This window comes from Nocardia amikacinitolerans NBRC 108937 (assembly GCF_001612615.1).
GTDB classification, from domain to species: Bacteria; Actinomycetota; Actinomycetes; order Mycobacteriales; family Mycobacteriaceae; genus Nocardia; species Nocardia amikacinitolerans.
On the sequence record NZ_BDAU01000042.1, the window covers coordinates 1 to 57671 of the forward strand.

55 protein-coding genes (1 of these 55 running past the window's edge) are annotated in these 57671 nt (G+C 67.9%); 30 read left to right on the forward strand and 25 right to left on the reverse strand.

Annotated elements, in window-relative coordinates:
* Positions 1–367 precede the first annotated feature (367 nt).
* On the reverse strand, positions 368–679 hold the full coding sequence (ppnP, locus tag NAM01S_RS27695) for a pyrimidine/purine nucleoside phosphorylase (protein ID WP_067790797.1): 312 nt from the start codon (positions 677–679) through the stop codon (positions 368–370).
* A gap of 308 nt (positions 680–987) precedes the next feature.
* Entirely contained in the window at positions 988–1335 is a 348-nt protein-coding gene (locus tag NAM01S_RS27700) for a winged helix-turn-helix transcriptional regulator (protein ID WP_067790799.1), read from the reverse strand.
* Between the two features lie 68 nt (positions 1336–1403).
* Between NAM01S_RS27700 and NAM01S_RS27705 the strand changes: the two genes are divergently transcribed.
* The 10 genes from NAM01S_RS27705 to NAM01S_RS27745 all read left to right on the forward strand — a co-directional run bounded on the left by NAM01S_RS27705 (position 1404) and on the right by NAM01S_RS27745 (position 11894).
* Positions 1404–2171, forward strand: coding sequence for an SDR family oxidoreductase (locus NAM01S_RS27705; protein WP_253799459.1), 768 nt, complete (start codon positions 1404–1406; stop codon positions 2169–2171).
* A 170-nt stretch (positions 2172–2341) separates the two neighbouring features.
* Positions 2342–3895 carry an acyl-CoA carboxylase subunit beta gene (locus tag NAM01S_RS27710; protein WP_067790910.1) on the forward strand — a complete coding sequence of 518 codons (1554 nt, stop codon included), beginning with the start codon at positions 2342–2344 and terminating at the stop codon, positions 3893–3895.
* Positions 3896–4146: 251 nt separating this feature from the next.
* On the forward strand, positions 4147–6279 hold the full coding sequence (locus tag NAM01S_RS27715) for a HEAT repeat domain-containing protein (protein ID WP_157107940.1): 2133 nt from the start codon (positions 4147–4149) through the stop codon (positions 6277–6279).
* Between the two features lie 101 nt (positions 6280–6380).
* A complete protein-coding gene (locus tag NAM01S_RS27720) occupies positions 6381–7916 on the forward strand; it encodes an FAD-binding protein (RefSeq protein ID WP_067790804.1) in 1536 nt (511 codons plus the stop codon).
* Positions 7917–8426: 510 nt separating this feature from the next.
* Positions 8427–8591: a hypothetical protein gene (locus NAM01S_RS35425; RefSeq protein WP_157107941.1), complete on the forward strand. Its 165-nt coding sequence runs from the start codon at positions 8427–8429 to the stop codon at positions 8589–8591.
* Positions 8592–9171: 580 nt separating this feature from the next.
* Positions 9172–9378: a hypothetical protein gene (locus NAM01S_RS35430; protein WP_157107942.1), complete on the forward strand. Its 207-nt coding sequence runs from the start codon at positions 9172–9174 to the stop codon at positions 9376–9378.
* Positions 9347–9580 (forward strand): hypothetical protein, encoded by a 234-nt coding sequence (locus NAM01S_RS27730; RefSeq protein ID WP_067790808.1) that lies wholly within the window; start codon positions 9347–9349, stop codon positions 9578–9580. The genes NAM01S_RS35430 and NAM01S_RS27730 overlap by 32 nt, the downstream gene beginning before the upstream one ends.
* Positions 9581–9616: 36 nt before the next feature.
* Positions 9617–9994, forward strand: a complete 378-nt coding sequence (locus NAM01S_RS27735; protein ID WP_157107943.1) for a hypothetical protein — start codon at positions 9617–9619, stop codon at positions 9992–9994.
* 191 nt (positions 9995–10185) lie between these two features.
* Positions 10186–10518, forward strand: coding sequence for a hypothetical protein (locus tag NAM01S_RS27740; RefSeq protein ID WP_067790812.1), 333 nt, complete (start codon positions 10186–10188; stop codon positions 10516–10518).
* Positions 10515–11894, forward strand: coding sequence for a tyrosine-type recombinase/integrase (locus NAM01S_RS27745; protein WP_253799457.1), 1380 nt, complete (start codon positions 10515–10517; stop codon positions 11892–11894). Before NAM01S_RS27740 ends, NAM01S_RS27745 begins: the two co-directional genes overlap by 4 nt.
* Positions 11895–12205: 311 nt before the next feature.
* Here NAM01S_RS27745 and NAM01S_RS27750 read toward each other — a convergent pair whose 3' ends face one another.
* The 3 genes from NAM01S_RS27750 to NAM01S_RS27755 all read right to left on the reverse strand — a co-directional run bounded on the left by NAM01S_RS27750 (position 12206) and on the right by NAM01S_RS27755 (position 14923).
* Complete coding sequence (locus tag NAM01S_RS27750) at positions 12206–13501, reverse strand: tyrosine-type recombinase/integrase (protein WP_067790814.1); 1296 nt, start codon at positions 13499–13501, stop codon at positions 12206–12208.
* A gap of 29 nt (positions 13502–13530) precedes the next feature.
* The gene (locus NAM01S_RS34400) at positions 13531–13851 is read right to left on the reverse strand and encodes a helix-turn-helix transcriptional regulator (protein ID WP_084483364.1); all 321 of its coding nucleotides are present in this window, start codon (positions 13849–13851) and stop codon (positions 13531–13533) included.
* A gap of 379 nt (positions 13852–14230) precedes the next feature.
* The gene (locus tag NAM01S_RS27755) at positions 14231–14923 is read right to left on the reverse strand and encodes a TraG/VirB4 family ATPase (RefSeq protein ID WP_157107944.1); all 693 of its coding nucleotides are present in this window, start codon (positions 14921–14923) and stop codon (positions 14231–14233) included.
* 422 nt (positions 14924–15345) lie between these two features.
* Here NAM01S_RS27755 and NAM01S_RS27760 point away from each other — a divergent pair, with 422 nt between their 5' ends.
* Positions 15346–16452, forward strand: a complete 1107-nt coding sequence (locus NAM01S_RS27760) for a DUF3644 domain-containing protein (protein WP_084483365.1) — start codon at positions 15346–15348, stop codon at positions 16450–16452.
* A 50-nt stretch (positions 16453–16502) separates the two neighbouring features.
* Here the strand turns inward: NAM01S_RS27760 and NAM01S_RS27765 are convergent, their stop codons facing one another.
* A complete protein-coding gene (locus tag NAM01S_RS27765) occupies positions 16503–19358 on the reverse strand; it encodes a PrgI family protein (RefSeq protein WP_157107945.1) in 2856 nt (951 codons plus the stop codon).
* Positions 19355–20869 carry a TrbL/VirB6 family protein gene (locus NAM01S_RS27770; RefSeq protein ID WP_067790818.1) on the reverse strand — a complete coding sequence of 505 codons (1515 nt, stop codon included), beginning with the start codon at positions 20867–20869 and terminating at the stop codon, positions 19355–19357. The genes NAM01S_RS27765 and NAM01S_RS27770 overlap by 4 nt, the downstream gene beginning before the upstream one ends.
* Positions 20870–20885: 16 nt before the next feature.
* On the opposite strand from NAM01S_RS27770, the gene NAM01S_RS27775 reads away from it, so the two are divergent.
* A complete protein-coding gene (locus tag NAM01S_RS27775) occupies positions 20886–21242 on the forward strand; it encodes a hypothetical protein (protein ID WP_157107946.1) in 357 nt (118 codons plus the stop codon).
* Here the strand turns inward: NAM01S_RS27775 and NAM01S_RS27780 are convergent.
* Positions 21229–21627 (reverse strand): pilin, encoded by a 399-nt coding sequence (locus NAM01S_RS27780; RefSeq protein ID WP_253799455.1) that lies wholly within the window; start codon positions 21625–21627, stop codon positions 21229–21231. The genes NAM01S_RS27775 and NAM01S_RS27780 overlap by 14 nt on opposite strands.
* Entirely contained in the window at positions 21624–22565 is a 942-nt protein-coding gene (locus NAM01S_RS27785) for a hypothetical protein (RefSeq protein ID WP_157107947.1), read from the reverse strand. Before NAM01S_RS27785 ends, NAM01S_RS27780 begins: the two co-directional genes overlap by 4 nt.
* 474 nt (positions 22566–23039) lie before the next feature.
* Between NAM01S_RS27785 and NAM01S_RS27790 the strand changes: the two genes are divergently transcribed.
* The 6 genes from NAM01S_RS27790 (at position 23040) to NAM01S_RS36995 (ending at position 30736) form a co-directional block, all read left to right on the forward strand.
* A complete protein-coding gene (locus NAM01S_RS27790; RefSeq protein WP_157107948.1) occupies positions 23040–23687 on the forward strand; it encodes a hypothetical protein in 648 nt (215 codons plus the stop codon).
* 49 nt (positions 23688–23736) lie between these two features.
* On the forward strand, positions 23737–24744 hold the full coding sequence (locus tag NAM01S_RS27795; RefSeq protein ID WP_067790826.1) for a TRM11 family SAM-dependent methyltransferase: 1008 nt from the start codon (positions 23737–23739) through the stop codon (positions 24742–24744).
* Positions 24741–27218, forward strand: coding sequence for a type IV secretory system conjugative DNA transfer family protein (locus NAM01S_RS27800; RefSeq protein ID WP_067790828.1), 2478 nt, complete (start codon positions 24741–24743; stop codon positions 27216–27218). Before NAM01S_RS27795 ends, NAM01S_RS27800 begins: the two co-directional genes overlap by 4 nt.
* Positions 27219–27338: 120 nt before the next feature.
* On the forward strand, positions 27339–28253 hold the full coding sequence (locus NAM01S_RS27805; protein WP_169810911.1) for a replication-relaxation family protein: 915 nt from the start codon (positions 27339–27341) through the stop codon (positions 28251–28253).
* 7 nt (positions 28254–28260) lie between these two features.
* Positions 28261–29265, forward strand: a complete 1005-nt coding sequence (locus NAM01S_RS27810) for a C40 family peptidase (protein WP_067790832.1) — start codon at positions 28261–28263, stop codon at positions 29263–29265.
* Between the two features lie 28 nt (positions 29266–29293).
* Positions 29294–30736, forward strand: coding sequence for a cutinase family protein (locus tag NAM01S_RS36995; RefSeq protein ID WP_084483366.1), 1443 nt, complete (start codon positions 29294–29296; stop codon positions 30734–30736).
* A gap of 92 nt (positions 30737–30828) precedes the next feature.
* Here NAM01S_RS36995 and NAM01S_RS27820 read toward each other — a convergent pair whose 3' ends face one another.
* The 11 genes from NAM01S_RS27820 to NAM01S_RS27870 form a co-directional block, all read right to left on the reverse strand.
* Positions 30829–31278 carry a hypothetical protein gene (locus NAM01S_RS27820; protein ID WP_067790836.1) on the reverse strand — a complete coding sequence of 150 codons (450 nt, stop codon included), beginning with the start codon at positions 31276–31278 and terminating at the stop codon, positions 30829–30831.
* 91 nt (positions 31279–31369) lie between these two features.
* The gene (locus NAM01S_RS27825; protein ID WP_067790838.1) at positions 31370–32179 is read right to left on the reverse strand and encodes a hypothetical protein; all 810 of its coding nucleotides are present in this window, start codon (positions 32177–32179) and stop codon (positions 31370–31372) included.
* Positions 32180–32558: 379 nt separating this feature from the next.
* Positions 32559–32900: a hypothetical protein gene (locus NAM01S_RS27830; protein ID WP_067790840.1), complete on the reverse strand. Its 342-nt coding sequence runs from the start codon at positions 32898–32900 to the stop codon at positions 32559–32561.
* Between the two features lie 52 nt (positions 32901–32952).
* On the reverse strand, positions 32953–33276 hold the full coding sequence (locus NAM01S_RS27835; RefSeq protein WP_067790842.1) for a hypothetical protein: 324 nt from the start codon (positions 33274–33276) through the stop codon (positions 32953–32955).
* A gap of 150 nt (positions 33277–33426) precedes the next feature.
* Positions 33427–35217, reverse strand: coding sequence for a VWA domain-containing protein (locus NAM01S_RS37000; protein ID WP_301318320.1), 1791 nt, complete (start codon positions 35215–35217; stop codon positions 33427–33429).
* Positions 35218–35249: 32 nt separating this feature from the next.
* The gene (locus tag NAM01S_RS27845) at positions 35250–36476 is read right to left on the reverse strand and encodes an AAA family ATPase (RefSeq protein WP_067790844.1); all 1227 of its coding nucleotides are present in this window, start codon (positions 36474–36476) and stop codon (positions 35250–35252) included.
* Positions 36477–37226: 750 nt separating this feature from the next.
* A complete protein-coding gene (locus NAM01S_RS27850) occupies positions 37227–39017 on the reverse strand; it encodes an AfsR/SARP family transcriptional regulator (protein ID WP_067790846.1) in 1791 nt (596 codons plus the stop codon).
* Between the two features lie 4 nt (positions 39018–39021).
* Entirely contained in the window at positions 39022–39783 is a 762-nt protein-coding gene (locus NAM01S_RS27855; RefSeq protein WP_067790848.1) for a DUF8176 domain-containing protein, read from the reverse strand.
* Positions 39784–39876: 93 nt separating this feature from the next.
* Positions 39877–41019, reverse strand: a complete 1143-nt coding sequence (locus NAM01S_RS27860; protein ID WP_067790849.1) for a lipase family protein — start codon at positions 41017–41019, stop codon at positions 39877–39879.
* Complete coding sequence (locus NAM01S_RS27865; protein WP_067790851.1) at positions 41016–42251, reverse strand: cutinase family protein; 1236 nt, start codon at positions 42249–42251, stop codon at positions 41016–41018. Before NAM01S_RS27865 ends, NAM01S_RS27860 begins: the two co-directional genes overlap by 4 nt.
* Positions 42248–43045 (reverse strand): hypothetical protein, encoded by a 798-nt coding sequence (locus NAM01S_RS27870; RefSeq protein ID WP_157107949.1) that lies wholly within the window; start codon positions 43043–43045, stop codon positions 42248–42250. The genes NAM01S_RS27865 and NAM01S_RS27870 overlap by 4 nt, the downstream gene beginning before the upstream one ends.
* Before the next feature lie 764 nt (positions 43046–43809).
* Here NAM01S_RS27870 and NAM01S_RS27875 point away from each other — a divergent pair.
* From NAM01S_RS27875 to NAM01S_RS27885, 3 genes are all read left to right on the forward strand, one after another.
* Positions 43810–44640, forward strand: a complete 831-nt coding sequence (locus tag NAM01S_RS27875) for an MmyB family transcriptional regulator (protein WP_067790855.1) — start codon at positions 43810–43812, stop codon at positions 44638–44640.
* A gap of 186 nt (positions 44641–44826) precedes the next feature.
* Positions 44827–45600 carry an MmyB family transcriptional regulator gene (locus NAM01S_RS27880; RefSeq protein WP_067790856.1) on the forward strand — a complete coding sequence of 258 codons (774 nt, stop codon included), beginning with the start codon at positions 44827–44829 and terminating at the stop codon, positions 45598–45600.
* A 216-nt stretch (positions 45601–45816) separates the two neighbouring features.
* Positions 45817–47145 (forward strand): NsdA family TPR-like regulatory protein, encoded by a 1329-nt coding sequence (locus NAM01S_RS27885; protein WP_505250039.1) that lies wholly within the window; start codon positions 45817–45819, stop codon positions 47143–47145.
* Here the strand turns inward: NAM01S_RS27885 and NAM01S_RS27890 are convergent.
* The 3 genes from NAM01S_RS27890 to NAM01S_RS36000 form a co-directional block, all read right to left on the reverse strand.
* Positions 47139–47876: an HAD family hydrolase gene (locus NAM01S_RS27890; RefSeq protein WP_067790860.1), complete on the reverse strand. Its 738-nt coding sequence runs from the start codon at positions 47874–47876 to the stop codon at positions 47139–47141. The two genes, NAM01S_RS27885 and NAM01S_RS27890, sit on opposite strands and share 7 nt — an antisense overlap.
* Positions 47877–48013: 137 nt before the next feature.
* Positions 48014–48517, reverse strand: coding sequence for a flavoprotein (locus NAM01S_RS27895; RefSeq protein WP_067790862.1), 504 nt, complete (start codon positions 48515–48517; stop codon positions 48014–48016).
* A 38-nt stretch (positions 48518–48555) separates the two neighbouring features.
* Positions 48556–49941, reverse strand: coding sequence for a hypothetical protein (locus tag NAM01S_RS36000; RefSeq protein ID WP_174554873.1), 1386 nt, complete (start codon positions 49939–49941; stop codon positions 48556–48558).
* A gap of 324 nt (positions 49942–50265) precedes the next feature.
* Between NAM01S_RS36000 and NAM01S_RS27905 the strand changes: the two genes are divergently transcribed.
* From NAM01S_RS27905 to NAM01S_RS37415, 9 genes are all read left to right on the forward strand, one after another.
* The gene (locus NAM01S_RS27905; RefSeq protein WP_084483369.1) at positions 50266–50802 is read left to right on the forward strand and encodes a hypothetical protein; all 537 of its coding nucleotides are present in this window, start codon (positions 50266–50268) and stop codon (positions 50800–50802) included.
* The gene (locus tag NAM01S_RS35435; RefSeq protein WP_157107950.1) at positions 50799–51029 is read left to right on the forward strand and encodes a hypothetical protein; all 231 of its coding nucleotides are present in this window, start codon (positions 50799–50801) and stop codon (positions 51027–51029) included. Before NAM01S_RS27905 ends, NAM01S_RS35435 begins: the two co-directional genes overlap by 4 nt.
* 5 nt (positions 51030–51034) lie before the next feature.
* Positions 51035–51400 (forward strand): hypothetical protein, encoded by a 366-nt coding sequence (locus NAM01S_RS27910; RefSeq protein WP_067790866.1) that lies wholly within the window; start codon positions 51035–51037, stop codon positions 51398–51400.
* Between the two features lie 6 nt (positions 51401–51406).
* Positions 51407–51715: a hypothetical protein gene (locus NAM01S_RS27915; RefSeq protein ID WP_067790868.1), complete on the forward strand. Its 309-nt coding sequence runs from the start codon at positions 51407–51409 to the stop codon at positions 51713–51715.
* Positions 51716–52046: 331 nt separating this feature from the next.
* A complete protein-coding gene (locus NAM01S_RS27920; RefSeq protein WP_067790870.1) occupies positions 52047–53426 on the forward strand; it encodes a UDP-N-acetylmuramoyl-tripeptide--D-alanyl-D-alanine ligase in 1380 nt (459 codons plus the stop codon).
* A gap of 16 nt (positions 53427–53442) precedes the next feature.
* A complete protein-coding gene (locus tag NAM01S_RS27925; RefSeq protein ID WP_067790872.1) occupies positions 53443–54306 on the forward strand; it encodes a phosphotransferase enzyme family protein in 864 nt (287 codons plus the stop codon).
* Positions 54307–54900: 594 nt separating this feature from the next.
* The gene (locus tag NAM01S_RS34415) at positions 54901–55323 is read left to right on the forward strand and encodes a DUF4254 domain-containing protein (protein ID WP_253799453.1); all 423 of its coding nucleotides are present in this window, start codon (positions 54901–54903) and stop codon (positions 55321–55323) included.
* A 340-nt stretch (positions 55324–55663) separates the two neighbouring features.
* The gene (locus tag NAM01S_RS27935; protein WP_067790877.1) at positions 55664–56065 is read left to right on the forward strand and encodes a hypothetical protein; all 402 of its coding nucleotides are present in this window, start codon (positions 55664–55666) and stop codon (positions 56063–56065) included.
* On the forward strand, positions 56058–56663 hold the full coding sequence (locus tag NAM01S_RS37415) for a DUF3558 domain-containing protein (protein ID WP_373862696.1): 606 nt from the start codon (positions 56058–56060) through the stop codon (positions 56661–56663). The genes NAM01S_RS27935 and NAM01S_RS37415 overlap by 8 nt, the downstream gene beginning before the upstream one ends.
* Before the next feature lie 305 nt (positions 56664–56968).
* On the opposite strand, the gene NAM01S_RS35835 is transcribed toward NAM01S_RS37415, so the two are convergent.
* Together NAM01S_RS35835 and NAM01S_RS27945 are read right to left on the reverse strand one after the other, a co-directional pair.
* Positions 56969–57499 (reverse strand): hypothetical protein, encoded by a 531-nt coding sequence (locus tag NAM01S_RS35835; RefSeq protein ID WP_169810913.1) that lies wholly within the window; start codon positions 57497–57499, stop codon positions 56969–56971.
* 23 nt (positions 57500–57522) lie between these two features.
* A protein-coding gene (locus tag NAM01S_RS27945; protein WP_067790880.1) for a TPR repeat domain-containing protein crosses the window boundary here: on the reverse strand, positions 57523–57671 show its 3' portion. It continues 2305 nt past the right edge of the window; the window shows 149 of its 2454 coding nt (coding positions 2306–2454); its start codon lies beyond the right edge, outside the window; its stop codon occupies positions 57523–57525.

Sequence of the window (57671 nt, forward strand, 5' to 3'; positions counted from 1 at the left end):
GGCGGTTGCGACCGCCATTCGACTACCGTCGAAACCATTTCTCTATCGACGGTAGTCGAATGGTGGTTCGGGACTGATCGGGTCGCACCGGCGCTCCGGCGCGCCCGCCGGGAGTCCGTTGCCTGAGCACGGCACGCCCGCTACGAAGATGCGGATCGCACGCAGCAGTGCACGCCCCTACGCCGCGCGAATCGAAGGCACCCTATGGCCACGCGGAGTCGGAAACAAGCGCGCCGGGGAAATCAACGCCTGACGCGGGTCGAACGAGTCGACTCGGGGTCGCGGACCACCGCACCGGTCGACCCGAGCCGACCCACCGGCTGACACTGTCGCCGCCCACAAGCACGGCGGCGGTGGTGTCGAGAACTCAGCCGAAGTGGCAGACGTAATGCACCGTCTCCAGGACCTCGATCTGGAACGAGCTGTCGCCGGGCACCTCGAACGACTCGCCGCCCTTGTAGGTGACGGCCTCGGTGGCGCCGGCGAGGGTGATCTTGCACTCGCCCTCGATGAGTTCCATGATCTCCGGCGCGCCGGTGTTGAACGTCAGGGTCGAGGGCAGGATGACGCCGACCGACTTGGCGGTGCCGTCGGCCAGCTCGATGCTGTGGCTGACGCACTTGCCGTCGAAGTAGACGTTGGCCTTCTTCGTGACGCTGACATTCTCGAACTGCGACATGGTCTCTTTCCCGTGCTGAAGTGGAGCCGTCAGCTTAATGGACGCGGTCGGACGCAGCCCGCCCGCAGACCGCGCACGGCCGGAGGGGATGCGGAGGTACGCCTACTTCAGCAGCGGCGCCCACCTGGGAGAGGACGCGGCCGCGGCGCACCCGAGCCCGCGCGGGCCTGCTCCGAGGCGCTGCGGTCGGCGAGGTTCCCAAGGCGTCACGGGCGAGGACGCCGCCGCCAGCTGCTGTGGCAGACCCGCTCGGCCTAGTCGGCTCGGTCCGTGCAGCAGTCGACCCGTCGGCTGCTGCCGACGCACAGTCAGTCGCCCGCCTCCGGAAACAACGCCTCCCACCGCCGCGACCACTCCCACACCGGCCCCAGCGCCGCGCCGAGTTCCCTTCCCGCCGTGGTCAATTCGTAGGACTTGTCCGGGTTCTTGACGATCAACCCAGCGGCCTGAAGGTGCTGCAACCGCACCGAGAGCATGCTCGACGAGCACTGCCCCATCCGGCGGCGCAGCTCGAGAAACCCCAGCGTGCCTGGCTCCAACTCCCACACGATGCGCAGCATCCACCGCTGGCCGAGCAGTTCCATGGCGGCGAGCATCGGTTCGTTCGCGGGGTCGGCCTCGCCCCTGGACGGTTTCGCACCGCTTGCGCTTCTCATTTCGAACCACCATAGTGATTCTAATTCAGAAGCAGTAGGGCGGGCGGCGGTCCGCGACGGAAAGGAACGTGGTGCACGAACCGGACATCTCGACCGATCAGCGAATCACCCTCGTCACCGGGGCCTCGCGCGGTATCGGGGCCGACACCGCCCGCATCCTCGCGGACCGCGGCGACCACGTGATCGTCAACTACCGCGAGAAGCGCCGCCGCGCCCAGACCATCGCCGACGAGATCACCGCCGCAGGCGGCAGCGCATCGATCGCGGGAGCTGACGTCTCGGACGAAACCGCCACCCGCACACTGATCGCCGACATCGCCGACCGCTTCGGCCGCCTGGATGTCTTGGTACTCAACGCATCCGGCGGTCTCGAACGCGACGCGGCCGCGGACTACGCGATGTCCATCAATCGCGACGCACAACTACGCCTGACCCGACTCGCGTTGCCCCTCATGCCATCCGGCGGCCGCATCGTCTTCGTCACCAGCCACCAGGCGCATTTCCACGGCCGCAAACCCGTCCCCGCCGACTACGAACCGATCGCCGCGAGCAAGCGCGCGGGCGAGGACGCCCTCCGAGCCCTCATCCCCGAACTCGAAGCCCTCGGCATCACCCTGACCGTCGTCTCCGGCGACATGATCGACGGCACCATCATCGTCCGCCTCCTCGAACGCCGCGACCCGGACGCCGTCGGCACCCGCCGCGACAACGGCCCACTTCCCACCATCGAAGAGTTCGCCACCGCCATCGCCGACGCCACCACAGACCCAACCGAATCCGGCCACACCGTCTACATCGGCGGCCACGACTACCTCGCGGGGACGTCGACCGACTAGGACACGACCGGCCGACCGATCGGGATGCGGCGCTTCGTTGGGCGGGAAATGATGTGGGCCCGGCCCCGACTGTGACTTATCCCGTATATCCGGTTCAATGACACCTTCCGTTATCGACACCGCTTAACGTCGCGACGGCACAACAGTTGGTTGGAAAGGTGGCAGCGAGCGTGGCAGGTACCCAGGCGAAGCTCGATGAACTGGTCAAGATCCTGACGATCGCTGCGGAACCGGCAGGTGAGGCCGGTGTCGCCAAGCGGGAGAAGAAGGGTATTCCGAGCGTTCGCCAGCGTGTGGAGATGCTGCTCGACCGCGGAACGTTCGTCGAGACCGGTGCGCTGGCTCGTCAGCCCGACAAGCCGGACGCTCTCTACGGTGACGGGCTGGTCACCGGTCGCGGTCTGATCGGTGGCCGTCCGGTGGTGGTGATCGCCCACGATCAGACCGTGTACGGCGGGTCGGTCGGTATCACGTCCGCCCGCAAGTTCATGCGGGCGCTGCAACTCGCGTTCGACAACGCGTGCCCGGTGGTGACGATCAACGATTCCGGAGGTGCGCGTATCCAGGACGCGGTCGGTTCGATCGCCTCGTTCGGCGATATCTCCCGGGTGCTGGAGAAACTGTCCGGGTATGTGCCACAGGTGTCGATCATTCTCGGCAAGTGCGCCGCGGGTTCGGTGTACGGGCCGATCAACACCGACGTGCTCATCGGCACCAAGGATTCCTACATGTTCGTCACCGGGCCGGAGGTGATCAAGGCCGTCAACGGTGAGGACATCACCGCCGAGGAGCTCGGTGGCGCCAAGGTCCAAGCCGAGCGCGGCACCCTGCACTACGTTGCCGACACCGAGCAGCAAGCCTACGACTGGGCCCGCAACTACCTGAGCTACATGCCGACCAGCTGCCTCGAGCAACCGCCGATCGTCAACCCCGGTCTGGAGCCGGAGATCACCGCGTCCGATCGGGAGCTCGACAAGATCATCCCGGATTCCGATCGCGCCGGTTACGACATGCACGAGATCCTGCTGCGGATCTTCGACGACGGTGAATTCCACGAGATTCGCGAGGCGTTCGCCCCGAACCTGATCACCGGATTCGCCAGGGTCGACGGATATCCGGTCGGTGTGATCGCCAACCAGCCGTTGGTGCTGGGTGGTTCCATCGACGCCGCCTGCTCGGACAAATCGACCTACTTCATCCGGCTCTGCGACGCGTTCAATATCCCGCTGGTGTTCGTCGCCGACACCCCCGGCGTGCTGCCGGGGCTCGAGCAGGAAGCCAACGGTGTGATCATCCGCGGCGGGCGGGTCCCGCGCGCGATCATCGAGGCGACCGTCCCGATCATCAACCTCGTCGTGCGCAAGTCCTACGGCGGCGCCTACGGCATGATGGCGGCCCGGCAGGTCGGCGCCGACATCAGCTTCGCCTGGCCGACCGCCCGGATCGCGGTGATCGGCGCCGACAGCGCGGTCGACCTCATCGGCAGGCGGCAACTGGCGGCCGTGCCGGAGGAGCACCGGGCGGCGGCGCGCGAGTTCATGGTCAACCAGTACAATGAGACGATCGCCACCCCGTGGATCGCCGCCGAACGCGGCTACATCGACGCGGTCATCGAACCGCACACCACCCGCCTGGAGATCCGCCGCGCGCTGCGCCTGCTGCGCGACAAGCCGCCGGTGAAGCCGGAGTTCAACCCGCGCAAGCACCCGGTGTATCCGATGTGATCCACCCGAACCGCTCATCCGGTCGGTGACAGCAGAGCCATCGCGGTCATGAATTCGACCCCTGGAGCCGGACTGGCCGGAGGAGCTCGAGTGGCAAGGGTCGGAGCCGGTAGTGCGCCGGACTCAGGCCCTTGACCGGAACCTGTGACGACCCCCGGTTCAGTAGTCGGCCCTGGGGTCGAAAGTTCTTGTCGGCGTGCCCATCTACAGTCACGGCATCGTGTTCGGGATGTACGGGGATGGAGGGCTGGGTGTTCGCCGAAGTGGATGATGCGGACTGGGAATCGGCGGACCTCAGTGTTCCCGAGTTGTTGCGCGAGGTCGCGTCGGCGGACGACTCCGAGCGCGCGCAGGCGCTGCCGGAGCTCGAGGCCAGGCTGCGTCCGGACGGCAAGATCTACAGCGACAAATACGGATACGGCTACGACTACGACTTCCACGACAACCGGCCACCCGTTGATCGAATCCACGCTGCGCGATCGGCGGTGTTGTGCACGCCGTTTCTGCTCGAGTTGGCAGCGCGGCCTTGTGGACAGGACCGGCCGAGGATCCTACGACTCATCGCCGTGATGGCGGGTGTGGACGAGGACGAGGAACAGCGGTTCCGCCTCTGGTCGGATGCCGAGCTAGCAGCCAGTGTCGAATTGCGCGACCGGCAGGAAGTTCGCCGGGCGATCGGCCGCGCACTGCCCGAGTTGCTCGATCTTCTCGATGATGTCGACCCGGATATCCGAGTAGCCGTCACTCATGTCCTGGCCGTCTGCGCCGAGCACTGGGAAACGGTGGTCCCGGCGCTACAGGCACGGGTCGGCTTCGAACACGACTCGAAGATCCGGATCGCGATGATCGGAGTCGTCGGCTCGATCGCGTGGAACCGACCGGAACAGGCGTCGCCCCTGGGTATTTCGCGCTGGTTCAGCGAATTGCTCTGCGCCGACAGAGATCCGATAGAGCACCTGACAGTCCTGAACTATCTTCTGGCTTCGGACCCGCAGGCGCTGCCAGGCCGCGTGGTACCGATCGTGCTGGGCGCCGCGCCTCGACTCATGGAGCCGACCGTAGATCTCGCGGACGTCTACCGGCCGCTTGGTGCGTGGCCGGCCAGTTTGATCAGCGCTGTTCACACACGGATGGCCGCGCGGCGGGAGGAACAGCGAGAACTCGTCCGGGGTCTGTTCGACATCGGACTACCGCAGGCTCGGGAGTTCGCGTGCTATCTGGCCGAGGATCTGATCGGGACGTGGCGCACGAATCACGTCGAGTTGCTCGAAGCGGTCGCGGATCAATTGGCGGACCCGAAAACCTGGCTGTCGGCGGCGAAGGTGCTTGCTCGTCTCGAAACGGCCGCCGCGCCCGTGATCGACCGCATTCTCGAACACCTCGAGCGCTTTAAGCGGATCACCGAGTGGCACACGCCATTACCGCTGCCGCTGCCACTGCCGTGGCTGACACTGCATACCGACATCCGCATGCTGAACGAGCCCGGTCCACTGCTGCGCGCCGCCGCCAACACCGGTGACGCGCGCGCGGTCTCCGCGGTGCGCTGGGCGTTGGAACTCGACGAGACACCGGATCGTCTCGACGAAATCCTGGCGCCCCTCGGTGCGCACGCGATCGAACTGGTGCCGCTCATCCGAGACCGCATGATCGGTATGCATACCCGTTCCGCGGACGATATGCGGGCATATCAGCTGGCGCGCGCACTCGGTCGGATCGGCGAACCAGCCGCGGCCGCCGCCCAAGACGTCGCGGGCATGCTGTCGGACAGTGATGCGGAATTGGTCGAAGTACTCGGCCGATTCGGCGTGGGCGCGCGATCGACCCTCGGGGTGGTACGCCGGTTCCTGGATCACGACCGCCCCAATGTTCGTTTGGAGGCCGCGTTCGCGCTATGGCGGTTCACCGGCGATCCAGAACCGGCGCTGGCGCAACTGCACGCGGTGTTGGCGAATGACGATAGTGCCGCGAACGTCGTGCGGCTTCGTGCTCGTGCGATCGAAATCGCCGGGACCTTGGGGGTCGCGGCCGACGATTGCGCCCCGGCGTTGCGTCGACTCATCGATCTCGACACGGACCTGTGGACGACGACCGCGGCTGCCATCGCGTTGTGGCGGGTCACCGTCGACCCCGACCCTACGGTAAGCCTGCTGCTCGATCTCAGCACCCGAGAGCCTTCCGAGCCCGACTGGAACGTCGAGCCACGGCCGCACTGGTTGACGGTCGCGGCCGAGTGCTTCGCCGAGATCGGACCCGCCGCCCAGGCCGCCGCACCCCTGCTCGCCGCCGAACTCGCTCGACCTCGCCGCCGCCGAGACAGTGTGCCCGCCGATATCGAGCTCTGCCGGGCCTGTCGACGCGCACTCGACGAAATCTTCGCCGCCTGAGGCCTTCTCGGCTGTGCCTTTCCGATGACCGGGATACCGGCCCTCCCGTCGAGGCGATCGGGCCTAGCGTCGACGGGAACACGGTGGCACGGGAGGAAACGATGGTGGACTGGAACGACGAAGTCGATGTGCTGGTCGCGGGTTCGGGTGGCGGTCTGGCCGGTGCCTACACCGCGGCCCGCGAGGGACTGAGCGTCGCGGTCGTCGAGGCGACCGACAAGTTCGGCGGCACCACCGCCTATTCCGGTGGCGGCGGAGTGTGGTTCCCCTGCAACCCCGTACTGCGGCGAGCGGGCAGCGACGACACCATCGAGGACGCGCTCACCTACTTCCACGCCGTCGTCGGCGATCGGACCCCGCGGGAACTACAGGAAACCTATGTCCGTCGCGGCCGCGACCTCATCGAATACCTCGAGGCCGACGACCACTTCGCATTCGAAGTTCTGCCATGGCCGGACTATTTCGGCAAGGCGCCGAAGGCCCGTCTCGACGGACTGCGCCACACCATGCCCACACCGCTCCCCGCGGCGGAACTCGGGGAGCTGGGTCAGTCGCTGCGCGGACCGCTGGACGCCGACCGGCTCGGCGCGCCGTCCCCGGATGTGCTGATCGGCGGCCGGGCGCTCATCGGCCGGTTCCTGCTGGCGCTGTCCACCTACCCGCATGTCCAGTTGCACCTGAACTCGCCGCTGATCGAACTGGTCGTCGAGGAGGGCGCCGTGCTCGGCGCGCTGGTCGAGCGCGACGGCGAACGCCTCGCGATCCGCGCCCGACGCGGAGTGCTCCTGGCGACCGGCGGCTTCGAGCAGAACGACGAGATGCGCCGACGCTACGGCGTACCGGGCGAGGCCCGAGACACCATGGGCCCCTGGGGAAATCAGGGATTCGCGCACGAGGCGGGCATCGCGGCAGGCGCCGACGTCGACCTGATGGACCAGGCGTGGTGGTCGCCCGGGCTGACCCACCCCGACGGCCGCTCGGCATTCGCACTGTGGTTCACCGGCGGCATCTTCGTCGACCAGAACGGCAAGCGATTCGTCAACGAGTCCGCACCCTACGACCGGCTCGGTCGCGAAGTGATCCGGCAGCTGCGGGAAGGCTCGATCACCCTGCCCTACTGGATGATCTACGACCACAAAGAAGGCGAGCAGCCCCCGGTCAAGGCGGCCAACGTCTCGATGGTGGAGACCGAGAAGTACGTCGCCGCCGGCCTCTGGCATACCGCCGACACGCTGCCCGAACTCGCGGACAAGATCGGCGTCCCCGCCGACGCGCTGGTCGCGACCGTCGAACGGTTCAACACGATGGCCGCCGCAGGCGTCGACACCGACTTCGGCCGCGGCGACGAAGCCTACGATCGCGCCTTCTCCAACGGCGAACCGCCGCTGGTCCCGATCGACCAGGGACCCTTCCACGCCGCCGCATTCGGCATCTCCGATCTGGGCACCAAAGGCGGGCTGCGCACCGACAGCGCCGCCCGGGTACTCGACCGAAACGAAGCTCCCATCCCGGGCCTCTACGCCGCGGGCAACACCATGGCGGCGGTCAGCGGCACCACCTATCCCGGAGGGGGCAACCCGATCGGCGCATCGATGTTGTTCAGCCATTTGGCAGTGCGGAACATGTTGGGCGACTGAAGCCCGGTATCTGGTTGCCTCCCGGTCGATCAGCTCCTTCCTGATCTCGTCGGAGCCAGCCGAGATCTGGCCGCCAGCAAGCCCATCCACGCACGCGCAACTCCGTTCGCACGTTGATCCTGAGGCGCTGGACTAGGCCCGCACATCGGCCGACGGCCGGACTGCGCGAATCACGTTCCGCCGCATCATCGTGCGCAGCTACGGCCAAGGCCGCACTCGCTAGGAACTGGACCGAGACCGAGTCCGGCTACCGGGCAGTGGTCTGCCCAGCGTGGTCGTTCGAGGACGATCTCGACGTCGGCTGTGTCACTCGCGACTCTCGGTGGATGAGAGATTTCGGGGTGGGATTTCTGGTGGGCGCTTCCCTACTGCTGCTTGTGTTGGCGGGGCTCGTATTCCAGTTCGGTGGCCTGCTCAAAGTGTTGACCAGCAGACGCATGGCTTGTCGGCCGGGAAGCGACATACACCGGCTATTGCTTCTGGCTGTCAGCACTCCATGCCGTGCCCGTGGTGACCTGGATCATCGGAGTCATCATCGCCGGCACATCGTTGTGGCAGGGTGAGATCGCGTTAGGGATAGGCATGTCGGTGCCACTCGCACTCGCAGCAGCGCTCTCACCGTTGCTGCTACTCGGTTGGATCTTTCTGGGAACCGGAGAATTGATCGACCGCTGACAGCACGTCCGGGGTGCAGCTGCGCTGGAGACTTCAGCGCGTGTCACTGCGGACGTGCCGCAACACGCCGATCCAGCGATGGCTCAGCGCTAGCACACGGCTCGCGGGCGACACGGCGCCGCGGCGGCGATCCACAATGCGGTCATGACCAGGCTCGGCCACAGCGGGCGAGATCGCGAGGTCGACGAACAGGACGCGACTTCTGGGAGACTTTTCGGCGCTTTTCGCGCTCTGGAAACGAATCCGGCCCCTGACCATGTACGCTGAGCGCTGGTCAGGGGCCGTTCTCGGCTCCCCCATCTGGACTCGAACCAGAAACCTGCCGTTGTTGGTTCAGGGGCTGGTCGGTGTTCACACCCGATCACGCCAGGTCACGATAGACGATCTACCTGCGACGATGCCGGGACATGATGCACGACTATTCACAGACGATCACGGACAATCACCATTAATTTTTGGTGTAACTTTGGGATGGATCAAATCCGCCGCTACTGTCGCGGTCCGACCTGTTTCGAATCCCAACTCGCGCTTGGGCCGAGCGGGGTGACACCAGCGGATGCGGTGATTCACGATGTGTTGCGTGACGCTGAACGAGATTTCGCGGCCTGCATCGATCGTCGGTCCGGTGCCGTACGAGCTCTGGGTCAGAATTCCCGAGGATACGAAGAGCGACGACCCCGGTTTCGTGGTCAACGGGCTGACCCTGCCGCGCGAAGGCGACGACCTTACTTTATCGGATCATCCAACGTCCGGAGATGGAGCGGCTGGGCAAGGATTACAAAGGTGACCCGGTCATGATGAGCTACGACGGGTTCATCGTCATCATCGACCCCAGCACCGACGATCACAGCACCGTCTACCGACCGAAGGACCCACTGGGTGAGTTCATCCGCCTCACCAACCAGACCACCGATCCCTCACTCGGACCTCCCCGGGGTACCGGCGGGACCGGGGGAACCCCACCAGGGAAACCTGGCGGTAGTCGATGACTACGACATCAGGAGAAGTCACCTTTGGAATTCGATATGTCGACGCTGACACCCAGGGAACACGACTTCGTGGACGCCGCATTGGCCAGCTGGACCGGAGTATCGACCAACGCACCGATCCCAGTGCGGGCACTGGGATTTCCCAACCGTGACCGTTTCGACGACGAGACCGAAAGGCTTCGGCGTGCGGTCCGCGAGGGCGCGACGCTGACCGAGGTCGAGACCGCCAGAGTGCTTTTCCTCAGCGAACTGGCTTTCGGCAGCGACCTGTTCGGCGCGGGTGTGGAGTTCCAACTGGTCAGCCCGATGCGTGACGCAGAAGCAGTCACGATCCTGCGTTCGCTGCAACGGAAGCTCTTCACCCGCGCCGGAGCCAAAGCGCTGTTCGAGCCCGAGCTGTACACGCGCGAGTAAGTCCCAGAGCGGCGGCGCGAGACCCGCGGGCGCTGGCAGTGCCGCGCCCGACTTGGCCAGGGAACCACTTGTTGCCTGACAACTACGGTTATCGGGCAAGTTTGATAGAAACGATGTCAGGCGAGCTGGCGATTCCCCGCGCAGGATCGAAGGGTTCGATTTCTGGTTATCGGGCAACTTTGTAGGTTGGGGTGGACTTCGAGCGCGAAACCGCCAAGCAGCGCGCCGCGGCGACGGCGACCGGGCAAAGCGGATGGGGCCGAATCGGATCGGATGCAGACCATCAGCGGTACATGTATCTGCTGCCCGGCCGCTACCGAAACCGGCGCCGCTGCTACTGCGGCTGCACCGCCGGGAAGGCCTCCCACGGCGTCGCCGCCAACGGCGTCGGGCTCGTCACCGGCTGCGAGCTGTCGATGCACCGCTGGGTCAAGACTGGCGAGTTCCGGACGCAGACCAAGCTCGACGAGATCCGGCGCGAGTATCAACGGATCACCGCGCAGCGCCAGCGGGGCCGGGCATGACCGTGATGGACGAGGCCTTCGCGGGCGTGCCGATGGCGGTGCACATTGCAGACTTCCTCACCGATCTGCGCAACGCGAACACCCCGACGAACACGATCCGCGCCTACCGCGGTGACCTGACCGCTTTCGCCGAGTACGTCGACGGCGACCTCGCGGACCTCGACGTGACGCCGGTGCGGGCGTTTCTGTCCGGGATCGCCGGGCAGTCCCCGGCCACCCGCAAACGCAAACGCGCCGCGGTGTCGGCGTTCTGCCGGTGGGCGGTGCGCCACGAGCGGCTGGCCGCGAACCCGATGGACCGGGTCGACACGATCACCGTGCCCAAGCGCCTGCCGCGCCCGGCCGCGGCCACCGACGTCTCCCGCGTGCTGGATGCGATCTGTGCGCGGCGCCCGCGCAAGGACGTCGCGCTCGACGTGTTGCGGGATCGGGTGTTGTTCGAGACCGCCTACGTGTGCGGCGCTCGCGCCAGCGAGGTGTGCGAGCTCTACGTCGAGGACTTCGATCTCGCGCTCGACGACGAGCACGTGCGCATCCACGGCAAGGGCGGGTCGGTGCGCACCGTGCTGCTCGATGACCGCGGCTACGTCGCGCTGGTGCGGCTGTACCTCACGAGCACCGGCTACACCTCCGGGCCGATGTTCCGCGCCAGCATCAACGGCAAAGGCGGGCCACTCTCGTACTCCGCCGCACACCACCGATGGACGCGCTACTGCGCGGCCGTCGGGGTCGATATCGACATCCACCAGCTCCGCCATTCCCACGCGACCGAGCTGATCAACGTCGGCGTCTCGATCGAGGTGGTCCGCAAACGCCTCGGGCACGCCTCCACCGAAACCACCCAGATCTACGCGCTGCTGGCCGACAAGGTCGCCGACACCGAGATCCGCGCAGCACGGCGCCGACGAGATTCCAGTCACGACGATGTCGTAAAACGACTCGGCGCTGGCCGCCCCACGGTTTCGACCGCAGGACAGGACCACCCCACCGCCGAGGTGGCGAAGGACAACGAGCTGCTGCTACCACGGACGACCCAGGCACCAGCGCCCACCCAGAACTCCGCCGAGCCCGAGCATGGGCAACAGCCACGCAGCACAGCGGCGCGGCACCGCCGCTGGCGACAGGCGGCGTCGGTGCGTGACGCGGTCGAGATCACCCGCGACGCCGAAAGCGGGGACTACCGGATCACCGACGACGACGGCACCTACCTCGGCCGCGTCGACCGCCAGATCCGCATCACCGGCACCCGCGGCCTCTGGCAGGCGCACAACGAGCACAACCGCCGCGTGCCCGCAGGCCCCTGGAAGACCCGCGACGAAGCCGTGCTCGGACTGCTCGCCCATCACATCGACCGCCACCGACAGCGCACGCGGTGAGAATCGGCATCGCTCAGAACGAGAACCGGAACCTACGCCGGAACGAGCGCCATCGGCAACGAGTGCACAACGCTGCATGCCTCCCGCTCACTGTGCACCGGGCTGCCGAGAGCTACTACTGGGTCTGTCCAGTCAGTCTCTGGTGTAAATCCGTCTCCTTCCTTGAGTGATTCGGTTATTTGCGGGCGGCGGACAGGCGTCCGCGGCATTTCGTGCGACGGCACGGGCGGTTTGGGATTCCACGTCGGGTTGGGGTGCCGCCCGCGCGGGGTCGCCTGTGGGCATCGGTGCATCGGGCCGGTTCCCGGCGTTCAGCTTGCCCTGCCCAACCCCTTCTCCAGCACGGCCGATGAGTCCGGCGCCATTTCCGCCGATGCGATGTAGTGCCGCTCCGTGATCCCCTCCCGGGCGTGTCCCAGTTGTTTCGCCGCTGTCCTGGCATCCGAGCCCTCAGCGATCAGCGTGGCCACCGTCTTTCGGAACGTGTACTGCGTCACATCCTTGTAAATGGTGCCGCGTGCGGCGCGCCAGGTGCGGTTGAAGTTGTGTGGATCGCGTAGCACTCCACCACGCCCCGGGAACACAAGAGCCGTCTGATCATTCACCTCCACCACCTCGCCGCGAACCTCACGCAGCGCCCTCACCTCACACATCCGTCCGCGCCCCGGGTCGCCTTGCAACCGCTTCAACATGTCGACGGCGAACCCGGGCAGCGCGACAGTTCGGTGCCCCGCGTCCGTCTTCGTCCATTCCTGCCGGAACAGTCCCTTACCTTTCAGTCTGACCACGGTCGCATCTATGGTGAACGTCGCCGGTTCCGCCTCGAGGTCGAACTGATCCCAGGATGCAGCCAGGGCCTCTCCCGGGCGCACCCCCGAACCGAGGATCAGATCGGCCACATCCACGACGAACTGATCACGCTTCGGACCGTGCGTATACGCGGGAGTCCCCGGAATCTCTTCGCCTGCCAACCATTGCCGAAGTTGCTCACGCAGGCCGACCAGGCGGTCCCGTTCGATGATCTGAGGCTTGGTCTTGCGTCTACGCAGGCGTGAGGTGTCGCGCACGGGGTTCTCGGAGAGAGCGCCGTATCGTACTGCCAGACCCATGATTCCGGTGAGAATCACCTTGTGCAGGCGTGCCTTCGACTTCATCCCCGCCCCCGCGACGGATTGGATATGCTCATCGAGTCGACCAGCATCCGCCTCCCAGACGCGGAGATTGCCGAGAGCGGGTCGAAGCTTGATGGCATCCTTCTTCGCACGTTTATCCGTGCTGACCTCTATCTCGCCCTGGTAGAGATCATAAGATTGCCGATCCACACCCTCGTCCCGTTCCACCTCGGTGAGCCACATGTCCATCAGGACTGAGAGACGAGTGTCCCGGGTGACCTTGTCGCGCGCGCGGCCCTTGTACTGCTTCTGACGGGCCGCCAACTTCTTCCGCAGCGCTGTCTTGGCCTTGCTCTCCGTCGGCCCATGGGCATCCACGAGCCTCCCCTTGCCGTCGTATCCACGGAACGTGGCCCAAGCCCGCCAAGTCCCGTCATGCTTTTGTTTGGTACCGATATCGCCGTAACTGCCGAGTTCGGTGGCTGGTCGTGGCACAGAAGGGTCTCCATTCGTTCGGTAGTTGGTCACGCAGCTTCGGGTTGGTCATCGGTGTGCACCATGTGCGCCTTGAGGTAGGCGTCCAGGTCATCGACTCGGTACATGCACGAACTGCCGGACGGCTTGGAGTAGCGCGGGCCGCGTCCCGCAGCGGCCCAGTTCGCAAGCGTTCGAGGGTGAATGCCCATGTAGTCGGCAGCTTCTTTGCGGGTCAGCCAGCGAAGCGATGTCGTCAGCGCTCCCGCATGGGCGTCAAGATCCACCGGTTTCTGACCGCCTGACCGGCGCGAGCCCCGGAGGCGTTGCAGCGGAATAACTTCCGCCCTGTCTGAGAGTTCCTCGTCCATGAATACCTCGCTCCTTTCCGGTACCACGCCGCACCGCCCAGTGCTGGGTCGCGGGGTGTCTGTGTGTGTGGGTGGTGGCTGTGATTTGGGTGGCCGGATCGCGCGGCACCCGGGGTCCATGAACGCTCCGTAGCTGCCGAGTCGTCAAATACCTTCTCCTCCAACGTTTCTGACGCCATGCCTCGCGATGCCGGTGCCCCGGGGGCCGACCCCGTCCGTTATCGCGCCCAGCGGCCGATATAGGGCGGGATGCGCCCCAGTCGTACGACCGGCCGCGCGTGGGGTGCGGTGGTCGGGGTCGGGGGCACCGTGACGCGGCGGGCGGCGCTCGATGGCGCGAAGAGTCGAATCCGGTTTCAGGCCGCGCGGCTGTCGAGAATCACCTCTTCTTGCTCGTCGTCGTCGATGTCTCCCCCGCTGCGTTGGGCCTGTGCGTCGTGAGATCGTCGGGTTCGGTGAGCGCGGGCAGCGGTGCCGCAGCGTCGATCTCGATGTCGGTGTCGGCTTCGTCGTTGTTGGCGGCGAGTTCGCCGGGATCGGTGGTGATGATCGCGTTCTCGGTGGCTGAGGCCAGCGATCCGAACACCGCGCGGTCGCCCCCGATAGCGAGGAGACCGGCACCGCGCGCGGCCGAGAGCAGGAACTGCTGCTCGCCATCGGAGAGGTGGAACGCGGCGGCAACCTCGTCGATGGCTTGCGGTGCTTGACGTAGAAGGATCTGGGTTGCGGCGTTGGACACGATCGCGCGGCCCAACTCGGTGGAGCACACGTCCGCGCAGTCCTGGGTTGCCACGGTGAGCCCCGCCCAGTGCTTACGGAGACTCTTCGCTGCCCGGAACAGGAACTGCGCTCCGGCGGGCAGGCGCAGAAGCAGCCACGCCTCGTCCACGGTGATCATCCGGGGCCGCCGCTGGCCCGGGTGCGACATCCGCCGCCACGTCGCGTCCAGCACGAGCAAGGTGCCGATCGTTTTCAGCTCCTCGGCCAGTTCCCGCAGCGAGAACACGATCAGGCCACCTGCGGGGTCGGTGGTCGTCGGCCCGTCGAGCAACCAAACGGCAGGTGTGCTCACTGGTCGGCCCCACCCACATCCGGCCCTTACCGCCACCAGAAGTTGATCCGGTCGACTGGTCGGGTTCGGGACAGCGGGTGCGGCGCGGGCGGGTGTTGAACGAGATCCGAGCATGGTCGGCACGCATGGGGGCTCCCTGGTCGGTCAGGCGGCGCGGGCGGCCGGGGGCGGCGCAGGTAGGGGCGGCGAGGCGGTGGCGGGCGGTGTGCCCGGCCAGCGGCAGCGACAGCGTCGGGTCCTACAAGTCGGGTGTCGAGGTCAGCAGGAACACCGCCACGACACCGGCGCGGACCCACCACCATGCTTGACCACGCCAGGCTCGTGGAAATCGAAGCCGGTCCGAAATGACTTGCCGTGAAACGTACCTGCCCGTCACAGTGATTGCATTTGTAACAGGATCGATCTAAGCGGACGGAGGGGCGATGAAGCTCAAGCAGGAAAGCCGAGTGCTGAAGGGAAAGGCAGTTGCCTCGCTGACCTGCGCAGTCGAAGCCTTCAACTCGCCACACGACACCGGTCGCGAGACACGGGTCCTGCTGCATCTGCAGCATGCTTTCGAGATGCTGCTGAAAGCGGCACTCGTACAGATCGGCGAAAAGAACGTCTTCGACCAAGACACTGGTCGTTCCATCGGCTTCGAGAAATGTGTCCGGCTGGCCGAAGGAAGCACCACCATCAAGCTGGAAGAGGCCGACGCTGGCACCCTGCGAGCCATCGACGCCATGCGCGACGATGAACAGCACTGGTTCAACATCGTCCCGGAGCAGATCCTTTACCTGCACGTACGGGCGGGTGTGACACTGTTCGACGACATCCTCAAGCGCGTGTTCACCGAGGGTTTGGCCGTGTACCTGCCCGTACGAGTCCTGCCGGTGTCGGTCGACCCACCCCGCGATCTGGCACTTGTACTCGACGAGGAATACAGCCAGATCCAGGCCCTTTTGCAGCCGGGCCGCCGGGCGAGACACGAAGCGCGAGCACGCATTCGGACGTTGTTGGCGATGGAGGCGCACACAGCACCCGAGGCCGTGATCTCGAACAAGGATGTCGATCGGGTCGAAAAAGGCATCCGTGGAGGCGATTCCCGTGACGATGTATTTCCGCGGCTGAGCGATCTCGCTACCACTATCGATGGCGAAGGGTTGACTCTCACCGTCCACTTCACCAAGAAGCAGGGTGCACCGGTTCGATATGTAGCCGACGAGTCGGTCCCCGCTGCGGCAATCCGAGAAGTGGACCTTCAGAAGAAGTACCACCGGACGCCAACGGATCTGGCTGAGGCAGTCGGGCTCAAGATGAACCGCAGCACAGCCCTGCGACGACACCTCGGGCTCGATGAAGACGGGCCGTACAGCCACTACTTCGAGTTCGGCGCCTTTCGTCAGCGGCGCTACTCCGACAATGCGTATACCGCGATGCGGGATGCGGTCGCGAGCGTCGACATGGAAGCCGTCTGGCGGGCACACAATCCGTCGGCAAGTTCCAAAACCCAAGTACCCTGCACTGTTCCAGGCTGCCGCGCGACGTAGCTGACACTGCTTGACTCCGCGCATCGTTCGTGAACTTCGAGCTTCGCGGCTCACGACGCCACCTCCACCATGCTGAAGTTCTCGTCGGGATTCCCGAAAGAATCGGCGAACTTCGGACTCGTGGTGATGAGCGCGTTCTCGGTGGGTGAGGCCAGCGACCCGAACACTGCCCGGTCGGTGCCCCCGACCGCGAGCAGGCCGCTGCCGCGTGCCGCGGAGAGCAGGAATTGTTGTTCGCCTTCGGAGAGTCGGAACGCGGCGGCGACCTCGTCGATGGCTTGTGGGGCTTGGCGTAGCAGGATTTGGGTGGCGGCGTTGGAGACGATGGCGCGCCCGAGTTCGGTGGACAGGACATCGGCGCTGTCTTGGGTGGCGATGGTGAGTCCGGCCCAGTGTTTGCGGAAACTCTTCGCGGCCCGGAACAGGAATTCGGCTGCGGCGGGTTGGCGCATGAGCAGCCACGCCTCGTCCACGGTGATCATGCGGGGCCGTCGATTGGCTGGGCTCGACACTCGCCGCCATGTCGCGTCCAGCACCAGCAGGGTCCCGATGGTCTTCAACTCCTCGGGTAGCTCGCGCAGGGAGAACACGATCAGCCCGCCCTCGGGGTGGGTGGTGGTAGGCCCGTCCAGCAGTCCGGCGTAGGCCCCGTCACCGACGAACGGGTGCAGGGCGGCGGCCAACTCCCCGGCGGCGGGTGTGGCGAGCCTGCCGAGTTGGTCACGGAGCCCGCTCAGCGTCGGCGCTGGTCGGGTCCAGGTGGCGGGATCGTCGGTGATTCCGGCAGCGGCGTAGGTGGCCGCCAGGGCGGTGTCCAATGCTGCCCGCAGCGCGGGGTTCTGGTCGCCGAGCAGGACGTGGATGAGGGTGTGCAGGAAGAGTTTCCGGCGGGTGAGGGCGTCGGTGGGGGCGGTGCGGTGACCGTCGGGGCGGGTGTGGATTTCCAGGTCGAACGGGTTGAGTCGCCCCTCGGCGGTGCCGAGTCGGATGTGGGTGCCGCCGACCGCTGCGGCGAGGCGGCGGTATTCGTCCTCGGGGTCGATGACGACCTGTTCGATGCCGCGATAGAGCGAGCGCAGGATCTCGGTCTTGACCAGATACGACTTGCCCGCGCCGCTGCGGCCGAGGATGACGAGGTTGTGGTTGTGGGCTTCGGGGGAGAATCGGTCCACGAACAGCAATCCCGAGGCGGCGTCGCGGCCGTAGAGGACGCCGTGGGGGCGGGTGGCCTGGGCGGGGTCTGGTGCGGGAAGTTGTGGGGAGTCGAAGGGGAATGCCGCGGCGAGGGCGGTGGTGTCGAAGGTCCGCTGAACCCGGATGAGATCGAGCCCGAGTGGCAGGGTGGTGGCCCAAGCTTGGGCGGCGCGGTAGGACAGGGTGCAGGTGTCCACGAGCAAGCTCGCCGCCAGGGCGCGGACGGCGGCGACCTCGTCGGCCAGTTCGGCCTCGGTGTCGGCGTGCACGCTCAGATACACCCCGACCCGGAACAGGCGCGCTTCGGCGCGGGCGACGCGGGCGGACAGGTCGGCGGCGTCTTCGACGGCGACATCGACTTGCGGGTCGGTGAGGCGGCCCCGGCTGACGTCGTGCATGCGGGAGGATTCGAGGCGGGCTTGCTGGCGGCGCAGGCGGGTGGCGGCGGTGGCCGGGTCGATGGGGTCGATGTGCACCGCGACCTCGACCCGGCCGGGATGCGAGAGCAGGGGCGCGAGCCAGCCAGCGGTCACTTCTCGTGGGTAGCCGGTGACCGCGAGGGTCGCGGTCCAGTCCGACCCGATCTCCAGATGCCGGGTGCCGATCGTGAGCGATTCCGGCGCGAACCGGTCGAGGCCCTCGCCGATGAACGGGTCGGGTATCCGGACTTGGGGATCGGTGGTGATGATCGCGTCGGAGGCGGCGATGTCGGCAGCGGCCGAGACGAGGCCCTCGGGGTTGGTGCAGCTGGTCAGGACGGCGGTGGCCGCCGCGTCATCGAGGGCGGTGACCGAGATACCCAGCGGTGCCAGCACATCGGCGGCCTCGTTCATCCGACGCAAGAGCCGGGACTCGGCCGCCCGGCGCGCACCACCGGTCAACGCCCGCCGTGCCCGGCTCCTGCCGGGCAGCCTGGCACGCAACCCGGTGGCGGCCAGGGTCTCGGTCTGTTCGCGCTGTTCGCGCCAGATCAGCAGTACCTGCCGGTGGACCGGGTCCTCGCGTGCGGTCAGCTCGGCGAGGTGATCGGCGTGATCGAGGGCTGCAGCGGCGAGGTCGGGTGACATCTGCTCGGCGGCGGTGTGCAGGCCGGTGATGTGCTCGGTCAGGTCCAGGCGCGCCGAGCGCACCAGAATCTGCACCGGCTGGCGCAAGGTGTGTAGCCAGCCCGCGAGCTGCCCGACGAGGCTGTCCTGCTCGGCCGGGGTCCGCAGCGAGAGGTTGAGGGTTCCGGCGACCGCGACGACAGCGAGCCCGTCGGCGCCGAGGTCGATCACCCCCACAGCACCGCTGCCGCTGTTCGACACCGACTCGGGCAGGCGGACCTGACTCGCGGACAACTCGGTGGGGACGGGCGGGCGGGGCCTGGATCGATTGGCGCGGGCGGCGATCCAGCGCGGTGCCTCGGTCCGGGTGCTTCCGCGTGATCGGACGAGGTGGCGTGGGCGGAAGCGGTGGCGGATCGCGGCCACGAGCAGCAGGTCGGCCGACAGCCCGTCGCGGCGGGTTAGGACCGCGACAGCGACCACGACGAACACCGGGGCCGCGACGGCGGCGAACACCATCGGGGCGATCACAGTCCTGGTCGCGGTCCAGGCCGAGTACAGCAGCAGGGCCGCCGTGGCGAGGACGGCGAGCTGGCGGGCGGTGAACGGGCCCAGGATGCGGTCGGAGCGGTCGACGTCGGCGGGGATGCGCACGATGGTGCTCATAGCAGGGTGCCTCCTCTCGGGGCGCGTGGCGCGCGGCGGCGCACGGGCAAGTCGGGCATGGGCAGATGCAGCTGCCGCCCCGCTGCCCGCGACGGCGGGGGCGCGGGTGGCTGTGGTGGGTTCGGTGGCGGCGGAACGGGTTTGACCCGGGTCACCGGGAACGGCAGCGGATACTGGCCGCTACGGTTCGGCCGAAGACGCGCGTAGGGATCGACGGGGGCGGGTTCAGTGAAATCGAAGGCGAGCTGTTCGGGCCGCCGCCGGGGGCCGGGGCGTTCCGGTGGCGGGACCGGTGCCGGTGTGGGCCGGACCCGGCGCACCGGGATCGGGAGCGGGTACTGGCCTCCGACCCCGGCCCGGATGCCCCGGTATGGGTCCGGCGGGGTGAAGTCGAACGCGAGTTGCCGTCCACGCGGCGTCCGGGGCGGGCGACGGGGCGTGGTATCGGTCGGGTCGGCTGGTGTCGGGCTGGGTTGCCGCGCGACGCGGCGCACTCCTTCCAGGGGCAGCATGAGCTGTCCGTCGCGTGTCGAGCGCGCCCGCGCATACGGGTCGGGAGGTCCGGCGGTGGCGGTGCGCGGTGTTCGCGGGGCGCGGGCGGGTCGTGGGGCGCGCCGGGCCGGTGTCGCCGAGGCGGCGGTGCGGGCGCTGCTCGAGGTGGCTCCTTTGAGCAGTCCGAGGGTTTTGTAGGCGAGGAAGCCCCGCGCGATCGACCCGGCGAAGCTGCGGCCTTGCCCGATGTTGAGGACCGACAGCAGCCAGAACGGGGTTTTGATCAGCACGTACATCAGCGCCAAAGCGACGGTGAGGTCGGCGATCTCGTTGGCGTCCGGGCCGAAGAGGTGCCATCCGCCTGGGGCGAGCAATACCCGCAGCACGGTCACCAGCGTCAGGGATTGCACGACTTGGATCGCCAGGCAGGCGACGAACGAACGCCACCACCAGCGGGCGACGCCGTCGATGCCGGGCAGTGCGTGACACATCAACGCCAGCGGTGCCGCCACGATCAGCACGATCGTGATCGAGACACGGATGACGTAGCTGATGAGCAGCACGAGCAGCATCACCACCAACGCCAGGTGCAGCAGCAGGAAAAAGCCGTGGCTCTGGGGGGTCCCTGCGAGCTCGGCCAGGGCATCGGCGGCCGAGGCGGAGTCGACACCGTCTCCGGCCACCGCACCTGCGAGGGCGTTGGCGAACCCGATCGCCGCCGTGGCGATCATCATGCTCAGTCCCCCAGTGACGAACCCGACCACCAGCCGGGGCGCGAGCTCGCGGATCGAGTATTGGGTCTGCAGGGTCTCGCGCGCCATCAGCAGCACCCCGGCCGCCATCACCACCAGCACGTAGAGGGCGGTGACGATCTGCCAGGACTGGTTCCACAGCGCCCCGATCTCCGGTATCTGCCCCGGTTCCGGTGTCGTGAGCAAGGTTTCCGACAGCAGCTCGAGCAGCGGGTTGAGCGCGGACTCGACGATCCGTTGGAAGAACCCGTCGATCGCGTTCTCCACGCAACCGTCGATGTTGGTGACCCCACACTCGGCCGACCCCGAACCGGATCCAGGCGTCGGGGTCGTCGTGCCGGGTGTGGCCGGGGCGGGCGAGGCAGGGGCGGTGGTGGAGGGCGGGGTCACCCACCGGCTCGGCGGAGTCGTCGTGGTCGGGGGTGTGGTTGTCGGGGCGGGTGTGGCCGGTGTCGGGGTCACCGGCACAGTCGGTGTCGCGGGCTGGGCGGTGGCACCGCCAGCGCCGGTGAGCGCGATCAGGACCGCGGCGAGCACCGCCGCTGCGGCGGCGGCAGCGGTGCGCGCGGCTCGTGAGTACTGGACGGGGACAACTGCGGGTGGGGCCTGTGCCGAGGTGTTCACGGTCAGGCTCCGATGATGGATCGGAGCACGGCGACGATCACCGGTGCCAGCATCGCCAGCGCGTAGCCGAGGCACGCGGCGCGGAACGCGGTCTTGGCCTTTTCGATCTCACTGGGATCGCCGCCGCCGAGCAGATAGCGGGCACCGGCGATGGTCAAGAACAGGGTCGCCAGCCCGGCGAGGATCCCCACGATCCAGTTGCGCGCGTTGTCGATCACCTCACCCAGCGACGAGGCGATTGCCAGCACTTCCGTGTCCGGCGGTGCGGCCGACGCCAATCCGGCCTCGAGCACCAGCAGCGCCACGGTGGAGCCCAGCGCCGCGAGGATCCTCGGCCACCGGCGTCGCAGCACCAGCTGTCGAATCGAAGCCTGCACCTGGCTGAGGTGGTGCGCGTTCATGCCGCAGCCTCCCGCCCGTGCTCGGTGCTCGCCTGCACCGGCGCCGCGGAGTGCCGGTTCGGCCGGCGACCTCGCCGCGGTGACCGGGCGGGCGGCGCGAGGGCGGTGACCGCCTCGGCCTCGACTGTGCTCGTCCGCTCCGGATCGACGTCCCGGAGGCGGTCGCTCAGCCACGCCAGCAGCGCGCGCTCGGCGCGGGGGCGCGCCTTGCGGAGCTTCCACAGCGACACCCCGCGCTCGGCCGCCAGCGCGGTCAGCGATCGCCCCTCCCATCGCGAGGCCGCGATCAGTTCGGCCGCCTCTTGCGAGATCACTCCAGCGGCCACGGCCTGCGCCAGGACTGTCTCGGGGTGGCCCGGCCCGGCCGCGATCGCCTGCACCCGCCCACCGAGCGGGGCGAGGTCGCGATCGAGGTCTCCGACCACCGTCGCGCCGGTTTGCTGCTGGTATGCCGCCTTGAGCATGGCGCGGTAGGCACCCCACCGCAGCCGATGCCACACGCCCGGCTCGTCCAAGCCGACGCGCACGAGGTGCCCCAGGAAGGCGGTCAGCACTTCGGACTCGATGTCGTGGCGCGCGGTGTTACTCGATGTCGCGTACTCGTTGATGGTCCGCGACAGCATCGGCGCGGCCAGTCCGGCGCACACGAGCATCGCGTCCTCGGCCTCGGCCTCGGCCTCGGCGCGGACCCTATCGAGCAGCCACACCCAGATCGCGTCGACCTCGGCCATCGGCGTCGCTGAGTCCCACAGCCGCTCGCGCAGCTGTCCCCACGTCCGCACCGGACCGGCGGGGGCGGCCTGCGGTGTCGGCACTGGGCGCGGATCGGTGGGCAGCGCCTCGGCGGCGATCTTCTCGAAACCGGACCGCATCACGGCCAGCGGCGAGCCCGACTTTTCGACCGGTCCCCCATATTTCGCGACGTGTGTATTCGTCACCACAGATCTCCTTGATCGATCAAAACTTCCGACCTCACAAGGACACCGAACACCCCTATCCGAAACGCATCCAAACCCTATCCAAACCACACCCAAAACCTATCCGAAACATATTCAAGTCACATCCTGGCCGAGCTGGCGAATATCACGCTACCGGATCGACGCCCCCTCCATCACCCGAGGCGACCACGCGAGTGTTGGCGCTGTTACCAGCGGATGGGAATGTACGGATAGGTCCAGGATATGACTTGGATATGTTTCAGATAGGGTGCGGATAGGTCCTCTTGTCGCATGGGCAACCGGTTGAAAAGTTTCTCGAAAAATTTTGACCACCCCTTGCGTCGAACGGCATTCCGGCCCGCAATTTCCGGCTCAGGAAATTCTCAGAAAAATTGTTGGATTGCCGTGTCCCGAAATCGGCTTTTTGGCGGAAGTAAGCGAGTACACACCGCTCTCTCGCTCCAGGAGGCCGTCATGACCGCTAGCTCCCGCCGACCCCGTTCCACCTCCGCCGCCGTGCGGGTCCCCTCGACCCTGTGGGCGCTCGGTCCCGAGCCGCTCGATCCCGACGACCGCTGGCCCGGCCCGGTCCTGGCCCACACGATCGCCGAGTTCTCCGAACCGGCCTCGCGGGTGATGCTCCTCGGCTGGCCCAGGCCCACCGCCCGGGGCGCGCTGCGGATCATCGAGCCCGACACCGCCGAAGCGCTCGCCGCGATCGGCGATCTGGACCGCCAGGGCCTTGACGCCCCCACCAACCGCAACCGCTCCGAGGAGCCGGTGGATCTGGTGATCGCCAGCCTGCTCGCCGAGCACCTCGACCCGGTCGCCGCCGCCGAGCACGTCACCGCGCTCGCGACCGAGGTGCTGGCGATGGGCGGTTTGCTGGTCGTTCTCTCGCGCTGCCGCCATAGCGAGTCCGGCGTCCTGCACGACCCCGCCGGGTCTGTCGTGGCCGCCGCCCAGGCCGCCGATCTGCTCTACCTCCAGCACATCATCGCAGCACCCGTGCGCGGCTCCACCATCACCGCCGCGCCCGCCGACCCGGCTCCCTCCGGCAACACGCGCCACTGGGTCGCGCACACCGACGTCTTCGTCTTCCTCCAGCCCGCCCATGGCTGACCCCACACGCCCCTCGCCCCGCCCGAATCTCTCCAGCGAAGGACACCGGATGACCCTCGACGCCAATGCCACCAACCTCGACTCCGCGATCCCCGCACAGACCGGTTCGGCCGCCGCGCCGGTGTCGGTGTGGGCGACGGCCCAGAACACGCCGACCGCGCAGCGGCGCGGCCGTTACCACCCCGACAGCACCGCCCACCCGGCCAAGATGTTCCCCGCCATCGTGCAGCATGCCGTCGCCGCCTACACCCGCCCCGGGGACCTCGTGCTGGATCCGATGTGCGGGATCGGCACCACCCTGGTCGAGTCGCTGCATCTGGGCCGCCGCGCGGTCGGCGTCGAATACGAGTCGCGCTGGGCGGAGCTGGCGCGCACCAACATCGAGCTGGCTCGCGAGGCGGGCATCGATCTCGACGCCGCCGTCTACCACGGGGACGCCCGTAAGCTGGGCGACCTGATCCCGGCCGAGCTGCGCGGCCAGGCGAGCCTGGTGATCACCTCGCCGCCCTACGGCGACAGCTTGCACGGCCACGTGCGTGCCAACCGCACCCAGCCGGTCCTCAAGTCCAACCACCGCTACGGCCAGGTCCTCGACCGGGGCAACCTCGCCAACGTCGGCCTCGGCCGGTTGTTGTCCGGGTTCACCAAGATCCTGGCCGGTGCCGCCGACTACCTCTCTCCCGGTGGACATGTCGTGATCACCGCGCGGCCGTGGCGTCAGCACGCCGAGCTGGTGCCCCTGCCCAGCCACCTCTACACCTGCGGCGAGCTGGCCGGGCTCGTGCCGGTGGAGCGGTGCGTGGCACTGCTGGGCCGTCTGTCCGAGGGCGAACTCGTCGCCCGCAGCTCGTTCTTCCAGCGCGACTTCGTCGTCAAGCAGCGGGCCGCCGGGCTGCCGATTCACCTCATCGCCCACGAGGACGTCGTCATCCTGCGCAAGCCCGAGGCCATCACCGCCGTGTCCGAGCGCCGCCGTGCGAGTGGGCGTTTCCCCTTCGGCGCGTCGGCGACCTTGCCGACGCCCGATGCCATGGGCCCGGGATCGGTGGCCGCGTGACGACCGCGCAGGACCCCGAGCAGGGGTGGCTGGGCCGGGCGCTTCTCGCGCCCGGCTCGGCCCTGCGCGATCTGACCGACGCGCCCGAACGCATGCTCTCGACTGGTGATGGGCTCGTCGTGGTCCTGGCCGTGCCCGGGGTGCTCGCCGCGGTACGGATTCTGGCTCGGTGGCGTCGGCGCCGGCTGAGTGCACGTGCTCGCCACATCATCGTCCTCACCCCACCCGAGGTCGACGCCAAAGGCGCACTCGCCTTCTGGGCTCACCTCATCGGTCAGTTGCGGCCCGCCTGGGCGCGAGTCCTGTTGGGGCAGCCGCATCTGGGGTTCGAGTACACCGTCACACCCGAGGAGGGGGCCGGGATCCGGCTCTGGGTGCCCGGCGCGATCCCACCCGGTCTCATCGAACGCGCCATCGCCTCGGCGTGGCCCGGCGCGCACACCGACACCCTAGAACCCGCCCTGCCCCCGCTACCCGGCCCGGTGAAGGGCGTGCGGCGGGTCTTGGCCGGGGGCGAGTTGCGGCTCGGCCGCCGCGAAGGGTTGCCGTTGAGTACCGATCACTCCGGTGATCTGGTGCGCAACCTGATCACCGCCGCCGACGACCTCGCCCCCGGGCAGGCCGTCTGCGTGCAGATCCTGGCGCGTCCGGTCACCGGCCGCCGCGTCGCGCAAGCCACCCGCGCCGCGGCGAGCACCAGCACCCGCGCTGGCGTCGTGGCAGGGCTGCTGCGCGAGGCCCTCAACCTGCTCACTCCCGGCACGAGCACCGCCCACGTCTCCCACACCGCCGCTGGGGTGAGAAACGCGCGGGCCAGCGACCGCCAAACCTCCCTGGAATACAGTGCCGCCGCCCGCGCGGCAGCGGCCAAAGCGCGAGGGGCGCACTGGGAGACCGTTGTGCGCTACGCCGCCTCGATTCCGGTCTCCACCGACCCCGACGACATCGTGCCGATAGCGCAGGCGCGAGCGGTGGCGCGCGGTCGCGCCGACGCGCTCGCCACGGTGTTCGGGGCGTGCACCGATCACAACTACTACCGGCGTCGGCGTCGCCTGCGCCTAGAGCGGTTGATCCGGCAGCGGCGTCTCGGGCGCGGGGATGTGTTGTCGGTGCCCGAACTGGCGACGATCGCGCATCTGCCCACCGACGACGGGCTACCCGGCCTGCAACGCGCCGGAGCCCGCGCCCTGTCCCCGGCCCCGGAGATTCCCGTGGGCGGGGAACACACGAAACCGCTGGGGATGGCCGACACCGGAACTCGGCGCCCGGTCGCGGTCAAGATCTCCGACGCCCGCCACCACCTGCACATCCTCGGCCCCACCGGCGTCGGCAAATCAACATTGTTGGCCCGCACGATCCTCGATGACGCCGACGCCGGGCGCGGGGTGATCGTGATCGACCCGAAGGGCGACCTGGTCACCGACGTGTTGTCGCGGTTGCCCTCTCGTATGGGCGACCGAGTCACGCTGTTCGACGCCGACTCACCGGCCCCACCACCGTGTGTGAACCCGCTCGATATCGGCCGGATCGGGCGCGCCGGAATGGATCTCGCCGTCGACAACCTCGTGACGGTCTTTCACCGGATCTTCCACCAGTGGTGGGGGCCGCGCACCGACGACATCATGCGCGCCAGCCTGCTCACCCTGTGCGCCCAACCAGGCACCGCCACCCTGGCGGATCTGCCGCGCCTACTTACCGAGCCCGCGTTCCGTGCCCGCGTTACCCGGACCGCGAAAGACCCAGTCCTGCGGGGGTTCTGGGACAGCTACGAAACCCTCTCCGATACCGGCCGAGCCCAGCTCACCGGACCGCTGCTGAACAAACTCAGAGCGTTCCTGCTGCGTCCGTTCGTGCGCTCGGCCATCGCGGGCGGCCCCTCGACGGTTGAGTTCGCCGACATCCTCGACAACGGCGGCATCTGCCTGGCCAGGCTGCCGAAAGGCTCGCTCGGAGAGGAAACCTCGCGTCTGGTCGGGTCGCTGCTGGTGGCGCGGACGTGGCAGGCGGTGACCGCGCGGGCTCGGGTGCCCGCCGCCGACCGGCCCGACGCCGCCCTCGTGTTGGACGAGGCGCAGAACTTCCTCAACCTGTCGACGCCGATCGAGGACATGCTCGCCGAGGCCCGGGGACTGCGGCTGTCGTTGCTGCTGGCGCATCAGAACCTCGGCCAGCTCTCGCGCGAGTTGCGCGACGGCATCTCGGCCAATGCCCGCAACAAGGTGATCTTCGCCGTGTCGCCTGATGACGCCCGGGATCTGGCCCGTCACACCGACCCGTGGCTGTCCGAGCACGACTTGTCTCACCTCGACGCCTTCCACGCCGCCGCCCGCCTGCTCGTCGACGGCCGCAACGCCCGCCCCTTCACCCTCACCACCCGGCCGCTGGACCCGCCGATCCCGGGCCGCGCCCGCGAGATCGCCGCCGCCTCCCAGGCCCGCCTCACGGCGCAACCCCCCGACTCGCCACTGCTCTAACCCCGGCTACTCCCGAGAAAGGCTCCCGTACCGATGATTTCCCGTCCCGACAGGCAAGCCGATACCCGTACGCCCCGCCCGCCCTGGTCACCTACTACCAGCCCGGAAAAGAGCTCGGTGGTGCGTGCGTTGACCGGGCGCGACCGCTGGATTCTGCGCATGGTCTACGAGCACCGGGTCCTGACCACCGACCACCTCGCCGACCTGGCGTTCCCGACCGCCAAGATCGCCCGCCGCCGCCTGGCGATCCTGCACACCTACCGGGTCCTGGACCGGTTCCGGCCCATGCGAACTCGTGGCACCGCCCCCTACCACTGGACCCTCGCCCCCGCCGGAGCCTCGATCCTCGCCGCGGAAGCAGGCGTGAGCGTGCGCGAGCTCGGCTACAACCACCAAACCACGCTCTCGGTCGCCCACAGCCTGCACCTGACCCACACCCTCGGCGTGAACGAGTGGTTCACCGCCCTCACCACCCACCCCTCCAACGGTGCGCGGGTGTCGCGGTGGTGGTCGCAGACCCGTTGCCAACGACTCTGGGGCGATCTCGCACGCCCCGACGCCCACGGCCGCTACACCCACGGCGAGGGGCTGCTCGACTTCTTCCTCGAATACGACCTCGGGACCACCTCCCTGCCTCGGGTCGCGGCCAAGCTGACCGGATTCGCCGAGCTTGCCCGAACCACCGGCGTCATCGTCCCGGTCCTGTTGTGGGTGCCGACCACCGCGCGTGAGGTCAATGCCCGTGTGGCTCTGCGCCGGGCCTGGGAGCGGTTGCCCGACCCCGAGGCGGTACCGGTCGCTACCGCCGCCGCCGAGTTCCTCGGCTCGATCTCCGGGAAGAGTCCGGCCGATCAGGTGTGGCTGCCGTTGCACACCGACTCCGGCCGCAGGCGCCTGCACGAACTCGGCACTGTCTGGCCGCGACGGACGCCACCCGAAGACAGCATCGACCCAGCGTCGACCTGGGCACCGCTGAGCGGAACCGTCGCCCTCGCCCCTCCGCCGCCGAGTCCCCCGGCTTCCGAGCACTGGTGAGGTAGCGATGCTGGTCAAGACACTCGGAGCGGGCTGCGCGGGGTTCGTGTTCCTCACGGTCGTGATCGCGGCCGTGGTCACCACCGTCGTCGTGTTCGACCAAGCACTCACCGCGCCCGCCCCGGAAGCCTCGACCGGCACCGGCTCGACCCCGAGCACCGAAGCCCAACAGGACATCCCGGCCGAAATGCTCGTGCTCTACCAAGCCGCCGCCGGGAACTGCCCCGGGCTGGACTGGTCGGTGCTCGCCGCGATCGGCAAGATCGAAACCGACCACGGCCGCTCCACCCTGCCGGGAGTGTCCTCCGGCGAGAACGCCTCCGGTGCTGGCGGGCCGATGCAGTTCCTGGCCCCCACCTTCGACTCGGTCACCGCACGGCATCCCCTGCCCGCCGGTGGTGCGAGCCCGCCCTCGCGCTACAACCCCTCCGACGCCATCCACGCTGCCGCGTTCTACCTGTGCGACTCCGGTGCACCCGAGGACATGTACAGCGCGATCTTCGCCTACAACCACGCCGACTGGTATGTGCGTGACGTCCTGGACCAGGCCGCCCGCTACCGCGCCACCGACACCACCTCCGGCGGCGACTGCCAGACCGCATCACCACCGAATCCGACTGCCGCGCAGGTGATCTCCTTCGCCTGCGCCCAGCTCGGCCTGCCGTACGTGTGGGGCGGCAACGGGCCCGAGGTCAATGGCGGCTGGGACTGCTCCGGCCTCACCCAAGCCGCCTACCGGTCGGCCGGAATCGCCATCCCGCGCACCACCTACGACCAGGTCCACACCGGCACACCGGTTTCCGAGGACCAACTCGCGCCCGGGGACCTGCTGTTCTACAGCACCGACGGCGACGTCCACCACGTCGGGATCTACCTCGGCGGCGGCCAGATGGTGCACGCACCCACCTTCAACGAGCCCGTCCAGATCTCGCCCTACCGCTGGGAAGGCGACGACTACTACACCGCCACCCGACCCTCACCCGCCCACGACGACTCCCGCGCCACCCCCTGATCGCCCACCGCTCGAACGGAGAAAGCTCATGCGCCACAACCACATTCGATCCGCGTGCACCCGCAGCGCTGCCCACATGGCATTGTGCGCGGCCGTCGCCGCGACCACCGTGACGGCCGGTGTCGCCGCCGCAGAACCCACACCGGGCCGCAACGGGACGCAGTGCCCGCGCTGGACCGCGCTGCTGGTACCGGGCACCTACGAGACAACCCCCACTACCGGACAGACGACGCCCGCGATCCTCACCCAACTCGGGGACTCGCTGACCGCCCGCTACGGCAGCGACATCGAGGTCCGAACGCTCGCCGCGCCGCCCGGGAACGGTGCCGGGTCCGTGAGCGGACCCGAACTCACCGCGGCGGTCTCCGGGCTGTGCTCGGACACGCGAGTCGTTTTGGCCGGCTACGGCCAGGGCGCCGAGGTCACCGGCGACCTCGCCACCAGCATCGGCAACAACAAGGGCCCGATCCCGGCCTCCCGCGTGGCGGCCGTCGCACTCGTGGCCGACCCGCGCCGCGACCCCGCCACCACCCACCTCGGCACCCCGGTCTCCGGCCAAGGCATCACCGGCCCGCGCTCGCAGAGCTTCGGCGACCTGACCGACCGGGTCCGCACGCTGTGCGTCGAGGGCGACAGCTACTGCTCGACCAGCACGCAGGAGTCACCGGTCCTCGCCGCGGTCACCCGTGCCCTCGCCACCGCCACCTCGACCACGACCACCCCGGCCCCGACGCAAACCTCAACCGCCCCAACGACCTCGGCGAAGGTGCCGACCACCACGACGACCGCACCGGCCACGACCACCTCGACCGGGCAGCTCAGCGCCTCCCAGGTACTCGCCCAGGTGGTCACCGTCCTCAACGGGCTGGCCAGCTTCACCGCGAATGTGCCCGCGATCGTGGCCGACCTCGCCCAGCTCCCGGGCCTGCTCACTGCCGGGGACCTGCGTGGCCTGCACCGCTTCTCCGGGGACCTGAACAACCAGTTCAACCCCCTGGTGCGGTTGGCCGAGGGACTCGACCTGCGCCTGGTGGCCCGCGCGCTGGCGATCGCCGCCCCGCTGGACACCACCGGGGTCGCCATGATCGCCGCCGAGATTGTCGGTGTCCTGGCCGGACTCGACATCTCCCGCATCGCCACCGACATCGGCCAAGCCCAAGAGATCGCCTGGACCGCCGTGGAAACCCTCGCCGCCGGTGACCCCGTCGCGGCCGTCCTGGCGCTGACCGGGCTGGCACCGATCGCCGCCGATCTCCTCTCCGCCACCGCCACCGCGTTCACCGGCACCCAGTTCTCCGCCCTGACCCAGACCTACACCACCGCCACCGGGACGGGCACGGCGGGCACCACCGGCACCGCCGTTCCGACCCCCCAGAACAGCGACACGGCCACGTTCGACGCCACCGGCTACAACACCGCCGCGCCGGTGCTGAACGACTGGATCGTCGGGGCCATCGACCGCACGAAGTAGCCGCCGCACCGCCCCCGGCAGCGCACAGCGAAACGGCCGGTGGTGCCGAGCGAATTGCTCGGCACCACCGGCCGTTTCAGTAGGTAGGCGGGCTAGGAGATGAGCGGGGATAGGGCGCGCGGGGTGGACGCGGTGGGATCTCCGGTCGACCGGAACCGCCACGACGGCAACACCTTCCGAATCATCTCGGTGTCGTCACTGGTGTCCTCCTCGGCGCGTCCACGCACCGGGGCCGGGATCGCGGCGACGACCGCGCGGGCGGCGGCGTCGTGATCGGCGAACGTGGTGCCGGTCAGCGGCCCCGTCATGATCCGCAGCGAACCGGTGTGGGGGAAGAACTCGCCCTCGGTCCGGTGGAGCCGGTAGCGCAACATCACCGGCACCCACGGCACCATCGCCGGGAAAACGGGCAGGCTGAGCTCACGCACGGCCACGTCCGCGATCTTGAGCCACAATGCGAGGCTGTCAGGGGCGTGGGTGGAGTCGGCGAACACCTTGTGCAGGGACGACGCCAGAATGGCCGGGGTGGGAGTGGAGTACATGGTCTAGCACCTTTCTCAGGAGATACATTGAGTGGCGCGGTGTCGGACTCCCCGGAGTTAGGTCCTCCGGGGATTCCGGCATCGCCCCGTCTCAGGAGGCGAGGGTGAATTTCTTGGGGGCCGTGCTGGTCTGGCGAGCGGTCCCGCTCTTGGTGAGGGTGACCAGGGCGTTGTGGACCGCGCCGCTGGACCGGTCGAGCGCCTTGCCGATCTGGTGCGGGCTGAACTCCTCGCCTGGGTGATCGCGCAGGAAATCCTCGACCTGTCCCCGCAACGCGCCAGCGGGCAACCGCTCCACCGACGACTCCGCGTCGGCCGCTACCGCGTCACCGGCCGGGGCCGGGGCCCCCGGGGCCGGGGTGGCAGGATCGTCGCCCGTGGGGGCAGCCACCACCGTCTCCGGCGCACTGTCCGGCACGCGGTCGGCCGATGCTGCCACCTCGGCGGGGTCGGCCGGTTCGGGCGAAACGGGTTCCGGCGCGGCGGGTTCGGGCGCGGCCGGTTCCGGGCTGACCGATTCCGGCGCGGCCGGTTCCGGGATGGCCGGTTCCGGTTCGGCGGCTACGGGCGCGGCGGGTTCGGGCGCGGCCGATCCGGCGGTCCAGATCTTCGCGGCCCGGGACGATGCGGGGTCGGTGTCCGACCGCACGGCCCCGGCGGTTTCCCACCCCGTCAACAGACGCCGGGCGGTCGACGCCCCTATGCCCGCCGCGTCGGCCAGCGCGGCGGTAGTGCTACCGGGACGGGTGCCCAGCGCCGCCCACAACGCCCGATCGGTGTCGTTTCGCAGCACGGGCACCACCGCCACCCCCGAACCGGTTTCCGGGGCGGGCGCGGTGGTTTCCGGGGCGGGCGCGGCCGGTGCCGTGGGCGCGGTGGTGGTGTTCTTCTTCTTGGACATGGGAGATCCTTCAACATTGGGTTTCGGTGAATTCGGTGATGTCCCGGTCGGGACGGAAACCCGCACCGATCGGGGCGATTCCCCCCGGGGGGTCGGTGCCGTTTCCGGTTTCCATGACCGCTCGATAGGGCGTGTGATGTCAAGCGGAATCTGAAAAACACTCCGGCCCCGAATTCCCCTCGGCCATTTCCGGAATGCGAACAGCACGAGAGGAATTCGACTCGCAGCCATCGATCTGCGCGAGGCAAGGCGACTCGCGCTGGCGGCCTCCCCGCGGGGCCACGGCGGGCGAGCACACAGACCCGAGCACGAGGCCGGTCGGTGGTGTTGTGCTGGTGTGGTTCTGGCACACCGCCGCCTCCCGCGCGGGTCGTGCCCGCTACGAGTCGGCTTCGCCGGTACCGGTTTCGGTGGAGTCGGCCTCGGCGTGCTGGGTGCTGTCAGCGTCGGGGGCCTGCGCGTCGAGGGCCTCGCGCAGCCGTCGTCCGCCGCCGGTCAGCGCGTAGTGCACGACGTGGTCGAGTTCCCAGCTTTCGGCGCACTCGAGGCAGATGGTGTAGCCGTGGTTGCAGCGGTGGGGATTCCACACCAGCAGGATCCGGCCGTAGGGGTCGTCGCTGTCGCGCGGCGTCACCATCACGTAGGCGTTGCCGCTGAGTTTGGCCTCGGGTTTGATCACGCCCTCCTCGTCGTGACTCTGGGTGTTCTTCATCGGGCGCATCAGGTCTCCTGTTCGCGGTTCGGGATGCGGGTCGGTTCTGTCGCTGGCGGGTTCAGCGAGTCAGGCACTCGTGCAGGGGGCCGGTGGTGCGGTCGAGCCACACGCTCACCCCGTGCCCGTGACCACCCCGCCGTATCCGTTCGGCGGCACCGGCGGCGTAGGCGGCGATGTCGTCGGGGTGCACGAGGTGAATGCGCGGGGCGGCGTACCCGCCCGTGCCACCGGTCACGTGGGACACGGTGTACATGCCGCGCTCGTCGTGGGGGCCGGGGGCGTAGATGACGAACTGATCGCCGGTGATGGCGTTGGCGATCACATAGATCGGGTCCAAGGCGGCCGTGGTGGCAATTGGGGTGGTGCTCGCGGGCTCGGTCATGGTGTCGGCTCCTGTCGGTGCTGCCCGTTCGGGCGGGTTGTGTTCGGCGGGTTGGTGTTCGGGCGGGACAGTGGGGGCGGGGCGGTAGGTGGTTGCGGCCCCCGGTTCCGTGTGCCCCGGGCGCGGGCGCGCCCGGGGCACACGGAACGGCTAGGCGGCGCGCACGGCGGCAGTGATGGCGCGCCCGATGGCGGCGGCGGTGGTGGCCAGGTCTGAGACCATGTGCACGGTCACCCCGTCGAGGGGGGCCGGGTCGTCGGCGTCGGGGTCGGGGTTCTTGGGTGCCAGCCACAACACCGCGCATCCGGCCGCGCGCAACGCATCGACACGACGCTGGGCCTTGCCGCGTTCGGTGCCGTAGTAGAAACCGTCGGAAATGATCACCAGCAGCCGAGTCGCGCCGGGCCGGGCCAATCCGAGGGCACCGTCGAGGGCGTTGACGGCGGAACCGATGACGTGCTGGTAATCCGGGCAACTGAATTCGGTAACCCGCGCCGGGGTGGTGCCCGGGTAGGTGATCGGTGTGACCGAGGCCCCGAATGTTACGGTCGCGGTTTCGGCGGCCATGGTGGCCAGCTCGGCGGCGTAGGCGATGATCCACGCGGCCGAGGCCACCGGTGCGGCGTAGTCCGCCATCGAGGAGGACACGTCGCACGCGATACCGACCCGCAACGGAGGCACCGGAACCGGTTTGCGGGTGGTGCGGGTGAACGGCTTGGCGGTCGGCAGCGCACCGGCGGCGCGCTGCGCCTCACGCGCGAGCGCGCCGCGCATCCGCAACCGCCCCGGCGGCACTGCCGAGGTCGTTTTCACCGCGACGCGTTCGCGGGTGGAGGCGGTGTTGAGGGCGCGGGCCAGCACCCGCGCGGCGGTGCGCTCTTCCGGACGGGCCGAGCGGGTCCTCCTTCGACTCGCGGTGCGGCCCCGGCCCGATCCGTCGCCGAACACCTTGCGCGCCTGCTTTTCAGCCTCGTCGGCCGCTTGTTCGGCGGCCTCGCGTTCGGCGGCGGCGATCTCGGCCGGGTCGGGGGCCGCCGGGGAGGCGGCCACCGCGTTGCCGATGTTGGTCACGGTTGCCCCGATCGCCGCCCCCAGCACCGAGGCCGGGTCGGGGTCGGTGTGGGGGTCGGGGCCGACGAGGTCGAACCACTGTTGCCCGAGCTCGAGCATGGCGGCGGTGTCGTTGTCGGTAACGGTGTGGGCCTCGCGCCAGATGGCGCGCAACTTGTCGAGGGTGTCGGTGCCGAGGATGGCTTCGATCGCGGTGGCGGCGGGCGCGCATTCGGCGGCGTCGAGGATGCCGCCGTCGTGGCGGGCCAGGATGAGGGCGGCGTTGCGGGCGGCGTTGTAGGGGGTGGCCGGTATCTGGGCGGCGGCGATCGCGCCGCCGTTGTCCCCGATCAAGATCTCGGTGGCGCTGGCGCGCAACCAATGCCGGTCATCGGGGCGGCGGCGGATCTGGGCGGCCTCGATCCGGGACTCCTCGAGCAGGTAAGCGGCATCGACCACCCCCGGGTGCGCCACCAGCGGGGCCTCCCACACCGAATGTTTGGCGTGCGCGCATTCGTGCACCAGGACGCCCCACACCACCGGGTAGCGGTTGCGGTCGCTGTTGCGTTCGGGGTGGGCGGTAGCGGGGTCGATTTTCAGGCGGGTGCCGTCGATCTCGATGGCCGCGCGGCCCGGTACGAACACGGCCGGGTTCCCGAACGCCGCGCCGGGGGCGATGGACACGGTCAGGCCGTCACGGTCGGCGATCGGGGCGGTCTCGGCCGTCATCGCAGCCGACAGACTCGCCCACCCACCTATCACCGGAACCGATGCCGAGGCGGGCACAGCAGCAGCGGCAGGTGCGGCGGTAGCGGCCGGGGCGGTGGGGCCGGTGCCCGGGGTAGCGGGCGCGGCGGTGGCGGGCGCGGAGGTGATCACGTGGCCGGTCATGGCAGTGGGTGCCTTTCGATTGGGCGGGGTGGTCAGAGGCGGGGGCCGAGGGCGAGGGGGGCGTGGCTACGTCCGCACACGTCTTTCACCACGGCGGCCACGACATCGCGGTCCTCTTCCGGCGCGGCCCCGACGAGGTTGGCCAGGGCGGTGGCCTGGTCGGTGGCGGCGGCGATCTTGGCGAACGCGAGCAGCTCGCGCAGCTGCGGTGCCCACCCGACCTCGCCCTTTTCCTGCCGGGCGGCCAGCTCCCAGGCCACTTTCACCGCCCGCCGTTCCACCCCGAGCTGGGTAGCGAGGTCGTAGTCGCTGCCCACCTGCACCTGGAACGCGAACCGCGAGGCGAGGGCGTCGGACAGGATGGCCCCGTGCACCCCCGGGTTGTGCCCGGCCACCACGAAGAACCCCGGCTCGGCTTTGACCACCTCGCCGCCGTGGGCTTTGATCACGATCTCGCGGCGGCCGTCCATGGCCGGGTACACCACCGACAACACGGTCGGCGGGATGAGGGTCGCGTCGTCGATGAACAGCACCCGGCCCTCACGCATGGCCCGGACCAGCGGCCCGTGCACGAAAACGAAAGTGCCGTCCGGGTTCTGGGTGTACTCGCCCACGAAATCGGCGACCGTGGTGTCGCCGTCGCCCTGCACGGTCAGCAGGTCACCGTAGGCGGCCTCGATGAGCGAGGTCTTCCCGGTGCCGGGCGGCCCGTACAGCAGCACCGGCACCTCGGCCGCGCGCATGGTCTGCAACACATCGACATCGGCGCGCCCGGCCAACTTCCGCACGTGGTAGTCCTGCCCGTTCGGCCGGGCCACCGTGTTGCCCGTGCGCGCCTGTGCCACTGGGGCGGCCGGGGTGGCCGGGGTGGCAGGCGCGGCGGCGGGGGTGGCGTTCTTCTTGGTCCGGCGGCGGGCCGGTTTCGTCGCCTTGCTGGCGGCGGGGGCCGCCGGGGCGGCAGGCGCGGCCGGGGCCGGGGTGGTGGCGGCCGGGGCTGTGGCGGCGGTGGCGGTGTTCGCGTTGGCGCGGTAGCGGCGGGGGGAGGCCGAGGTCCGTTCGGCGTGCCCAGCGGCGGTCAGCGCCTCGAGGGCGTTGCCCACAGCGCCGGAGGACCGGTTGAGACCCTTGGCGATTTCACGGGGCGACAGTTCGCGGCCCGGGTCGGCGGCCAGCGCACCGGCGACCATGCGCCGCAATTCCCCGTTCGGCAGGCGACCGGCGGCCGGTGCGGCGGTGGCGGTGGCGGGTGTGGTGGTCATTGGCAACTCCTGAAAATCCGTTCCGAATTCGTGCGCCGTTTCCGGCACAGGTGCGGCGGGGCCGCCATTCGGATTTCTGCGAATTTCCCGGCGAATTCCGGGAACGGGGTCGACGCTAGCTCGACCTCGAACGGGCTCACAACCCTAAAAGGGCTCGAATTTCCGGAATTTCCGGACAACGGCGAGGCGCGCAGCGCAATACGAACATGAAACGCGCACAGCAATACTCACGCCCCGACGACAGGCGGCCAGCCAAACGAATGAAAAGGCAACAAAGAGATAAAAGAAGAACAAGAAAGTAAGGGGAACAAGACGGACGGAGCAGCAGGAGACAGGACACCAACCGAATGCTGGAGGCGGGCGGCGACGGACCGGCGACGCATGTCTATATAGCTTTGTATATAGACAATCCTGGATGTCATCCGCGCGGATATACGGCCTACTACCTGCGGATATGCTGACTAGAGGTGGGGATACTTGACCGCCCCACGTATTTCCGCACGTATCTCCCCACGTATTTCCCCATGTATCGACCGGGCAGAACTCGCAGAGAGTTCCGGGGAGCGAATTTCCGGGGATTCCGAATCGATCCGACTCGATAGATTTCGGAGAACACTGTCGGGCGACCCGAATATTGGAGCGCCGATTAAGGGCGAATGGCCGCAGCGAATTCGACCATTCCCGGCAATAGACTACCCGCTGTTTACACATTTTTAGGCGTGTACGGGTAGTTGATTTCTGCCCGACCAGTCAGGGTTCGGGCTGGAGTGGATTGTGGTCTTCTCCTCGGCGGAGGTGTTCGAGGAGTTCGCGGGTTTCTCGGCTCGGGGTTTCGCCGATCTCGCCGAGTTTGCGGGTCATGAGCGTGTAGGTGCGGGCGAGAGCGGCGTATTCGCCCAGGCGTGCGTGCTGGCGCAGGATGTCGCGCCAGACGGTTTCGTTGTAGGGGTCGGTTTCGGCTGTCAGCTCGAGCAGCCCGAGGGTTGTGCGGGGGTCGTGGTCGGCGTCGTGGGTGGCCAGCCAGTCCAGCGCGTTGTGGGCGTCGCGGCGCGCGGATTCGCGCAGCGGTTCGATCCAGGAGCCGGTGATGTCGGTGGCCAGGTCGGTGGTGGCGATGCCGGTGATGGCCCGGCACGCGGCACTGCGGTCGGTGTCGCTGCTGGCGCGGCGGCGCGCGGCGACAGCGGCGAGGAACTCCCAGTAGTCGACACTCGCCGCGGTCGCCGACAGGCGGCAGTGCAGCCGGTCATCGATGAGCACCCCGGTGATCTGCCCGCCGGTGGCCGTCGTGATCGAGGCTCGCAGCCGCGAGAGGGCATTGCTCAACGCGGCCGAGCGCTCCGGTGAATGCCCGCCCCAGATCAGATCGATCAACCGAGATCGGCTCAACCCCTCCGGGTGCAGTGCCAGCAGGGCCACGATCTCGCGGCTGCGCGGCTGCAACTGGCTCGTGATCTCCACCTGCTCACCGGACTCGGGCGCACGCCAGAAGACCCTCGTCGCCCCGAACACGAACACCGACAGGGCAGGCGAGTCGAACTCCGGCGGCGCGGTGGCCGGGCTGGACTCCGCCGCGGCGAGGTCGTCCTCGCCCAGCTGGCCGGCGTCCTCGGCTTCGCTCGCGAGGACAGGCTCGGGAGCCGGTGGCCCCGCGCTGGGCACCGGAGGTTCGGCGACTACGGGCTCCGGCGCGGGTGGGCGCGGTGGCGGCGGCAGGTCGATCCGGTAGATCCTCGGCCCGGAGTCATCACGGCGGCTCGGGCGGTCCTGGCGGACAGCCCGGGGTGTGCGCTGCTGGGCGAGGCGTTCGCGGCGGCCCTCGGCGCGGAGCTGGAGTTGCACGGCGGTGGTGATGAGCCGGGCAGGCGGGAGCAGTTGCGAGGACCGCCGGACGCGGCGGCCTGCCAGTAGCGCCTGAGCACCGGCGCGGGTGGCGGGCAGGGTACCCACTACCGGGACACCGAGGGCAGTGGCGTAGTCGAGGCTGCCGCCGATGAGCACGACACCCCGGGGGCGGCCGTGGCGGGTGAGGGCTCGGATGCGCCGGATAGCGGGCTCGGGGTCGATGTGCTCGGCACGCACGACGAACAGGCAGGCGTCGGCGGCGGCGATGACCGGGTGCGGGGCCGAGTCCGGCTCGGGGACACCACAATCGGCGAGCACGGTCGCGCCGAGCCCCCGCCAGTTCGCGTAGCGGCCGGTGAGAAGTTCGGCGGCGGGGACAGCGCGTTCGGGGTCGCGGTGCGGTGGCGCGGCCAGTAGCGCCTCTCCGCCGGGCAGGAACTGCGCGTGCTGCGCCAGCAGATCCGGGGTGATCGGCTCGCCGGGGGTAGTCCTGCGGGCCAGGCTCGCCAACCCGAGATACGGGTCCGCGCCGACCATGTCGGCGAGCTGCCCGCCTGCGGGGTCGGCTTCGACGATGAGGGCGGTTTCCGGGCCGGGCCAGGTGTGGGCGAGGGCGACGGTGGTCGTGGTGGTTCCGGCGCGGGGGCTCAGTCCGGCGACGGCGATCAGTAGTGGCGCCTGCGAGCCTGGCCTCATCCCTCTATCCCTGCTTCTGGACGTTGGAGATCAGCAGCAGCGCGGTACCGGTGCCGGTGTCGGCGGCGGCGGGGCGGGTGTTGATCAGCTGGAGGTAGTCGACGCGGGTACGGTCCGGACGCAGCTCGACGATGTGGACGTTCGCGGTGGTCGGTGCGATCGGGGTGATCGCCACGCAGTGCCGGGTGCCGGGCGGGATGCTGGCGATGCCCGCGGCGAGGGCTTCGGCGGTGATCCCGGTCTCGGGCGCGAGCAACGGCATCGCTTTGCTGGCATCACGGTCGATGTAGTAGGCGGATTCGAACGAGGCGATCACCCCGGCCAGGGTTGTGGGGTCACCGGCGCGGTCGGTGACGACCTCGCCCGAGAGCCCGGCGCACGGGCCGCCCTGCGCCGTGGTGGTCGGGCTCGGCGGCGCGGCGGTGGCCTGGACCTGCTGACCGGCGTCGCGGCTGTCGGTCGCCGTGCCCACCAGGGTCCCGGTCAGTATTGCGATGGCGGCCCCCAGCGCGGCCCAGGCCCCGCGCGGCAGCCGGTCCCCGATGCTGACCCACCATCCGGAAAACCGGCCCGTGTCGGCGGTGCCGGGAGTGTCGGGTAGCGGGGCGAGCCAGACGGCCTCGGGCAAGGGCGACTGGCGGGGCTCGTCGACGCCGGAGACGAACCTGGAGTCGGCAACGAAGTGCGAGTCCGGAAGAGACTGAGGCAGGTAGACCCAGGTTTCGGCGGCGTCGTCATCGGTTGGGTTGTGGGGGTACCTCGTCATTCATCTCGCCTCGGGATGGTCGATGCTCCGGGGGCCTGCCCGCACCCCGGGGAAGAGGGGGTTGCGGGGTGCGGGCAGGTTTCCCCGGAGGGGTCAGGGGCGGCTCGTGTGTTCGGCCTCCGGTGCCACCGGTGTCGTGGGGGGCTGGTGTGGGGGTCGGCTGGTGATGTCCACGGTGAGCCGGGCCAGGACATCGGATATCGCCAGGTGCGCGGTGCTGCGGTGATCGGCGTCGTACTCGCGCCAGTCGACCTGCGTGCCGCGCTGCCGGTAGGCGATCAGGGTGCGCCGACCGGCGCGCACGGGGACAACGATGTCGAGTCCGCCGTGGTAGAGGTGCAGCGGCATCGCGGGGCGGGTGTGGGCGAGGGTCTCCATCGCCAGTACCCGCCGCCACCAGTGATCGTTCCAGGGCTCGGGACGACGGCACCAGTGCCCCACCGGTTGCGGGAACTGTTGCAGCAGTTCGGCGGCGGTGAGGTGCTGGGCCTGCTCGACGGCGCGCACCCCGTCCTCGGACAGCACGTGACGCAGCGGCAGATGCTCATAAGCGTGGGAGAGGCCGACCAGGGCGGCGAGCCCGAGGCCGGTGGCCTCGCCGCGGTTGAACGCGGGAGCCAGGGCGGCGAGGTCGGAGGCCACGGCACCGGCGGCGATGCCGCGCAGATCCAGCTCCGGCGCGTACCAGGGATGTAGTTCCCCGGCGGCAGCGACCGCGCGCCCGCCATCGGCGTACCCCCACGCCACCACCGGTGCGACCGCGACACCGAGGTCCGCGCCCCGATACACCGCACGCGCGAGATCCAGCGCCACCCGGCCCCCGGCGCGGGCGGCGAGGAAGGTGTGCGGTCCGTCCCCGGTGAGCCCGAGTCCCTCCCCGTCAGGGATCGCCACCACCCACCCTCGCCGCAACGCGGCATCGATGCCGGTGGTGTCGGGTTCGGCACCGATCGCCAGCAACTGCGAGGGCGCGCACACACCGCCCAGGCCGCGAAACCCCGGGCAGTACACCAGGATCGCGGTCGCGCCAGGATCTGCGACCGCCTCTGGAATCAGCACGATCCCCGAGGCGGCGATGGGTTCGGAGCGGGAATTGGCCGAGACGTAGATGACCTGCCACGCCCCGCGCGCCTCGCTCAGCTGGGCAACGAACACCGGCCGTGTGCGCACCAGATCTCCGGGACGGTAGCCGTCGAGAGTCGCGACGTCGCAGAAGTCGTTGCTGCTGGCGGTCACTGGTGGCTCCCGGCGAGGTCGTAGGCGAGTGCGGTCAGCCACGCGATGCCGCTGGCGAGGTGACCGGTGGCGGCGTATCCGGTGTGGCGGCCGTTGATGTCGGCGTAGCGAAGCCACACACCGGGATTGGTCAGGTCGGCGTTGTCGGCCATCAGCTGCCCCCAGGCACTGGAGAGTTGCCCGGCCAGTTTCGGCAGCTGCCCGACCGGGTCGGAGGCCACGATCGCGGTGATCTGCCCCCACCGCGCTGAGGCGGCTGCGGTCTGGTCGGGGCCGGGTGGCGGGGTGCGGGGGTCGGAGGCATCGGTGAGGCGCTCGGCCAGACTCGCCGCGGGCGCGTAATCGACGATTCCGGGCCCGATCCGGAAGTCGTTGTTCACCACGGTCGTCCACGCGTCCCCGAGCGCTCCCGACAACAGGGCCTGGATCGAACCGAGCGCGGCCAGCGGATCCCGCAGATCGGCCTGGGCCGCGAGCTGGGCGGCCATCCGCAGCAGGGCGGCGCGTTCGGGTGCGGAGCAGCTGAGGTCGCCTTCGACGCAGACATCGGCCACCCGGCCGGTCAGCGCCCCGTAGTCGACACCCGAACTGGTGGCGATCCCGCCGCCGGAGGCCGGGGCGGTGGTGATCGCCACCCCCGATACCGCCGCCCCGGACGTGCCCGGGGCCGGGTCGGGGGTGAGTTGGCCGGGGCGGCCGGGGATCACCGGTGAGCCCGGGGCGCGGTCGGGATCGGAGTAGAGGGCGATACCGGCCACCCGCTCGGGCGGGACGGGTCCCTCGCCCGCGCCGACCGCGCGCGCGAATTCCGAGACCACCTGCGCGCCTTGGGAGAACCCGACCACCGCCAGCGCCGTGGCCGGGCAGTCGGAAGCGACCCTGTCCGCGGTCGCGGTCAGCGCGGCCAAGCCCTCGCCCACCGAGGCCGCGTACGGGGCCGTGCCGCCACCGGTGCCTACCGCGCCTCCGAATGCCGCCGAGTACGGAATGTAGGTGCGCTGCACCAGATTCGGCACCGCCGCGACCACCGGGCCGAGTATCGCGCCCAGCATTCCGGTGTCGGCGGTCTCGGACGCGGCCGGGGAGGACTCGCCGGTGCCCTGCACCCCGAGGACCCACAACACCGGGCAGCCCGGCTCGGCTGGTGGTTGCGCCGACCCCGTGCCGGGCGCGCAGAGCGCGCTCGTGCAGGCCGCCAGGACAGTGGTGGTGAGGATGCGCAGACCGGTCACGGCTGGCCCACCCCCACCCCGGCCCCGAATCCAGCGCCCACGGTGCCACCGGCGAGCGCGCCGACCACGGCGGCTGGGACACCGGCGACCAGCGCGCCCGCGACCGCACCGGCCGCCGCACCGAGCGCGGTTCCGGCGACACCGGAGGTGATCGTGCCGATGACCGGCACCGGGACCACCGTGCCCAGTGCGGCACCGGCGATACCGCCGATAGTGCCCCCGGCCAGCCCGCCCGCGACCGCGCCCGCTGCCGCCGCTGGGGCACCCGCCAGCGCGCCTCCGATCGCGCCACCGGCCCCGGCCCCGGCGATCGTGGAACCGGCCACCCGGTCCGAACGCCCCGCCGGGATCCCGACCGAGTCCAGGAACGTCGCCGCTTGGGCCTCGGCGTCGGCGGCGACGTCGTTGATGGTGTCGCGGACCTCCGGCGGCACCCAGTCCGGCGAGGGTGTCTGCCATTGGCCGATCCGGATCGTGTTCGGCGGCGCCTCGATCGGCGCGACCGGCGGCACCGGTTCCGGCGAGTGCAATTCGATCACTTGGATCGGGGGCGCGGGCGCAGGTGGGGGTGCCGGGCGCGGGGCCGGACCGTTGCGGACCTCAGGGGGCTGCTGCAGATACACAGGGGGCTCGGGCGGCGGTAGGTCCGGTGGCGGGGGCGGGGTGGGAGCGGCGGTTCCGGGCTGCGCCGGGGCGGTGACTCCAGGCTGGTCCGCGATCGGATCCCGCGTCACCGCACCGACTTCGGGCGTGGTGATCATCATCACCACCGGCACGACACCGGTAGCCAACATGCGGCCACCCCACAGCAGCCTCCCGCCGCACACCCGGCGGGGATGGCGGGTGTCTGGGCCGCAACCTCGCCCCGAAAGTGGGGCGGTCCGGGGTGGTTTCACGTTTTCGGGCATGACGAATAACCCTTCGATCGAAGGAGAAAGGGTGGGAGAGAATGAGTCGGGAAATGCGCGGAAATTGCGCGAGGAATGCTGGGGTCCCCGGCTTCCCAACCTCGGCCGGGGACCCGTGACCGTATTCCTCATCCAAGAGGAATGGTGTGAGCGGTCAGAGGAAGGGCAGGATCAGGCCCAGTCCCTGTGAGGCGATGCTCAGCACGGTCGAGACCAGCGAGGCCCCGGCGTCGAGTAGGAACAGAATGTTGTAGATATCCACGGGTTTGCCTTTCGGAGCAGGTGCGATTGCTCCACCATCACAGCCCCGAAAACCCCTGCCGCGCTACCCCTTCGAGGGGTAAGGATTGTGCTACCACTTTCCTTACCCCTCCGAATCAGTGCGGTGGCCTGCGCCTCTGCGTGGAAGGGGTAAAGAAAGTGCTAGTCGAGAAAGTCGCCGGGTGCGTGTCCCGCTCCGGTATGCGACCGCAGCGAATACTCCGCTTCGCCACCCGAATGCCTTCGGCTATTCGTCGGCTAGCTCACGGAGAATGATATTTGCCGGGATGTTCTTTCTCTGGTAAGAACGAATCAGCTTGGGGGAGCCAACCTTTCACCGTACCGCACGGGGAAGGCGAAGCGGAATACCGTAGTAGGAGGGGCTTTGGATGAACCCGACGACACACCCGGCTCGCCGTCCACGACGACGCCGCCAGGACCGCGCCGGGCACGAGATACCCGAGCTGGGATGCTGGGCGCGCCGAATCCGTGAGAGCCGCAAGCTTTCTCGCCAGCGCGCCGCCGCCCACCTTCACATCAGCAAGGACCTGCTCAAGATGATCGAGCGCGGCGACGCCGGATGCTCGCCGACGGTTCTGAACAACCTCGTCGCCACCTACGACCTCGATCGCGCGCAGGAACGCTACACCCGCGACCTCGCCCGCCCGCCGGTCCCGCTGCCGCCGCTCGAGGAGCTGCGCGCCCGCACCGTCACCGTCGATCGTCGGGCGAAACTGGCTCGCCTGGACGACCGCAAGATCGCCGCCGCCTACATCGATCCCGTATGGAACCTCGTCCTCACCAACCAGCGCTTCCGCGCGGCCCTGCCCGGCGTCGAGCAGTTCGGCGACAACCTCTGCTTGTGGTTCTTCCACCCCGGCTCCACGACCCTGACCGCCGAACACCTCGTCATCGACCACCACAGCGCCGCCGCCTACCTGGTCGCGACCTTGCGCGGTGCGCTCGGGCGCCATCGCGAGACCCCGCACGCCCGCACCCTCTTCCAAGACCTGCGCGGTTCCGCCCTGTTCAGCCAGCTGTGGGACACCAGCATCGCCCTCGCCTACGGCCGCCGCCCCGACGACCCCATCCACCTGCGCGACCCCACCACCGGCGAGCCCTACTCCGCACGCATCCACCTCGGCGACGCACCAGGCTCACCCGACGCCCGATTCTGCCTGTGCTACCGACAGCCCTACAGCGGGCGTCAATCGCCCTGACCCACCCGCAAAGCCGCCCCCATCGGGGCCGCCCCGAACCCCCAACCCGCACCACCGACAAGGAGTCCTCGATGACAAGCAGTCCCCCCGAACACACCCACCACCGCTACGTCGAACCAGCGGCCCGTCGTTCACACACTGGGCAGATCGCACACGCGCTACCACCACATAGACAGGACGGGTGAGATGCAGGAAGCTCCCATCCTGGACGAAATGCCCGACTTCCACGACACGCTGGAATTCCTGCGCCTGCGCGATCGCCGCTCCCGCTCAGACGTCGCCAGATCCGCCCACATCAGCACATCCCACCTAGACAAGATCATCGCAAATCGAACCATCCCCGGCCCCAATGCCTTCGCCAAACTGACCGACGCCTTCGACCTCGAACCCGCCCAGCGACAACACCTCTACGAACTGTGGCAACCCTCCCGCGCCCTGCCCCACGCCGAGGAGTTACGCCAGCGCCTCACCATCGCGGGCGTTCAAACCTACCTCGACGACCTCAACACCCGCGATGTCCTCGCCGTCTGCGTCGATCCCCTCCGGACCGTGCTGCACGGCAACCGAATCTTCCACCGCACGGTGCCCGGCCTCGCCGAGGCCGACAACAACTTCGGTTTGTGGATGTTCTCTCCCGCCGCCCGCGACAATGTCGTCAACTGGGAGAGCGAGATCCGCTACACCGTCGCAATCCTGCGCGGCACGCTCGGGCGATACCGTGATCACCCCCGAGCGCAATCGCTGTTCCGGAAACTGCGAGCCACCCCCGAATTCCCCCGCCTCTGGGACACAAGCCCCATGCAGGTCGCCTACGGATGCCACCGCCTGGCCCCCATCAACCTGCACGCGCCCTGGACCAACCAACCCCGCTCGCTGAGCCTCGCGATCAGCGAATACGGAGAATCCCCCGACGTTCTTATCGCCTACGGAGTCTTCGACACCCACGCTATCGCCTGCTGAGAACACCTCGGAACACGAGCAAGAACCGGGCAGTCGCGATGAGACCTGTGGAGTACGCATCCGAACGGTCTCACCGCGCTATAGCCTCGGCCAACGATGATGTTGATTCAGCTTGAGGCTTCCCAAAAAACATCGGAATGGGTTGGGCCGCAGTCGGGTACCGTTAGGCACACCGTGTGCATTTCCCAGGTCAGGAGCTGACAAGCAGGGGGCGCGATGATACGAGGGCGGAGATGGACCGGCTTCGAAGCGGTCGCGCTTCAGGAGGCGATGCGTAAGTCGATACGGGAGTTCGCTGCCCTGCTGGGTGTCGAGACGACGACGGTCAACAATTGGCGCTCGCGGTTGAGCGCGGTGAAACCCAGGTCCGAGACGCAAGCGATCCTGGACACGACCTACGCACAACATGCGACACCGGAGGACAGAGCACGGTTCGATCAGATCGTTGCCGAAGGCGAGACTGCGTGGAGAAGCCGGCATCTCGCGTCCTCGCGCGAAGCCACCGCATCAACGGAGACCGCCAGCCCCGCCCCTCCCATCAGCAGCTCCTTGCCTGTGAAGAGCGATCAGGGGGTCGTCGCGGCAGCGTTCGATTTCGGCGTGGCTTCGTCACTGATGCGATCGCGAGCGGCTTCGGAGAGATCCCTTGGTAGTTTTGCCGCTGTTACCGACCTCTTGGCGGGTCAGCGTCAGAGCATCGCACCCGACGCGCTGATCGGCCCGATAGAAGCTCATCGAGACGCCGTCGCCGCCCTCTTTCGTGCTGCAACCGATGACCGCATCAAGCAGCAGGCCGGGGCGCTACTGGGCATGACATCCGTTGTGGCGAGCCGGGTGTGGAGTGCCATCGGTGACCGGTCGATGGCACTCACACATTGCGCGTTCGCCCGGAAACTCGCCGACCAGCTCCAAGACAAGACGATGGGCGGGATCGCGCGAATATTCGAGAGCAACCTTCGATCCGATGCTGCAACGTTGATCGGCTCCGATGGCGATGTCGTCATCGGGCTACGGATACTGAAGGAGGCCGCCGACCTCGCTGACCATCTGCCGCCTGCGGCGCGAGCACGAATCGGCGCCGAGCAAGCGCAAGCCTACGCAGTGCTGGAACTGCGAGACGAATGTGAGGAAGCGCTTTCCCGCTCGCAACGCGCCGCCGAGGACATCGATGAGAATGACCGTGCCGGACTATTCAGTGACTGGAACACCACGCGCATTCAGGTCTACGTCGGCACGTGCCAACTCCTCCTCGGCCAACCGAAACGAGCGATTGCCGCGCTCAACGAAGCGTTGAACACCCCCGAAGTCGACAGCCCCAACGTCGCCCTCGCCGCCCGCGTGGACCTCGCCAGCGCCTACTGTCTGTCAGGGGAGCTGGAAGAAGGTTGCAGAGTCCTCGGCGAGACCTACGACGCGCTGGCGACCATGGGCAATCATCGCGGAATCGAACGTGCACAACGCGCCATCGAAAGGATGGATCCCTGGCGAAATGAAAGGCCGGTCCTCGCGTTGAGGGAGCGGGTCGACAGTATTACCGGCTACTGATCGATCCCGACAGCCGACTGGATCGCCTGCGCCGAACGGATCGCTTGCAACACTGTGTCCGGGTCCAACTCGTTGACGATCGCATCCGGCGAATGCTCTGACAACTCTTCCGGTGTCAGTCTGTGAGCTACGGCAACAACCCCGAATCCAGCATGCCGAGCTGTAGCGATATCGTTCGGCGCGTCGCCGATGATGATGGTTCGTGCGGGATCGCACGGGTGTCCGTACTTTGCTTGAAACCGGTCCACGACGAACGCGGGCAGATCGAACCGCTCCCGCGCATCGGAGCCGAAAGCGCCGATATCCAGGTCCAGATGTGAGTCCAGGCCCGTAACCGAAAGTTTGAATTCAGCCGAAACCCGCAAGTTTCCCGTAAGCGCGGTCTGAACATACCCATGTTCTGCCAAGGCGGTGATTGTGTCAGCAGCACCCGGATACGCGGCCTGGTCGCGGGCAAGTTCCGCCGCACCGTTCGACATTACATCCATCAGTACGTCGGCGTACCGACTGAATCCCTCTTCAGCCGCTTCGCTGGTGACTCCAGAGGCGATGGCCGTATCAACGACAATGGACTCGTCTGTGTAGCCGTGCACACGCGCAGCGGGGAAAACGACCGCAGACTCCTCGATGTGATACGTGCGAGCCACAGCTCGCCGTAGCCAACGCAAGTCCGCAGGGATCAGCGTGCCGTCAACATCCCAAACAACGAGTCCCGCGTATGTCTCAGCCATATTCACCGATTCTTTCAGATGGTGCCCTGCTCCGCACCGCGCAGATCAGAGCCCTGGAGGTAGGTGGCCTAGGTGGTCCGGATGCGTGCCAGATGGAGTCCGTCAAACTGGGCCGGTCGCCGAACGTGTTGTCGGTCCTAACTGAGAGCCTTCAGTGCCGCCGTCCACGGCAGCGGGCCGGTGTCGGCATCGTCACTGATTCGCACAAATCGCACGCCCCACTCCGTGAGGCGGGCCCGTGCCTCACGTACGGCCGGGAAGTTCATCTGCTCCTGCTTCGAGTGCGGGATCGCCACCACCGGCAGCCCAGCGCCGACTGCCTCTACCAACAGCGCAAGCGGCAGAGTGTCACCTATGCCGGTTGCCCATTTCGCCATCGAGCTAGAGGTCAACGGTGCTGCGATGATGGCATCGGCTGGCGGCAGCAGGTCATCGGTTCCGGGTTCCTTGAACTCCGAGCGCACCGGATATCCGGTCTGCGCCGCCAACGCCTCGGTATCGATGAACCGGGCGCCGTTGGGCGAGGCGACGACGCAGACGTCCCAGCCGTCAGCCTGCGCTAGCTCCACCAGTTCACCGACCGTGTCTGCCGGTGGCGCACCGGTCACGATCGCATACAGCACCCGAGTGCGCTCAGTCATGAGCCCATCATGGCAGTCTGCTCAGGGTCTGTCCCGAGCTAGGCCACCACTACGCCTACGCGCTGAGCAAGCTTGCCCAGATCACCAGTCGTGAGGCTGCGCTTGGCTTTGCGCATCATCTGGCCGACCACCTCTTGCACCGTATCGGTGTTCCGGACGTGTTCTGGCGCAATGCTTTCGGCTCGCAGCAGTGCGTCGATCGAGGTCGCGTAGTCACGACGCGATGCGGCCGCCCGCCCCACCTCGACCCAGTACTGCGCTGCCCGGCCCGGGGTCGGCAACATTTGGGGTTTCAGCTTCTGCGCGAGGGCGAGCACAGCGTCCGGATCACGCGCCTCCATGGCCACCGACATTTTCCACAGCGCCACGTTCGAGGAGCCGAAGGTGGTGTTTCCGATGATTGATGAGCTGTCGGTCTCGATGGGACGGTCCAGCCGTGCGGCGTACTCAGCGGCGTGATCGAGGTGATCGTGTGGATCGCCGCCGACGGCCGCAGTCGCCAACGATGCCTGCAGGTGCAGCATCCCGACCGTTTGGACATCGTTGGCGGTCTTCGCCTGCGAGCCGACCAAGGCCGCAGTGCTTTCCGCGCAATCCAAGGCGGCTTTCATCGAGCCGGGGCGAGCCAGCAGCACTTGGCTGCTGACGAACGTTGCAGCGGCGATCCCCGGTCGACTGTCGATGGTGCGAGCAGCTTCCTCGGCTGCCCGAGCGGCTGACCATGCCACCGCGAGATGTCCGCGGGCGCGCATCACAACGGAGGTGTCGAAAGCTACTTGCGCCAATGTGTCCCATGCGGTGCGCTGTTCGGCGGGGCGGCCTTCGCGTGTGTGTCGGTACAGATCGGTGATCAATGGCGCGAGCATCAGTGCAAGAGTGGTGTACTCGCCGGCCATATTGAGTCGCGTGACTGCTCTGCTTGCGGCGATGAGAGCGGGGATTGGGCGCAACCCCCCGGCATCGGTGACATTGCCCGCCGCCCAGAAAGCGGTCTCGATGTCGGCAACCAGGCCAGGGAAGTCGTCTACGTCGGCCGCCAGTGCGTCGATGCCCGGCGACCCTCGACCAGCTGAGCCTTCGAATTGTGCCTCGAACCGGCCACGGTCGACGCCGCCATCGGTGTGCGCGGTCATGGCGGGGGTTTGGCGCGCAGACGGCGCGTGGCGGCTCCTCCATGCGGCTTCGCCTTCTGCCACGATTTGCTCGAAACGTTCCTGGTCTTCCGGGGTTGCGCGTTGCGCGTAGGTCGTGTCCAGGATCTCTTGCGTAACAGGGCGGGGTGTGACCGCGCTCAGGCCCGAGCGCCAATTGTTGACTGTGGTCGTCTCGACACCCAGCAGTGCGGCGAACTGTCGGATCGACTTACGCATCGCCTCTTGCAGCGCAGCAGCTTCGAAGCCGGTCCATTCCCGCCCTCGTATCATCGCCGCCCCCTACTTTCCAGTGCCTGACCTGGGAAATACCTACGGTATGCCTACGGTACCCCACCTCTGTGCGGTTCCTGCCGATACTGCTGGCGGGCCACGATTTGAAACCAGTACCCGTTTTCGAGGGAATCCGTGGCAAAGCCGCCGGATGCCCCTCGTTGCTGGAGTTGCTGGAAGCGTCACCAGGGAGGCCCGCGCATGAGACATTCCGACGAGCTGAACCCGCGACCATCCGCGGCGAGGCGTAACCGGTCATCGGGTGATGGCACAAACCGATCAGCCGACATACTGACAGATCTCGACGCCCCCAAACGTTCGACCGTGGGGATCATCCGGCACGACACCGGCACGGGGGCGGCCATGAACACCCCGCCGCCGACCGGGCCGCCCACGCCGGTGGCGGCGGATACGCCACGTTCGCGAGTGGACTACTACCGCAGCGTGTGCCATCTGCCCGCCGTGTTCCAACCAGCCACCGGCCGCATCAGTTTCACCGCTGGCATGGTGTGGGCGATCGCGATGCCTTCGGAATTGGGGCAGATGGTCAAGGTCCACCTCGAGCGCCACAAACAAGGCGGTGGGCCGATCGTGACCCACCCTCGCTCCCACACCTGGACCTTCCTCGTGCGCTCGGATATTCCGGCCACGATGATCGCTGCCGAGGCGGCGTTGTACCGTGCTCGCCGAATCACCGTCCTGGGCAACGGCGATCATGTAGCGCTCCCGTCCCCGGCCGATCAGGGTTCGGAGTATCGCGGGTGGATCACCGCCGCGCACTCGGTGTTCCGGCCTTCGGGGCGTGTGGTGCTGTATGCGGTGCACGCCTGCCTGGCCCCGACCCGACAGCCCGCGCTATGAGCGCCACCGCGCCGACCCCGGACGGGTCGCCATCGCCCACCGAACCCGATGTGCATTTGAGTGTGTTCCTGCACGGGCAGCGGATGGATTTCGTTGCCTGCCTGACCGCCGCGTTGATCTTCGTTCAGGAGCACCAGGCCCGCCATTACGTCGACGCGGTGACCGTCGACCTGGACAAGCGCGAGTTCCCGCGCCTCCCCAACGAACGTTTGTACCTCGAGAGGTAGCGCCGGTGACCAACCACGCCAGCCAACAGCCCCGCGACGAGCGCGAAAACCACAGTGTCACAAGTTATTTGCAACGGAGTCGCTCCGACTTCAGCCGCGCCCAAGCCACCGCGTTGACCGCACTTGCCCAAGCGGGGCGGGCGTGTTCAGCGCGGGAGCTGGCGGGCGGGCACCACATCGGCCCGATCACGCTGACTCTGCAATGGCTGGTCACCAAGGGCCACGTCCGCACCCAGATCCGCCGACCGACAGGTGCCGAACGCGCGGAGCCGGTCTACGAGCTGACCGATGAGGGCCGCACCACCTATCAGCGCCTCACCACCCACGCACCGGCAGGCCGGCCGCCAGAGGCCCCGGAATCGAGGACGTGACATCGCGTGCCCATCAACGCAATCGGCCTGCTCAACCGCAGCGTCAGCGACTCCTGGTTACGAGACGAGCGGGTCATCATCGACTTGAGCCGCGCGCGCGGGTATCGGCTGGCGCACATGGTGACCATCGATGCCGACACCTACATGCCGACCACGTTGATCGTGTGGACCGCGCACCAGCACACCGCGACCGTGGTCGTCGCTCCCAGCGTGGAGCACTTCCCCAGCACCAGCATCCAAAACGCGGTCGCCTTGGCCTGCGCCCTGGTGACACCCGCACGCACCATTCCCCCGTTAGGAGCCGACGCACCATGAAACTCGTCCCAGTTCAGCACCTTCGGTCTGTGCTCGCTGTCACCGCCCTGCTCACCCCTCGCCGCGTGCGGAACACCCAACCCCACCGATACCGGCACCCGATCCGAGATGCCCACCCGCACCTTCCCCGCCACCAGCGGCTGCCCACAGCACCGCAGCCCGGCAGAGACCACCGGCAGCGGCGGCGGCAGTACGACGACGGACCCTTGGCCATCGTCTCGGACCCGACCACAAGCATGATCGTGGCGCACAACTGATCTCGCCTCCCGCGCAGGGTCTCGCCCGGCTCTCGAGACTTCCAGTGGTAACTGAAATCGAAAGGTTCGAATCCATGATTCCCATGACGCTCGCCGAGGTCGCCCACGCGGTTGGCGGGCGGCTCGACACCGTCGATGACGCCGAGCGGGCCGTGACCGCCGCGACGGCGTTCGATTCCCGCCAGGTCGAGCCCGGTGGTCTGTTCGCCGCGTTGACTGGCAAGCGCGTCGACGGCCATGACTTCGCTACCGCAGCGATCGGTGCCGGTGCGGTAGCGGTCCTGGCCTCGCACCCGACCGGCACCCCAGCAATCATCGTTGAGGATGTGGTGAGGGCGATGAGCGATCTGGCTCGCGTCGTCGCCACCCGCTACACAGGCCGGGTTCTGGCGATCACGGGGTCGGCGGGCAAGACCTCCACCAAGGATCTGCTGACCCAGATCCTGTCGCGCCACGGCAGTGTCGTGGCTACCCAGCGGTCGTTCAACAACGAGATCGGTTTCCCGCACACTGTGCTGCGGGTCCGAACCGACACCGACTACCTCGTGCTCGAAATGGGTGCCCGCGGACGCGGCCACATCGCCCACCTGTCCGCCATCGCCCGCCCGCAGATCGGCGCGGTCCTGGGTATCGGCTCGGCTCACCTCGGCGAGTTCGGCAGCCGCGAAGCGATCGCGGTCGCCAAACGCGAACTCGTCGAAGCTCTCGACACCTCTGGTGTCGCTGTCCTCAACGCCGACGACCCACTGGTCGCGGCCATGGCCGAGCACACCCGCGCTCAGGTCCTGCGATTCGGCACCGGCCCGGAGGCCGATGTGCGTGCCAGCGACATCACCCTCGACGCCAACGCCCGCGCGCAGTTCACCTTGCGCCACGGTGACGACGCCGCACCGGTCACCCTCGGCGTGGTGGGCGAGCACCATCTGACCAACGCCCTCGCCGCGGCTGCGCTGGCGTTGAGCGCCGGTGTCGGATTCGCCACCGTCACTGAAGGACTCAACGGTGCGTCGCTGGTGTCGGGAAGCCGGATGGAGGTCACCGAACGCCCCGACGGGGTGACCGTGATCAACGACGCGTTCAACGCCTCACCGGAAAGCGTCGACGCCGCACTCCGGTCACTGGCCACCATCGCCGCCGCGACACGGCCCACCGTCGCAGTACTCGGAGAGATGCGTGAACTCGGCGCCACCGCACCGGCCCTGCACGCCAGGATCGGGCGTCGCGTCGCCGACCTCGGCATCGACACCCTGATCGCCGTCGGCGGCTGCCACGCCGAACTCATGGCCACCGCCGCCCGCGACGCAGGCTCCGCGCAGGTCACCCACGTCGGGACCAAGGACCAGGTGCTCGCGCTGATCACCGAGGGTCTGCGAGGCCGCGATGTCGTCCTGATCAAGGGTGCGAACTCGGCTGCCCTGTTCGAGACCGCCGCTGCCCTGGCCACCGGTCATTGACCCGAAGCGAAACACCATGAGAAGCAAAGACATCGTGGCCCTGGCCCGAGCGGCCTGTACCCAGGCCGAGGTTCCCGCTGCCCGGATCGAGGCGATCCGGTTGCGCGACAACGCCATGCTGCGGACCGACTCCGCCACCATCATCCGCATACACCAACACGGCGAACTCGCCACCGCGATCCGCGAGCTCCGCGCGGCGGACTGGCTTCGCTCCCACCACGTCCGCGCACCCGAACCCCTGGTCCCCGACCCGGTCATCGTGGCCGAGCGGCCGGTCACCTTCTGGGAAGACCTCGGATCCGGCGGGCCAGCAGAGGCCGCCGAAACCGGGACGATGCTCGCGCGGCTGCACTCCCTGCGAGTACCCACCCACCTCGGGCTGCCGCGCTTCACCCTGCCCGACTTCACCGGCCGTATTGACCAATGCCTCACCGGCGACTCGGAGAAGGACTGGTTGCGTCGCTACGCCGAAAACCTCGCGCAACGGTGGAACGCGCTGGATTGGCCGAGCCCGTGGTGCGTCATCCATGGCGACCCGTCACCTGCCAACACCATTGCCGCCGCCACCGGCGGTCACGTCGTGGACCTGGAACGCTGCTGCATCGGTCCACCGCAATGGGATCAGGCCACCGTCGCGTTCCAGTCCGACACCCTCTCCGACCCATCAGCACGGTGGGAGCAGTTCGCCGACGCCTACGGCTCCGACGTCACCGAGTGGCAGGGCTATCCGGTGATCCGCGATGTCCGCTCCTTCGAGCTGTGTCTGTTCGCACTACGCCATGCGGCCGTCTCCGACCACGCCCGCCGCCAGGCGGACTACCGGCTGGCCTGCCTGCACGGGCAACGGGGCGAACGGCCGTGGGGATGGGTCGCGCCCTGAAACGAACAAACCGGGTCCGGTCCAAGTTGGAACAGGGCCCTGGATCCTTGAGACGACCAACGGCACAACAGACCCGCGCCCGCCCGCGCCGGGTTCGATACCGCGAACCGGCTGATCGCAGTGGCGTGCCCACGGTGCTGTGCGGGTCGGTCTCCATGGCCGAGAACAGAATTCGTGAACACAATTTGCAGAACGGGATTACCACCTCGCCGACTGGCTCCGCGAATATCACCGGATTGCGGAGCGCGGAGGAAGCAAATGACCTCGCAGCTAACAACATTGGTGCGCACACGGAGGGTGCTCACGCGCCTGCTCCAGTTCATCGTGCTCGATAGGCCGGAATACCGCGGGCCACGCGGCGAGTTCGCCGATGACGACGAGACCGCTCGGCACACGCTGCCCCCAGATCTGTGGCCGGACGCTCCTGGGTGAGACCGACTCCGAAACCTAGTCCAGACCCCGGAAGCTGGCATCACAGCGCCGCAACGACGACTGGGCGGTACCCCCGTGTGATCCGGTGTTATCGACCGCTCGACTCCATCGAGACAACCCTCGAGTCAGGAAGCTATGCGAACGCCTTTGCCCTCGAAGGACATGGTCTTGAGCGCCTGCGCCGGGACCATCATCCTCGCCCACCCGATTCTGCATGCCGCTGCGCAGTTGGCCAGTCTGCATAAGGCACGAGACCGCTCAGATGCTGGCGCGCTCGACCGCGAGCGCGTGCGACTGGTGTCGCTGATCGATGAATGGGTGGCCGCCGAGAAGCCACCCGCGTTCGGTGCCGCGTACCTGCACTCCGAGACCGTCGGCATGATCATCGATCGTCTCGCCCAGCTTTCCGTCGACGCCCGCGAGGCCGCCCAAGGGACGATCTCGGTGTCGCGGCTCCGTCATGCCCGGCATCGACTTACCGAACTGGCAAACGCCTACAGTGACCTCGCTTTCGAGATCGCGAGGGGAACTCGTCGACTGCCGGAGTTCTCACACCGACCGTTGCCAAATCCGGCATCGCAGTGACCGCCCAGCCTGGCCTGGACCGGGCTGGATGACGATGTCGCCGCCCAACGCGATCTCCGACCCGCCGCCGATGGCGTAGCGATGCACCTGGGTGATGATCGCACCCGGCATTCACGCATCGCGACGGCAACGCGCCTGCATGCGTTCTAGCCTCGGTGCTGCTACGAACGAACAGAACCGGAGTGTCTGGACCTGCCAGGCCGTATCCAGAATGGCTCGATGAGAAGCCGCCCGACAACCAGCCTCATCAGTGGGGGCTCTGGGGCGCATTGGTCGAGCTATCGGTCCCGAACTGACTGGCTGATACCCTCGTTCAAGCACACTTGATTGGGGGTTCTCGATGGCACTAACCCAGCTCGACTACGGCGAAGCCGAGATCGCGGCATTCAACGAGGCGGCACGCGCCGGGCTGATCCACTATGAGGAAGCGGCCGTCCGTGAAGCTGTCGGGCTGTATGACGCAGCGATCCAATCGCTGCTGAAGGTGCAGGAACGAATACGAGCCGCGACCCGGGCCTCAGGATTCGGCGGGTTTCAGTCAGGCAAAGAGCTCAACGATGGCTTCTCCAGGAAGGCCGAAGAGGGAATCGAGGTGATCAATCAGCTCGTGCAGGGAGCGATGCGTCTGCAAGAGGCATACTTGCGTGCTGGAAACTTGATCACCGAGGCCGACCAGACGAATGCCGCCGCTATTCGATTCGCTACTCAGAACGCCGGATTGGATGACCCCGCGCATGATTAGGAAACAGGCAGCGCTTCAGATCGTTGCGGCCGTTCTGGCCCTCAGCGCCTGCGGAACCGACACTTCCGTCAATCAGCCGACGACAAGCGCGGCAACGCCGACAAGTCGGCCAAGCCTCGCTGTCTCGATATCGCCAGCGCCGACTCAAATAAATCGAGGCCGGCAACCAGTAACCTACGATCCATGCACTGAGATCGACGACGAGACAGTAGCTGAACTCGGGTACGATCCAAAGAGTCGCGAACGCGCGGACTTCATTTTCGAAACGTACTCATTTATTGGATGCAGATTCGCACGAAATGAACAGGTCCGAAGCAAGTCAACGACGATAGGTTATCTGACTGTATCGTCAACCAACATAATGCTTGACGACTTCAAGATTCGGGACGGCGTCGAGTCCAAAAAAATTACCATCAATGGACGCGATGCGCTCACTCGGGTTCAGCCGTCGGCCAGTGCATGCTATGTAACCGTCGGGAATCCCGGTGGAGCCGTAGACATCTCCAAAACTGTGAGCGCAGTCTACTCGGACGAGCAACCTTGCGAAGGTATTAATCGAATAGCCGAGACCATCGAATCCAAACTTCCTCAGCGTTAGCGGAGGGAGCTGGGCCAACCCAGCCCTACAAAATATCTCTGCCGCCAGTGGATGCACGTACACCATTCGACCGTCCTGTCGAGCAACGATTCGCGGCGGTGAGCGGTCGCTGTCGCCGGTCGATTCGATGGTCCGGCGTGGATCGAATCCAAGCCGTCCAGGCTCCCAGCGGTAAGTCATGGCGAAGGCTCCAGCTCGTCCCAACATGCTGCTTGCGCTTCACATTTTGAAACCGAAAGGACCACTCACTTTCAGGTTATCCGCTGTCACCAATGTCACCCACCGCAACAAATAGCAGCTTCGGACTACTTCCACGCTCCAGAGGAGCGGATCAGCTCGATGAGGAACTCGATACAAGCCTTGACCACTTCGTCAGTTATCAAAATCGGGCCGCTTGGAGTGACCAAACCGTCGGCGTTTAGGGCCAAAGAGCCATGCCACCCATCTATTACAGCCCTGAACTGCCTTTCCGGGAGACTGATCCTCTCCCACACAGGCACCGAAAATCCCGGCACCTCATTCCAGCCTTCGGGCTGAGCGACCGGCACGTCAGGGTCGAAATCCGGCAAACGTCGAAGCTCCGCTATCATCGCCATGCCTTTGCCGCCGTCCGGTAGGGGGCGACTGACGACACAGTACGCTCTATCGCGGATCGGACGCTCGTCATCCTCGCCCTGAGATCGCTTAAGGTCGAGAGCGCCAAGATTATCCCGGCCGAACGCGAGGACGCTGTCGCAGACGTCATTTCCGGCCCGACTGGACTCGACTGGAGCCGGTACGCCTTCATCAGCGCTGCATCCGGCCAGTAGAATAACGACTCCAACGGCAGCCGCCATAAGTCGCGCAGTGTAAGGAGGCATCAGTTACCTCCGCCCGCTCCAGGCGTGTACTTGCCATCGAGGAAAGAATTCAACACGTCCTCGCCGGTAAAGAACTTATCCTCTGCCTGCTCTCCGTACGAAAGTGCAAAGGCATCATCAAAAAATGAAAATCCTCGGTCCTGGAATA

What these genes read in the sequence shown, in the direction of transcription:
- NAM01S_RS27820 (WP_067790836.1), bottom strand. Translation starts at nt 31,278, where the DNA reads ATGTACTCCACTCCCACCCCGGCCATTCTGGCGTCGTCCCTGCACAAG.
- NAM01S_RS27745 (WP_253799457.1), top strand. Translation starts at nt 10,515, where the DNA reads ATGACCGTGATGGACGAGGCCTTCGCGGGCGTGCCGATGGCGGTGCAC.
- NAM01S_RS27795 (WP_067790826.1), top strand. Translation starts at nt 23,737, where the DNA reads ATGACCCTCGACGCCAATGCCACCAACCTCGACTCCGCGATCCCCGCA.
- NAM01S_RS34400 (WP_084483364.1), bottom strand. Translation starts at nt 13,851, where the DNA reads ATGGACGAGGAACTCTCAGACAGGGCGGAAGTTATTCCGCTGCAACGC.
- NAM01S_RS27920 (WP_067790870.1), top strand. Translation starts at nt 52,047, where the DNA reads ATGATTCCCATGACGCTCGCCGAGGTCGCCCACGCGGTTGGCGGGCGG.
- NAM01S_RS27855 (WP_067790848.1), bottom strand. Translation starts at nt 39,783, where the DNA reads ATGACGAGGTACCCCCACAACCCAACCGATGACGACGCCGCCGAAACC.
- NAM01S_RS36995 (WP_084483366.1), top strand. Translation starts at nt 29,294, where the DNA reads ATGCGCCACAACCACATTCGATCCGCGTGCACCCGCAGCGCTGCCCAC.
- NAM01S_RS27760 (WP_084483365.1), top strand. Translation starts at nt 15,346, where the DNA reads ATGAAGCTCAAGCAGGAAAGCCGAGTGCTGAAGGGAAAGGCAGTTGCC.
- NAM01S_RS35835 (WP_169810913.1), bottom strand. Translation starts at nt 57,499, where the DNA reads ATGGCGGCTGCCGTTGGAGTCGTTATTCTACTGGCCGGATGCAGCGCT.
- NAM01S_RS27835 (WP_067790842.1), bottom strand. Translation starts at nt 33,276, where the DNA reads ATGACCGAGCCCGCGAGCACCACCCCAATTGCCACCACGGCCGCCTTG.
- NAM01S_RS27870 (WP_157107949.1), bottom strand. Translation starts at nt 43,045, where the DNA reads ATGTTGGCTACCGGTGTCGTGCCGGTGGTGATGATGATCACCACGCCC.
- NAM01S_RS27925 (WP_067790872.1), top strand. Translation starts at nt 53,443, where the DNA reads ATGAGAAGCAAAGACATCGTGGCCCTGGCCCGAGCGGCCTGTACCCAG.
- NAM01S_RS27700 (WP_067790799.1), bottom strand. Translation starts at nt 1,335, where the DNA reads ATGAGAAGCGCAAGCGGTGCGAAACCGTCCAGGGGCGAGGCCGACCCC.
- NAM01S_RS27790 (WP_157107948.1), top strand. Translation starts at nt 23,040, where the DNA reads ATGACCGCTAGCTCCCGCCGACCCCGTTCCACCTCCGCCGCCGTGCGG.
- NAM01S_RS27735 (WP_157107943.1), top strand. Translation starts at nt 9,617, where the DNA reads ATGTCGACGCTGACACCCAGGGAACACGACTTCGTGGACGCCGCATTG.
- NAM01S_RS34415 (WP_253799453.1), top strand. Translation starts at nt 54,901, where the DNA reads ATGGTCTTGAGCGCCTGCGCCGGGACCATCATCCTCGCCCACCCGATT.
- NAM01S_RS37415 (WP_373862696.1), top strand. Translation starts at nt 56,058, where the DNA reads ATGATTAGGAAACAGGCAGCGCTTCAGATCGTTGCGGCCGTTCTGGCC.
- NAM01S_RS27850 (WP_067790846.1), bottom strand. Translation starts at nt 39,017, where the DNA reads ATGAGGCCAGGCTCGCAGGCGCCACTACTGATCGCCGTCGCCGGACTG.
- NAM01S_RS27890 (WP_067790860.1), bottom strand. Translation starts at nt 47,876, where the DNA reads ATGGCTGAGACATACGCGGGACTCGTTGTTTGGGATGTTGACGGCACG.
- NAM01S_RS35435 (WP_157107950.1), top strand. Translation starts at nt 50,799, where the DNA reads ATGAGCGCCACCGCGCCGACCCCGGACGGGTCGCCATCGCCCACCGAA.
- NAM01S_RS27880 (WP_067790856.1), top strand. Translation starts at nt 44,827, where the DNA reads ATGCAGGAAGCTCCCATCCTGGACGAAATGCCCGACTTCCACGACACG.
- NAM01S_RS37000 (WP_301318320.1), bottom strand. Translation starts at nt 35,217, where the DNA reads ATGACCGGCCACGTGATCACCTCCGCGCCCGCCACCGCCGCGCCCGCT.
- NAM01S_RS27895 (WP_067790862.1), bottom strand. Translation starts at nt 48,517, where the DNA reads ATGACTGAGCGCACTCGGGTGCTGTATGCGATCGTGACCGGTGCGCCA.
- NAM01S_RS27845 (WP_067790844.1), bottom strand. Translation starts at nt 36,476, where the DNA reads ATGACCACCACACCCGCCACCGCCACCGCCGCACCGGCCGCCGGTCGC.
- NAM01S_RS27765 (WP_157107945.1), bottom strand. Translation starts at nt 19,358, where the DNA reads ATGAGCACCATCGTGCGCATCCCCGCCGACGTCGACCGCTCCGACCGC.
- NAM01S_RS36000 (WP_174554873.1), bottom strand. Translation starts at nt 49,941, where the DNA reads ATGATACGAGGGCGGGAATGGACCGGCTTCGAAGCTGCTGCGCTGCAA.
- NAM01S_RS27810 (WP_067790832.1), top strand. Translation starts at nt 28,261, where the DNA reads ATGCTGGTCAAGACACTCGGAGCGGGCTGCGCGGGGTTCGTGTTCCTC.
- NAM01S_RS27875 (WP_067790855.1), top strand. Translation starts at nt 43,810, where the DNA reads ATGAACCCGACGACACACCCGGCTCGCCGTCCACGACGACGCCGCCAG.
- NAM01S_RS27730 (WP_067790808.1), top strand. Translation starts at nt 9,347, where the DNA reads ATGGAGCGGCTGGGCAAGGATTACAAAGGTGACCCGGTCATGATGAGC.
- NAM01S_RS27885 (WP_505250039.1), top strand. Translation starts at nt 45,817, where the DNA reads ATGATACGAGGGCGGAGATGGACCGGCTTCGAAGCGGTCGCGCTTCAG.
- NAM01S_RS27720 (WP_067790804.1), top strand. Translation starts at nt 6,381, where the DNA reads ATGGTGGACTGGAACGACGAAGTCGATGTGCTGGTCGCGGGTTCGGGT.
- NAM01S_RS27780 (WP_253799455.1), bottom strand. Translation starts at nt 21,627, where the DNA reads ATGAACGCGCACCACCTCAGCCAGGTGCAGGCTTCGATTCGACAGCTG.
- ppnP (WP_067790797.1), bottom strand. Translation starts at nt 679, where the DNA reads ATGTCGCAGTTCGAGAATGTCAGCGTCACGAAGAAGGCCAACGTCTAC.
- NAM01S_RS27935 (WP_067790877.1), top strand. Translation starts at nt 55,664, where the DNA reads ATGGCACTAACCCAGCTCGACTACGGCGAAGCCGAGATCGCGGCATTC.
- NAM01S_RS27830 (WP_067790840.1), bottom strand. Translation starts at nt 32,900, where the DNA reads ATGCGCCCGATGAAGAACACCCAGAGTCACGACGAGGAGGGCGTGATC.
- NAM01S_RS27825 (WP_067790838.1), bottom strand. Translation starts at nt 32,179, where the DNA reads ATGTCCAAGAAGAAGAACACCACCACCGCGCCCACGGCACCGGCCGCG.